Below are 43,603 nucleotides of genomic sequence, written 5' to 3'. Positions count from 1 at the left end.
AAAACTTCCCTTAAAAAATGTATTCCACCTTCATGCTTGATCCGCTCATATCCTTGAGATTGCTAGCTGACTTTACCTTGTAAAACTTCCCTTAAAAAATGAATTTCACCGTCATGCTTGATCCGCTCATCTCCTTGAAATTGCTAGCTGACCTTACCTTGTAAAACTTCCCTTAAAAAATGTATTCCACCTTCATGCTTGATCCGCTAATCTCCTTGGGATTGCTAGCTAACCTTACCTTGTAAAACTTCCCTTAAAAAATGAATTTCAGCTTCATTCTTGTTATATTTCACTCGTATGAGTAGCTTTAATGTACATAGAAAAGAAGTCTTAGACAGTAGCAATGATATTGCCCATCGCTACTCACACGCCCGATCCTGCCTCAATAAGCTTGCTAACTTTACAGGCTTTAATACTGAAAGCAGAAAAGGTCACCGGTGTTAATCTAGACATAAACACGGATGAAGAACAGTTACTTAAAGGATTTCAGTACTTAGTCACCCTACGTGAATCAAGATTGAAAATACTATAAGACGCTGCATTAATTTAGGATTGCTAGCTATTTTTATCTCTGAGAACCACCTATTGAAATTAAATTCTACTTTCACGCTTACTAAGTCCATCATTCATTTTTACTCATGCGCCCCAAAAGTCTCTCATGGCTAAATTCAGGTACAAAAAAAGCCCCTAATCGCTTAGGAGCTTATCTATTTAACGCTACTTTTTAGAACTGTTTATCCAAAAACAAGATTAATCCGTAAGTGTTTAATGGGACTTACTCTGCAATTAACGGCAACACTTCACGATATGGCTTATCGTTCTGATAATTTTTCAAGCGCAGCTTAAACTCAGCGGTTTTACTGTGATCAGCACTTAGATTGAGCGCTTTAATCGCTTTTTGTTGCGTTGAAATAGCCGCATCAAAATCGCCTATTTCTGCATAGGCGGCGGCAAGGTTATCTAAATTCGTTGGGTCTTGTTTATTGGCTTCAAGTAGCGCTAATGACAGTTCAAGCGCTTTGTCTCCGTTACGGTATTGCGCCTCAGGGCAGGTAGCCAAAATCCATGCAATATTACCTAAAGACACTTCATCACCGACTGCATTAAACTGCTCAACAGCCTTACCACAGTTACGCTTAACCCCTTCACCACCAGCAGCATAGATAAAACCAAGTCTAAAATTAGCCCATTTATGTCCCTGCTTACTGAGCTCACTATACCACTGCTCTGCAGTGGATAAATCTCGTGCTATTAAACTGCCTTCAAACGATAAATCAGCCATCGTTTGCTGCGCTTTAACATGGCCTGAAGTTGCGGCAGCTGTAACCCATTTAGCCCCTAAAGCTCGGTCTTGAGCAATATAGCGGCCAGATAAATACATTAGTCCCAGAAGATACTGTGCATCAGCATCACCTTGAGTTGCTTTTAACTGAATATGAGCAGAACGGCTAGCTTCTTCGGCGCCTTTAGGTTGTGGGAGCGAGAACGCATTAGCGCTATTGCTTAATGCTAAGCAAAAGACCATTACTGCATTGAAAATCCAAGGTCTATGACTCAAAACTGCCTCCAACAACTCAAAAAGTAACTTTATACCGAGTAGAGCACTCGTAACTTTATATTTTATTTTCAATCAAGTTAGCCAGAAAATAGCCAAAATGTCGAGGACAAATCACTTGCCCACCTTAATGAGAATCATTATTATTGATAAAGTTCAAACTTCTTGTGCTTTTTGCATTTCGAGTGCGCATTTTGTACACCACAGCTACGACTCACTCTGACTTAGCGACCCTGCGTATTTGTAACAAGATGTGATGTAAGCCTAATTGTTAACGCTGCAAATAGGCTTAGTTGCGGATTCAGTTGACATATATCACTAATGTATCAGAATACACTATATCTAAATGGTTATTCCGCTTTGATAAACTCAGTCTAAAATAAGACTTCTATCAAGGTTTTAATCACTTAATTGACGTAAGATGCTTAATTAGCATATTCTTACTTTTAATGTAAATCAGCCGAGGAACATAGGCATGGCTCTGATTGGAAAGCCAAAACCAGATCCGACTTTGGAATGGTTTTTATCACACTGTCACATTCATAAATATCCAGCCAAAAGTACTTTGATCCACGCTGGTGAAGATTCAGATACGCTTTACTACATCGTTAAAGGCTCTGTAGCCGTTTTAATTAAAGATGAAGAAGGTAAAGAAATGATTCTTTCTTACCTTAACCAAGGCGACTTTATTGGTGAGCTTGGTTTGTTTGAAGAGCAAGCTGAACGTACTGCTTGGGTTCGTGCTAAGCAAGCTTGTGAAATTGCTGAAATTTCTTACAAAAAGTTCAAGCAATTGATTCAGGTTAACCCAGAAATCTTAATGAAGCTTTCTTCTCAGATGGCATACCGTCTGCACAGCACAAGTCAAAAAGTAGGCGATCTTGCTTTCCTTGACGTCGCTGGAAGAATTGCACAAACATTACTTCACCTTGCAAAGCAGCCAGATGCTATGACGCATCCAGATGGCATGCAAATCAAGATCACTCGTCAAGAGATTGGCCAAATTGTTGGTTGTTCTCGTGAGACTGTAGGCCGTATCTTGAAAATGCTTGAAGAACAAAACCTTATTCAAGCTCACGGTAAAACTATCGTAGTTTACGGAACGCGCTAAGCCAGTATTAAGCTCGGTTTAAGACAGCTTCTATAAAGTGGCCTGAGATTATCTCAGGCCATTTTTTTATTAGGAGTTCAGCGTGAAAATAGCATTATCTTTATGCCTATGGGCTGCGATGCTACACCTGCCTGCAGCGTTAGCTAATCAAAAAATTGAAATTCAGCATTACGAAGCTCAGACTTTAGTTAATAGTGGCCAAATTCTGTCACTCGATGTCACGCTCACCAGTATTCAAGCCATGTGCCATGGCAAACTTATCGACGCCCACCTTTATCAAGATCAAGGCAATTGGCGTTACGAAATCCAAATACGTACCAATAAAGATCAGCTAGTCGAGCTATTGCTTGACGCTAGGACCGGCCAACTGGCTCAGCCGACCAGACTTCCCGCCAGCTGTACTCCTGAAAAAGTATAATAATGGCTTTAAAATCAAATCTAATTTCACTGAAATAGTATTTTTGAGTTAACATGAATTTATGCTGTAAATCGCCTGTTACCATACAGGGCACCATTGAGAGCACTCTATGAAATTACTTCTTGTTGAAGACAACACCCTATTAGTTGAAGAGCTGGTTAAGCAACTTAAACAAGCCGGTTATGTTACAGATACAACAGACAAAGTCAGTGAGGCCGATTACCTAATCAAAGAAACCAATTATGATTGCGTTATTTTGGATATTGGTTTACCTGATGGTAATGGCTTAGAGCTATTAGAAACTTGGCGCGAACAAGGTATTCATACTCCAGTGATTATGCTTACTGCACGTAGCCAGTGGCATGAAAAGGTAGAAGGCTTTAACTCTGGCGCCGACGACTACCTAGGTAAGCCATTTCATACCCAAGAGCTGTTAGTGCGTATTCAAGCGCTTATCCAGCGCGCTCATGGCAAAGCCAACACCCCAAACAAGCAATTAACTTATGCTGGTGTAGCCCTCGATGAAAGCCAGCAATCAGTGACCGTTGGCGAGCAAACATTTGAGCTTACCGCGATGGAATTCAGATTATTAAAAATCTTCCTTATGTCGCCGAAAAAACTATTATCTAAAGCTCAACTAACAGACAAGCTGTACCAATTTGATGATGAAAAAGAGAGTAACGTAGTTGAAGTCTATGTCACTCATCTACGTAAAAAGCTTGGCAAAACAGCCATTGAAACACGACGCGGACAAGGGTACATTTTCCACGGTCTGCAACAATGATATCCATCCGCACCAAGCTAAGCCTGTGGTTAACAGGCTTAGTGGTCATCTCTACCGCCGTTGGCATCATTTTTTTCGAATCGATGCTGCGGCAAGCTTTTCACGACTCTATCATTGCGCGCTTGCAGGAAGATCTGCAGCAAGTACTGCTTGCTACTCATTTAGAGGATGGCACCTTTAGAATTGATGAAAGCCAACTCTCCAGCTTTTATCGCCCGGTCTACTCAGGCCGTTATTACCAACTCGATCTACCTGAACAAGAGTTACGCTCACGCTCGTTATGGGATCAACGTTTAGAAGTCGCTGATCTAGAAAAAGGCGAAACTAGCGCATGGCAAACTAAAGGTCCACAAAACCACGATATTCAATTACTGTCTATTGGCTTAAAATCAGAAACTTCAGGACTGAGTGCCACCCTAACGGTAGCGCAGGATTTAAGTATTGGTCGCAAAGTTTTCAGCGAAGTTTATGGCACCAAGTTGATTGTAAATTTAGCTATGCTATTGGCAATGATCATGGGGATTTTCTTGGTGCTGCGCCAATCATTTAAGCCCGTTAACCAAATGAAAGATACCTTAGCTAAACTACGTGAAGGCGAGATTTCATCATTCGATTTGAACTCCATTCCACTTGAACTTCAGCCGTTAGCTAAAAATTACAATGAGTTACTCACATACTCAAGCAAACAAATCGAACGTAGTCGCAATAATCTAGGTAACTTGAGCCATGGTCTTAAAACGCCGCTAGCAGTAATGCAACAGCAAGTCGAAGCCCTGTACTTAAAAGATCCTGATTCAGCGGAGGCACTGCAAAAGCAGCTTGATTTAGTTCACAAGATGATTGAGCGAAAATTAGCTGCAGCGCGAATTACTGGTGATATGCTGCCAGCGGCGCAAATGCAGTTACCTAAGGATCTTGAAGACTTAGCGCAAACCCTAAATAAGGTACACCGCACAAAATCGATTCATTGCCGCTTTGATATCCCTCCAGCAGTCACTAGGTTACCAATGCATCGAGAAGACGGTATGGAGTTACTGGGAAACCTACTCGATAACGCCTATAAGTGGGCTAATACTGAAATTAGAGTGTGTATTAGCAACCAAAATCAGCAAATTAAGCTAAGCATTGAAGATGATGGTCCAGGCGTGCAAACCGAGGAGCTAGCCTTATTGACTCACCGAGGTAAACGCCTCGATGAAGCAACCATGGGCCACGGTTTAGGCTTGTCGATTGTTAAAGATATTGCTGAGCAGTACAAAATTGAGCTTAAGTTTGAACATAGCCAAAGCTTGTCGGGACTTAAAGTAACCCTATTGTTCTAATTTTAAAGTTCATCATCCATAAAAAAACCGGAATCACTTCCGGTTTTTTTATGCCCACGGTGAACTAATGCCTAGTTCACATTGGTACTTTCAAAAATCTTATCCGCAGAGGCTGCTACAAAGCCTGTATAAAGCTCACCATCGGCTTTGGCATAACGCAGAGCAAACTCATAAAAACAGCTTGGAATGCTAACCACAGCGTCTGAGAAGCTCACTTCAATCTTGTCTGCCATAGTTGATGACTGCTCAAGTAATACTTCAGGTGTGCCTTTAACTTCACCACCTGACGCATTCAATACAAAGCCTGCCGCTTTCAACGCATCGTTCACTTCAAAAATGGTGTCATAGCCTGGCAAGTGATTAATTGAAACGGTAAAGTGATTAGCACGATAACCAAATGCAGCAACCCAAGCAGCATATTCGCTTTCAGCTAATAATGCCTCATAAGTTTTGCTATCCAACTGCCAGTGACGACCTGAATATAGGAAATTATCTGCAGTAGTTGCTGCTGTATCGATTTGTTCAATCAAGCCCTTAACGGTTGCTTGTAGCTCATCGCTGAACTCTTCAACTAACAGCTCAGAGATAAACACTTTAGGTTGTGTACTATCAGGATGTTCAAAATGCTTAGCGTTGAGCTTTTTAGCCTCAAACTTATAGTCACCACATGCTACATAACCAATTGATTCGAAATGCTCAGCCAGTACTTCAAGGTTTACTTTGGCGATATTAAAGGTACGTAGTGCAATATGATCATTAATTATCGTATCGCCTTTAGACAATAATTGGTGGACCTTCGCTGCCGATGGTGTCATTTCAATATAGTCTTGCCAAAGTGCTTCAAATAGCGCGTTTACATTCGTGTGCATTGTTAACTCCTTTACGCCGACATGCTGACCTGTTTATTTATTAGTTTGGTTTAGCGCACGTGGCTGTACACGTTATAGGGATAGTGCTTGCTTGGTTTGTCATAATAAACAAAAGGGAAGCGCCCCGAGCGCTTCCCTTTTGAATTTGTCACTAAGCTTACAGGCTTAAACCTGGGCTCAGTGTTGCAGGTAGGCTTACTGCGTCAGCTTCCACTGATGCAACAGGGTAAGCACAGTAATCAGCAGCATAAAATGCGCTTGCTCTGTGGTTACCTGATGCACCGACCCCACCAAATGGTGCCGCGCCAGAAGCGCCTGTGATCTGCTTGTTCCAGTTAACGATACCCGCACGAATACGTGCTAAGAAATAATCATAGTCTTCGCGGCTATCGGCCAAAATACCTGCAGATAAACCGTAGCGCGTTGCGTTAGCAAGCTTAATAGCTTGATCAAAATCGCTGTAACGCACGACTTGCAGTAATGGACCAAAGTATTCTTCATCTGGCAATTCAATCACATCAGTGACATCGACTAGACCAGGAGAAACCAAACCTGTCCCCGCTTCCATGTGAGTTAACTCAACTAACACATTGCCGCCTAGGTTAACTAAGTTACGCTGCGCTGCAACCATGCCTTTAGCGGCAGTCTCTGAAATCATTGATCCCATAAATGGCTGTGGCTGCGCGTTCCATGGACCCACTTGAATTTGCTTTACAGCAGCAACTAATTGCTCAATTAATGCATCACCTGCTGCACCTTTTTCTACATAGAGGCGGCGGGCACACGTACAACGCTGGCCGGCTGAGATGTAAGCAGATTGAATAATGTCATGTACAGCAGCTTTAGTATCAGCAACATCTTTAATGATGAGAGGGTTATTACCGCCCATTTCTAGCGCTAAAATCTTACCTGGATCGCCCGCATATTGCTGATGCAAGATATGACCGGTACGTGAGCTACCAGTAAAGAATAAACCATCAATTTGAGGATGAGCAGCAAGTGCCTTACCTGTTTCGACTTCACCTTGCACTAGGTTAATCACACCCGCAGGCAATCCCGCTTTTTCCCAAAGTTTAAGCATTAGCTCGGCAACTTTTGGCGTCAACTCTGATGGCTTAAATACCACGGTGTTACCCGCAAGTAATGCTGGGACGATGTGGCCATTTGGTAGGTGACCAGGGAAGTTATACGGACCAAAAACAGCAACCACACCGTGTGGCTTATGACGCAGTACTGCGCGCCCAGCAGGCGTATCGTTCTCTGTCGTGCCAGTACGCTTATTATAAGCCGCTACTGACAAACCAATTTTGCCGATCATCGCACCCGCTTCAGTAGCGGTTTCCCATTGTGGCTTACCCGTTTCTTGCGCAATCACTTCAGCCATTTCAGCTTTATTTGCTTCAAGTTGATCACGATAAGCTTCAACAATCGCTAAGCGAGCTTCAAAGCCCAACATAAACCAATCAAACTGTGCATTACGCGCTGCATCAACAGCTGTAGAGACTTGCTCAGGAGTCGCAGTCTTACTATTCCAAATCACTTCTTGGTTAGCAGGGTTAATTGATGTCACATCGTGACCTAAACCGGCAACCCACTTTCCTTCAATAAATTGTGTCATTTTCTGTTCCTACATTGGCAAAACGCGGATCTGCTCACCATTTGCAACCATCAGGCCTGCAGCGGTTTCTGCATCTAAGATCACGTCATCACTGTCGTCTAATACAGCTAAATTTGTAGCTGTAGCACGGTAATTAGCAAGTTGAGTATTTGAAACGATATAGCTTGTGGCATCGCTTGGTGTTTCACCTATGGTCACCGTCAGTAAACGACTTTCGCGTACAGAGCGGATATCGTTTAGATGACATTCAACCGTTGGACCGGCATCAAAAATATCGACATAGCCGCGGCATCTAAAGCCTTCTGCTTGCAATAGATTTAGTGCTGGGCGGGTATTGGCGTGTACTTCACCGATGACCTTCTGCGCTTCTTTAGGTAATAGACAAACATAAACTGCATTTTTTGGCATCATCTCGGCCATAAAGGCTTTTTGGCTTAATCCCGATAAGTAATCAGCTCTAACAAAGTCGATACCTAAAAAGTGCTCTTGTAACCAACCATAGAAAGGTGAATTACCTTCCTCATCACTTTCACCTCGCATTTCAGCTATCACTGTTTCGCCAAAGCGCTGTGCATGCTGGGCTAAAAACAGGAAGCGGCTACGCGAAAGCATGCGGCCATTATTATTTTTTCGGTAACTACTACGTAAGAACAGAGTGCAAAGTTCTGCAGCGCCAGTGTAGTCATGACATAGCGTTAAGGTTTCAACCTCATTGCGAACATCAATTTGCTCTGAATGATAAACCTCAGTACCGAGTCGATAATGATAAAAAGCGTCAACCATGCCAACGGCAGCTTCAATACCACAAGTGCCGACAACCTCACCGGTTTCAGTATCTTCTAATACCATCAAATAGCCTTCATCAAACGGCTTATCAACTTGCTTGGTAAACGATTCTTCTACTCGAGCAATCTTACTTCTAAGTAGCTCTTCATTCACTGGTAGAGATGTGAATCCGTGGCCTGACTCTTGCGCTATTTGGTACAGCGCTTCGAAGTCGGTCGATCGGATTGGACGTATAACTAACATCTAGGAGTCTCCTCACTATCACCTGGCACATTGACTCGTTGAATTATTAAACCAACCTATGTGCCAAGCTATCCTAAAGACAAAAAAGCAGTGCTATCTCTGATAACACTCAGTTTGCCTATTAGGCTGCAACCACTTTAGCAACAGCACGTTCAAAACGCGCTAGGCCTTCAGCGATATCGGCTTCAGGGATCACTAGGGAAGGTGTAAAGCGTACAACGTTTGCGCCAGCAACTAGGCTCATTACGCCTTCGTTAATGCCTGCAACTAAAAACTCTTTTGCACGTCCTTGGAATTTTTCATTAACCACGGCACCAATCAATAGACCTTGACCACGAATTTCAGAGAATACATCGTACTTATCATTGATCTTAGTCAGACCGTCGCGCAGTAACTGCTCACGGTGTTTAACGCCATTCAATACTTCAGGTGTATTAACAACGTCAAGTACCGCATTACCGATAGCACAAGCCAATGGGTTACCACCGTAGGTAGAGCCATGAGTACCAATCTTAAGATGATCAGCAATCTCTTTAGTGGTAAGCATTGCAGCAATAGGGAATCCACCACCCAATGCTTTAGCTGTAGTAAGTACATCAGGTACTACATCGCCACGCATGTAAGCATAAAGCTCACCTAGACGGCCTACACCAGTTTGCACTTCATCAAATACCAATAGTGCATTGTGCTTATCACAAAGTGCACGTACCGCTTTTAAGAATTCAGGGTCTGCATCGATAATGCCGCCTTCACCTTGCAGTGGTTCCATCATTACTGCACAAGTTTTATCAGAAAAGACAGCTTCTAGTGCCGCGATATCATTGAAAGGAACATGAGTGATGCTCTGTGGCTTAGGGCCAAAACCGTCAGAATAAGCGGCTTGACCACCTACGCTAACAGTAAAGAATGTACGGCCGTGAAAGGCTTTATCGAATGCAATAATTTGGTCTTTTTCAGCACCAAACTTATCCATAGCATAACGACGAACGAGCTTTAGTGCCGCTTCGTTTGCTTCAGCACCTGAGTTTGCAAAATAAACACGGTCTGCAAATGTCGCATCAACTAATTTAGTCGCAAGCTCTAGTGCTGGCTCATTAGTCATAACGTTAGCAAGATGCCAAAGCTTCTCACCTTGTGTCTTAAGTGCGCCAACGAGAGCTGGATGACAATGACCTAAACAGTTAACCGCAATACCACCTGCAAAGTCGATGTACTCTTTACCTTCTTGATCCCAAACTCGACTACCTTCACCACGAACAGGGATCACTGCAGAAGGCGCATAGTTAGGCACCATAACTTCATCAAATTGGGCACGTGTAAGATTCATATTTACGCTCATTCCTTCTCATCCTTTGTCTTTAATCGACCTTTTTGCTGGTCGCATTTCGCTCTATGTCTTGTTTTTGTATAGGTGACATGGCGATTGTTTGTCTAACTAGGAGGACATTATTAGCTAAAATGTGATCAAAATACCAGTTTTTAACAAGGTTTAAGCAAGCATAAAGCGTAAACACTGCATAAAGATTTGAGTTTTAGAATTAACAAAGCAGATATAGCGGGGCTTAGAGCATAAATAGTCATAAAAAAGTTACCTAGCCGTCAATTACATTAGTTATTCAAACATAATGAATAACTAACTAGCTTTTTTATGACGTTTTTTTTAAAGTTTAATGTTCTTTAAAACTAAAATTCAGCTTAGAAATACTGTAAACATAAGCATCTAAAGGGAAGTAAATTTGTATATCATTTTATCGTTCTAATAGTTAATAATTTTTAGGTAAAGCTATATTGCATAAAGCGTCTAAAATGCTTCAATAAACTCAAGCAACAAACATTAAATATTCGCTGACAAAATCAGCATCGCGAGAAAAAATCATCAAGGTTTGAAACAATATCCCTACATATAATCCGCCATAGTAATGTATTAAAGCCTTTTACAAGACTCCATTGACGACTTATTCAGCTCCAAGTTAATAAAATGCTAGCGTTAGAATAATGTAAGCTTACGGAAGTTTTGGCCACTCAAACGTATCTGTTCTTGCTCAGTTATTTGGTAGTAGTCAAACATAAGCCTAGACTCGGCAGTGGTAATACAACCTACCTCTTTGAGCAAATATACTTTCGCGTAGCAGTTTGCTCGCTCAATCAACGCTGAATCCTCATCAAGATCAGCATATTTTAAACTGGTATCAATCGCCTTAAACGTATTGGCTAGACGGCTTTGTTCAAAATCGAGCAAGCTAAGTAATTGCCAATTGAGTGTCTGACTGTGGATTAATACTTGTTGATAGACATCGGCAGCGGGAAATTCTGTCGCCATAACGGCATCAAAAAGCGCCTTATCACGACTTACGCTCGCCTCCTTCAACCAAGCTCTCCACATATCATCAAATACTTTTGCACACTGACTTATGACACAAGTGGTTCCCAATTGGCTCATGAGACTACAGCTATAAATAAAAGCAGAAGGCTTATCGTGTAACTTAGCCAGTGCCTGTGCAGCTAAAGCGGTAACAATGGCATAGCGCCATAATTTACGGCTTAACCACAACATTTGCGCTTGACCACTTGGCATTAAATTACGCAAACAAAAATAAGGTATCAGCGCTTGCAGGTTTTCAATACCAATATAGTTCAGCGCTAACTTAATATCTGTAACCTGTACATCGGATGACTTGGGTCTACGATGCCTAAATGTCGAACTATTAATAATATTGATTAAGTCACGTTCTAACCATGGTAGTGCCGAAACCAGTTGTCTTACCCTACCCAAGTCAACTGGCTCTAGATATAGCTGCTCTAGCAATGCTAACTGCTTTTGCTCAAGTTTAGACTGTGTCAATACTTGTTCAGGTGATGATAGTTGGTGTTCAATGTTGGTATTCACGCTGGATATTAGCTGCTTAGATACAGCTTCAAATACTGCTGTAGCTTGATTTTGCTTAGCTAAACGCTCACGAATCGCTTCGCGCTCAATCTCAAGCTTATTCGCATCGTCTTCAAGCTCCGCGTTGATATCATCAGCCATAGCAGCGGCTTTATCTTTACCTATGATTAAGCGCTTTAGCAAACGTTGCTCTATATCTATTATTTGTGCAGGCTTTACTCCGCCCGCGACCGAAATTGCCACTGAATTACTTACTCCATCTATCCCTTGAGTTCAGTTTACCTATTAATCAACAATTTGGCTAAACTTCTGCATTAAGCAGGCATTCACTTATTTCTAACGCTAAGCCATTTAGTAGCCAAATAAAAAGGCTCCATTGGGAGCCTTTTGTATTCAAACATTAAATCGCTATTTTTTTAATTCTTGTTCAAATAGCTTATGAATGCGACGGTATTCATCTAACCAGCTTGATGGTTGACGGAAGCCATGTGGCTCAACCGGATAAATCGCAGTTTCAAACATTGGCTTTTCAAGCTCAATTAAACGCTGCACCAAACGCACACTATCTTGGAAAAATACGTTGTCGTCCAATACACCACTCATAATCAACAGTGGCTTTTGTAAGCCGTCAGCATGTTCAATCGGCGAGCTACGCTCATAGGCGATTGGGTCAACATCAGGTGTATTCAAGATATTCGAGGTATATGGTGCATTGTAATGGGCCCAGTCAGTCACAGGACGCAACGCTGCGCCCGCTTGGAATAACTCTGGCTCATTAAACAGCGCCATAAAGGTCAAGAAGCCACCGTAAGAGCCACCATAAGTGCCTACTTTGCCGGCATCAACATTAACGTTAGCCGCCATCCAATTAACGCCATCTTTTAGATCTTCAACTTCTGGCGTGCCCATTTGACGATATACAGCTGTGCGCCAATCGCGACCATAGCCTTTTGAGCCTCTAAAATCCATATCCATTACCACATAGCCTTGCTGTGCTAATAGGTTATGGAACATAAACTCTCTGAAGTATCCCGAGAATCCGTAATGCGCATTTTGTAGATAACCTGCACCATGGTTAAAGATAACCGCAGGATATTTATCAGCGTTGTCTTTACTGTAACCTTGCGGCACATAGACTCGCGCATAAACCTCACCCGCACCATGACTTGAAGGTACAGCGACGACTTCCGGCGCTTGCCATGCATAATTCTTAAACGCTTCACTGGTGTAGTTTGTTAGCTGCTTAAGCTCACCACCAATTGGCTGTACAAACAATTCTGCAGGCTGAATACGAGTCGATGCATTTAATAGCAGTGCGCTACCATCAGGGCTTAAAGTGTAATTTAGCTGACCTTGCCACTGGGTTAACTGCTCATCCTTACCGGTAGCAATTTCAACGCGGTAAACGTTATCAATGCCAGGGTGAGTCTTGTTTGCCTTGTAGTAAATATACTGCGCTTTAGGGCCTAAGGTGATATCACTCACCACAAACTTACCTTTAGTCAGTGCTTGTGGTTTTTCACCTTGCTCTTTAAGGTAAATATGTGAAAAGCCTGTTTCTTCCGATAGGTAATACAAGCTATCGCTATTTGGTAACCAACCATACTGGTTAAAGTTATAGTTCACCCAAGCATCATCGTGCAGGCGATGCTGAGTAGTTAAGCTCGCTTTATCAAAATTAACAGTGGCTATCCAACGGTCTTTATTATCTACCGCTTCAAGCATTACCGCGACTTTTTCACCAGACTCAGACCACTGAATAGCACTTTGAGTCCAACCCCAATCTTGCATCAATTGTAGATTACGTGGCGCTTTTTCACTGTCGTATATCTCACCTTTCGCTTTGGCATTCTCGGCTTTTACTGCTGCGAGGACATCTTCATCAAAACCTGTTAAGCCTTCGATGGTAATGTCTTTTTTAGTGTGAGTATCTAAATCTAACAATACCAAACGTTCACCTGGATTTTTGTCTTCAGCGACACGAGCACGTGCAGGCACAGCATCAACATAACCGTCTCTACCTAAGTAGTTAGGCATAATGTCGTGATCGCTGCGCCAGCTGTAATTCTTATCCTTTAGTGCCACAATCACATAGCGGCCATCTGGTGACAGGCTCAAATTAGTAACAACCTCGGCATCACCCAAATACCAAGTCTTAGCCGACATAGTCGGATCAGCTTTGGCAAGCTCTGCTCTATAGTCTTGTTTTGCTTTGGCGTTATCTTGCTGCATGGCGACGTATTGGATCAGTCTATGCTGCTGCTTGGCAATGTAGCTTGATGGCTCTTGCACACCTTTAGGCTCTGCAGCCATCTTGATGTTGGCGATCTCTTCTAACAAACCTGAGTCTTGGTGGATCTTGAAAATATTATCGCCTTGCCAGTATGCGATATCACCATTATTTAGAAAGCGCACACCATCAATAGCGGTATTTTGACGCGTAAGTTGAACCACTTTACCGCTGTTGAGATCTTTGGCGAACAAGTTACCTTGATAAATATAGGCTTTACGCGTCTTGTCATTGTTTAATACAGCACGACGTTGATCTGCGCTATGCAGTTGATTTAACGCCAGTTCGCTTGCAGCGGTACCATCAATACTTTGCTGATAATAGGTTTTAGTTGGTGCACCGTGTGCTTGTCTTGCAAAGTAAATTGACTGACCGTCATCACTCCAATAAGCGCCTTTAGCCAATAAACCCATCCAATCTGGGTTAGCCATGATTTGGTTTAGAGTTAACGCTTGGTCTACTTGAGGCGGTGCCGATAAGGCTATTTGGTTGGTAGTTTGGTTAGTCGCTTGCTCAGGTGAAACGGAAGCCGTTGCCCCGCAACCCGCTAATACAGCTAGTGATAGTGCACTAAAGCCGAAATGACGAATGACGCTTTTCATATCCATCCCTTTATTATTGGTATTTTTTCGGACTTTTATACCACACTTTAGCAACGGGATTACTCGAAAAGGCTGTAAAATTTGTAACAGATGGTAGCGTTTTAATGAATTTAGCTAAAATTTGCTAACAGTACATTCAGTATAGAAAGCTAGCCAGAGTTTAAGAGTGAGGCACAAAAGCGGCTTAGCGAATCTTAATAAAATTCGCTAAGAGTTCATGACCCTGCTGGGTAAGAATAGATTCAGGATGAAACTGTACGCCATAGATCTTTTTGACAGGCATGCTCATCGCCATGATCTCACGGCCATGCACTTCATCATCAAACCATGCATCCAGCACAAAGCCATGTGGAATAGCATCGACCAATAAGGAATGATAACGGGTAACAGTTAGCGGATTAGCTAAGCCACTAAATAAGCCACTATTGTTGTGGGTTATGGCACTGGTTTTACCATGCATTACTCGCTTGGCTCGAACCACGTTAGCACCAAAAACTTGCGCAAGCGCTTGATGTCCAAGGCAAACGCCTAAAATTGGTAGCTCGCCAGCAAAGTATTTAATGATAGACAGCGATAATCCGGCCTCGTTAGGCGTACATGGGCCAGGGGAAATAACAATATGGCTGGGCGCGAGAGACTCTATCTCATCAATGGTAATTTCATCATTGCGCTTAACTAGAATATCTTGTCCAAGCTGCTGAAAATACTGCACCAAATTAAAGGTGAATGAGTCGTAATTGTCGATCATTAAGATCATAAAGATCCAAGAACCTATGTTGCTGGTTTTATTTGTTTCCACCTAAAAGGCCAATTGCCATGGCAGAGCAATAAAACTAAATATGGATGATTTGGGCGCAGATGCTATCACAGCCACCCGCTTTGATCATCTGAGTTTCTATTCAAACAACACTAAGGCTGTTAACCTTTGGCTAAAAGCTGCCGCTAACGTTGCAAACCCCGGTGTTTGCGCAAGCTTCCTGTAGCTCGCCTGTGCCTCTGGCCACAGCCCTTCTAACCAATAACTTTGCCCTATTAATAACAAAGCCTGTCCTTGTAGTTCATTGCGGCGCTGACGGGCATGCTTTATTTCAGCCGCACTACCTAATGGCAATGATTGCAAACCGACTTTAGCCCATGCACTGCGCGCCTTATCACCTTGTTTTAGCCCCGCAAATAGCTGGCCTTGTAGCATATAAAAGTTATCATGCTGCTGGTTTTGTTTGCTCATATCAAACTGCATCAACATGTCTAACGACTGCTGGTAGCGCCCTGATAACCAAGCATATTGTGCACAGCCTAAATCTGTTGCGTCAAACTCTTCACGATTAGCTTTTGGATGAGCAAATTTGGTGCATCTTGCGGCTAAATTATAGGCTTTAATCTGAGCCAGCAGCCCGATACTGTCTAGTGTAGACCCGCTATGATTATGTTCCTGCAAGTTTGCAGCGATATCATTAGCAACAGCAGCTTCAACAGGGTGATTTAACCCCAGCTCACTGCGCATTAAGACTTGCCATGCACTGCGATTAGCAGGCTCTAACGTTAACCATTGCTGGGCACTCTCTTTTGCTGCTTGCCATTGCTCCTGCGCCAGTTGGCTATAGCTAATCAGCGGCCACCAATGCAGCTTGATATCACGATTTTGTAACTCGATTAACACCGCTTGATATTGCGCTAGTTGGTAGTACGCGTAGCCACGCATATAACGCACTTGAGCAGAAATAGGCTCATCTAAAGTTGATAGATCCAAGTCGCTTAAACTGGCAAGCGCCACCTTATAATGCTCAAGCTCGAACTGAGCATGAGCTAAGTTAATCGCAATATTCGCCTCCTGAGGATATAGCTTATAGCCGCGCAGCCAACAAGTTAACGCCTTAGCTTCTGCACCTGTATCGACCATGGTTTTACAGGCATATTGAAATACCGTCGGGTGCGGGGTTTCTTGATCAAGTAATGGCTCCATCATAATTAGCGCGGCATCAAAGTCGCTGCGCTCTAGCAATACACTAGCTTTATTAAGCAAGTTAGACTCAAATCGATTCAGTGAGCGCCCTTGGTCTGCCTTTTCCCCTTGTTGAGAATGGCTGTAAAAACTCACTAAAGACCCACTGAATAGAAGCGCAAATGCGAGGTGCTGAATACGCGTCATCACTAACTCACCTTGAAATTAATCGGTACATCAACAAACACCTTAACTGCTTCTCCTGCTAATACCGCAGGCTTAAAGCGCCATTTACGCGCTGCATCTATAGCAGATTGATCAAATACTTGTTTGGGCTCTGCCTCTAACACCTCAGCCTGACTCACTACGCCATCAGCTTCGACGATTAACCTTAATAATACTTTGCCGCCTTGCTTAAATTTGCGACCAGCGACTGGCATTTTTGGCTGAATAAAGCGTAGTAATTCAGGCGCTTTATCAACATCTTTAATCCCAGCAATTACTGGTGCAATGCTAGGTAAACTCAAGCCATTTAATGCTGGGGTTGCCATTACTGGCACTTGCAGCGGCATATCGGCAACCGTTGGCATAATCGGCATACTGGTTGAAACAGGCGTTACCGCACTTGCAGTTACCGGTTTTGACTGTACTTTTTCAGGTTCAGATTGACGCGGTTTATCTGGCGGTAGCAAAGGTAATGGCTGTGGCTCAATCTGCTGACTCAACAGCCCTACTGCTTGGCTTTGATTGAGACTATTTGGCAAATAGTAACAAAGTAAAATTGTTGCCATTACCGATAAGATAAGCCTTACAGACTTAACCCCAATAGCTTTTAATTGCACTGCGCCCATTAGTGGATCTCTGACGCGACAGAGCTAAAACTAATGCCAGCTTGCTTAGCGATATCGAGTACCTTAATAGTTACCCCTGTTGGGCAGTTGGTATCAGCGACCACCAGCAGCTTTGCTTTCGGCGTTTGAGTCGCAATTTGTTGCAGCTTTCCCGGCAGATAGTAAATATCGATCTCTTTCGACTCAAAGTAGACTCGACCAGTAGTATCGAGCGTGACCACAATAGGACTGCCATCAACACTGGTTGCCGTGCTGGCTTGAGGGCGTTTGATCTCAACTGATGCTTGCTGCACAAAGTTGGTCGATACAATAAAGAAGATCAACAAAATAAACACCACATCGAGCATAGGCGTCATGTTAATTTCAGGATCTTTATCTTGTCTAAATCGATCGCTAAGCATTAGCGCCTCCTGCTAATAAATGAATATCAACCCGATTTAGCTTTCGCTGCCACGAAAAGGCTAATATGGCGCCAGTTAAGCCGACAAACAAACCGGTTTGCGTGGTCACCATCGCCATAGAGATCCCGGCAGAGATCACCGCCGGATCGTGAAAACCATAATTAGCTCCCGCATCAAACATGGCGATCATTCCGCTCACAGTACCAAGCAAACCTAATAATGGTGCCACCATAGCAAGTAACTTAACCCCTTGAAGATCGCCATACTGCTGAGCCTGTGCCTGTCTTAGTGCTAACAAGCGCAAGCGTTGATTAAGCCATTCACACTCGGTTGTTTGGCCACTTTGCTCCACACCAAGGCTAGGCTCTTTAAATAAGGCACGACTGACTAACCACAACATCCATAAACAACAGATAAATAGCGGCCACATCACTATGCCGCCTAGCTCAATAAAGCCTAAAACAGCATGAACAAATTGCTCTAATGACTGCATCGAACTACTTTGAGCCATGACCTTCCCCTTGTTCAAGGTTGAGCGCCAGTAACAAGGCTGATTGCTGCTCCATATTCAAACTTAAAGCTTGAGCGCGGCGCTTTAACGGGTAATGCAGCAATAACAGAGGCAGTGCCACCAGCAAACCTGCTTGAGTGGTAATCAGTGCTTTACTGATCCCTTGCGACAACAACTTAGGGTCGCTATTGCCAAACTCTGTGAGTGATTGGAAAGTTTCAATCATGCCGGAAACCGTTCCTAACAAACCTAGCATTGGTGCCATGGCAGCAAGCAGCGCAATAAAGCCAAGACCTCGTTCAAACTGCGCCATCTGTTTCAGCATCAACTGCTTAAGCCGCTGATCCATTGCGTCAACACCGCTACCTTCAACAATGGCACTCGCTAGCACTTTCGCTGCGGGTACTCGAGACACACTCTGAAGCTGCTGCTTAACCGTTAGCAAATCCACTTTAGCGCCATCATCGTCTTGAAGCTGAGCTAAAGGTCGCCAATACAGTAAGACAACCGCACGCCAGAGGGCTATCAGTAAGCCAAGCGCAGCTAAAATAAGAATTGGCCACAACACTTCGCCACCATTTTTTATCCATTGGACAAGACTTTGCTTTTTCGCCAAGCTTGGCAACATCCGGCCTTGGCTTAAGTCCATCGCCAATAGTTGAGTTTCACCATCTAACCATGCTCTTAGCTGCTTGCTAACATCGGTATCAACAGGCGTAATTGCGGTAGGTAGTTTGTCTGTAAAGGCAATAAAGCTAGGTAAATCCGTATCGGTTACGGCCATTAAACCGCCAAATACTCGTAGCTCTTGTGTGCTAACACTGCCATCTGCTTGGCTTATTGCTGTAGAAGCACGGCCAACTTGTGCTGTCATCTGCATATCATCAACGGCGTAACTGATAAGCTCATTGAGCTGTGACAAGCTTGGAAAACCGGAACTTGCCTTAGCGACAGCTAAACTTTGCCCTCGCTGCACTTCAGTTAAGCTGGTAGGACTTTGCAGCCATTGCTGCGATAAGCTACTCAACGCTTTTTGGTATGCCCCTTGAACCAGTTGCATATCGTCAACAGCAAGTTGATAACTGCTGGTTAATTGCAGCTTTTGCTGATTAAGCACGACGAGTTGCTCATTTAATGCTGTGAGCTGTGCGCGTTTACTGGCTAACCTTGCGCTTAACGCTTGTTGGTTGGATTTGACCTCATCGATCTCTTGTTTTAATTGATGATCCCAAGCGCTATTTTGCTGACGGATATCAGCCGCTCGCTTATCAATTTGTGCCTTTTGCTGCTGATAATTAGCAGCCTGCTTAGTCGCTGTAATATCTGCAACAACTTGAGCTTGGGCAAAAGCTTGAATAGAGGCGCTAAATAGTAAAATTGCAATCACAGTTCTCATTGTTCTTGCCCTCCTAGTGGAAGGTTCACAATCTGCGCCACCTGCTTATTAGCAGTAATTGCCATGGCTAATTTAATGTCACCTTGTAGCTCAACAGCTAACGGCCGCCACTGGCGAGACTGATTATCAAACCAACCTAAATGTTGCTCATCAGGGGTAATATAAAACCAAGATAAACGTCCTAGTCGCAATAAGTTAACCTGCACTGGTTGCTCATCGATTGCGATAATCTCTTGAGTCAACTGCTGTCCATAGCCATAAGCAACCTCGATGGTCATCACATCAAGGAGCCGTCTAAAACGCTCGGCTAATGGCAGATCATGGCTATCCATTGCAGTACGTAAAAATGCTAAGCGACGCTTACGCTCATCAAAGTCAAACGGAAGATCGCTGCTCACTTGACGCTCCAACATGGCATACCAGATCTCAAGCTGTGGCTCGAGCTCCTGCTTTAATGCGCTTATCGTGGCAATGTCTTGCTGCAACTGTGAAACCTCAGCTTGCAATGATGCTAAGTACCTTTGCTGCTTTTGCAACTGATACTCAGTCCAATAAAGCTCACCTAAGTCTTGTTGTTGCTGTGATAGCGACTGCGCTTTTTCCTGTTGCCATGCAGCCGCCTCTTCGCCCAGCTGCACCGATTGCGCCACAGGTTGCAGTATTTGCTCGCGCCAGCGCTCAGCTAACTGGCTGGTAGAGTCATCACTTACAACCGAAGTCGCATTTACCACCAGCGGTAATACACTAAAAGCGGCGAGTAAACTGATATAAATTCGAGCTAGCATTTGCGGCTCCCTTTTTTAATTGAGCGACGCCAAAACACCAGTCCTTGCAACAATAGACTCACCAGTAATAGGCAATAACAGATAAAGAAATAGTTAATTAGCGGGTTATGTACCGCTAACAGCTTCACTTGAACGCCTTTGGCCTCTTGCTGATACGGCACGCTAAAGTCTGTCACAGTGAGATACAGATCATTCCATTTAAATGGGCGTAAGAAGCCTGCATGACCACTGACTTTTTGCTCGCCATTACTTATCTCAAAGTAAGCGTTATTAATCCGCGGATCGAATACCTCTACGCTGCGGCGTGTTATACGTCCTGCCGGGCTAAAACCTGCTTCATCTTCGATGATTTGGCTAACATCATTGCGATAATCGACTTTGACTAACTCAATTTGGTATCGACCACTGTTAAAACGCTCACCTTGATGCAGCACAACACTGTCGTGGCCATGAATAAACACTAAGTCGACACCGTGGAAGATAAACACCAACAGGGTTAGGATGTGGATCGGTAGCATCATGATCCGTGGGCTACGCCAGCGCTTATGCCGCCAAGTTGGTAGCAGATCACGCCAAGAGCAAAGTGCAGTGTTTAATCCAAGTAGAAACATCAACCCAAATAGCCCTGCCAGCCAACTAGCCACAATAGGCACCGTCGCTAAGCTTTGTATCCACTGCGACATAGGTAAATCATTCAGTGAGCGCAGTACTTGGCGGTAAACATCTTGTTCACTCATCGCAACGCCAAGCGCAAACCACACTGACAGCAGCAGTAGCAATACAAAAGCTAAGCGCATTGAAAACAACCAGTTCATAGTCATGACAAGCGATACCCCAACATCAATACACAAATAAAGCCAAGCACTGCGGCCTTACCTAACGCCAGCGCTTTGCCATTAGCAAACCAAGCTTTTGGTAAGTGAAATACTAAGATAAATAACAGATACGTCAGCGCCGAGAAAAAGAAGTGACCACTCCAACTCCAGCTGCGCCCCCAACCAATAAACGCCCAGTAGCTACCCGCGATTTCACCGCCAAGAAACGCTGTGCCAGCAAGCAGACTCAATAGATGACTATGACTCTCTAATCGCGCATCACGACCAAATGCATGCAATAAGTAACCAACACCTGCTGCGATAGCCAAGCCAAGTGCAATAGGCCGAGAAAGAAAGAACAGCTGCGCCCATAAAGATGTCAGCATGGCGCTGTCACCCATTGGCGGCTCCAGGGTTTTACTGTAAATAAGTAGTAGTAACGCTAAGCTACTTACTATCCAGGCATATCGAGCTTGCAAGCGACTGCGGATCGGCAAGATACAAACTGCCAATGAGCTAACAAGAGCAGTCACCACAAGATAAGTCGTTACACTACTTCCGGGGAATAATAGGCTATTGGCATTGACTAAGATAAGCGTCATTACCGACAAAGCTAGCAATACTAACCCTGCGAGACGCGCAGCGATAAAGCTCTGTTCAAGTGAACTCGTTTGATTCAAACTGACATCGTTCATTGGCTTTGCTCACTTAATGAGGCTGCATTATCAGCGTTGATAAACTGCATAAGCTTTTGTGGTAAATGCGCATCTTCAATATCAATCACCTCAGGATTAAGCAGCGACCAATGGCGACAAACTTGCTCAATCAAGTTTGGACGCACCACCCAAATATGACGGCTATTTGCCACTGCAAGTAATGGCGCGATTTGCTTACCAAAACCTTGACCACCAAGCTCCATCGGCCCAATTTCATCGACAATACAGATATCACCTTGATTAAAGTTATTATGCTCAAGGGCCTGCAAACCTAGGGCTAATCCGGCTTCAGTGAAACTAAATCGAGTACCCGTTTTTTTATCTAGCACACCAGTACGATGACCAAATAGACAGCGTTCTCCTGTCGCTATATCGACAATATCGCTACTAAAACGACGACCATCTTTCATCACACCAGGGCATAGCATGCCTTTTAATGGCAGCTGTTTTTGTTGACACTGCTCAATAAGTGCAGTTAAAGCGGTGGTTTTACCACTACCACTTTCACCGGTAACAATTAGCACTTTGCTTAAACTCAACCCCAATACATTTTGCGGCATAAAAAACTCCTGCGAGGCGACTTGATAACTGGCCGTAGCCAAGCCATACAGTCGACTAATATTTTTACTGGTCATAACGGCACTACGTTCGCCGTAATCCAATACCTTGCCATGCTCTAATAACATCACTTTATCTGCGTAAAGCTGCGCTAAATTGGGGTCGTGTAAAATGGCAATCACTGCGGTGTTGGATTCAACGCAGCTGCGTTTGACCTGAGAAAGGATTTGAAATTTATTGCGATAATCAAGATGGTTAGTCGGCTCATCGAGTAGCAACAATTGCTCACTTTGAAACAGCGCTCTGGCTAACAGTACAAGCTGACGCTCGCCACCTGATAAACGGTTGTAATCCGCCTTAGCTAAGCCGCCAATATCGAGTAACTGCATAACTCTTTTAGCATCTTGGATATCTTGCTCTGACGGGGACTCAAAAGTTGACAAAAACGGCGTACGCCCCATCACCACCATCTCAAGTGCAGTAAATGCAAAGGCGGTTTCTTGTTGCTGAGGTACCAAAGCCATCTGCTGCGCGAGCTCTGCGCGACTCATTTGATTCAAAGAGCGAGAGTTAAGACTAACTTGACCTTGACTCGGCGGATTCAAACCACAAAGGCAGTTCATAAGTGTCGTTTTGCCAGCGCCGTTAGCGCCTAAAACAGCCAAAAACTCGCCAGCAGCTAACTCAAAACTCACGTCTTGCAACAGGACTTTGTCAGCAACTCGATAACTGATATTTTCAACAGCTAGCATTAATACGCGCCTCCCTGACGAAAACGAAACAGCAAGAAAGCAAACAGAGGTGCACCAACTAGCGAGGTCACAATGCCAATGGGGATCTCCATGCTAAAGCTTGCCCTTGCGACGCTATCTGCTAGCAGTAAAAACATGGCGCCAACTGCAGTTGATAGAGGAATAAGTCGCATATTGTTAGCGCCAGTGAAGGTTCGCACCATATGTGGTACCACTAAGCCGATCCAAGCCACTGAACCTACTGTTGCGACACATGAAGCCACAATAAACGAGCTAATCACAATCAGCACCATACGCAGTCTTGCTGGCTCGACCCCAAGACTGCGACACTGGTGATCTCCTAAGCACAATACATTGAGGCGGTAGCGCAGTGTATGGATTAACCCATAACCTAAAGCCACAGGCACAATAAGTTGCGCGACAGTGCTCCAGCTACTAACCGAGAGTGAACCCATTAGCCAAAATACAATCGCAGGTAACTCACCATAAGGATCGGCTAAGGCTTTTAACATGGTTAGCCCTGCCCCAAATATAGAGCCAACAATAATGCCGGTCATAATCATCAATAGCAGACTGTTACTACCAAAGCGCTTGGCCATAAACATCGCCGCACATGCTGCTGCGAGTCCGCAAACAAATGCCAGTAACTGCACCATCAACCAACTACTGCCCGGTAAAATCAACCCCATAGCTGCACCAAACATACAGCCAGATGCGACGCCAAGAATATCGGGCGACACCAAAGGGTTACGAAACACCCCTTGATACACGGCGCCAGATACAGCTAGTCCTGCACCTACAATCAGAGCGGTTAATAAACGCGGAAAACGGATCAGCAAAATGACACGCTCTTCTTGGGTTAAGTCATTTGGCACTTGCCCTGTAAGTATTAAGCTACTCAATACTGACGGCAGTTTTTGAATTGCGCTGAATAAGTCGCTTGGGTTAATCGAAAAACGTCCAGCGCAAAGGCCCACCAATCCAACCACAATGGCAATGCCCAGCCATTGAACTGGCTGAAACGTGCGTCCTTTGGCTACAAACATTGACTAGTCTCTTGTAGCGGAGACAGGCAAGCATCGCCAAAAGCCACTTGATAGTAGTGGGCCATTTCGGCGTCTAAATCGATATTTTTAAATTGTTCAGGATAAGCATTAGCAGCAAGATACAGTGCTCCTGCCATTGCCATAGGAGACGGCATATCCCAGAAGCTGCCCTTAGGTATTTTTATCTGCGGTAGCTCAGCAATTTGTGTCATCAATGACTTTTTAAGTTGCTCATCCACTTTGGTTGAGTCATTGGATTCGCGCACTAGCAGTTGTGGTTGCCAAAGTAGTAACTGCTCTGCATTCACTTTAGGGTAGAAGCCTGGCACGCCAGTAGCGACGTTTTTAAGACCAGCAACAGCCATTAGCTGATGTTGAAACATCTGCTCACTGGCGGTGCGGTATAGATCTGAACTGTTGGCGTAATATGCACGTAGGCGTTGATCATCAGTAAGTCCTTTCAAACCAGTTTGAATAATCTCAGCCAATCGCTGGTTCTCAGCCGCGATCTTAGCCGCTTTGTCCTCAGTGCCTGTAGCTTTTGCCAATAACGAAAGCACAACCTCACTGTCTTTAAAGCTTTCAGGCTGAATAACTAAGCTAGCAATACCTAATGAGGTAAGACGGTCTGCCAATCGGTAGCCATCTTTTTTACCAAAGACTAAAACGAGATCCGGCTTTAATGCGACTATGGTTTCTAAACTGGTTCCGGCCGAGCGACTACCGATCACTAAAGGATCACGTTCACCTAAAATACGATTAATAAATGGCGAGTGCTTGGTGCTACCACCAATTCCTACTAGTTGGTCTTCAAGACCAAGACTGAGAGCAAACAGGTTTGCAGGTGTAAACGTCGTCACAATGCGTGAGGCTGGCTTTTCAAGCACGACCTCACGGCCTTGTTGATCGACCAAGTGTATCGGCGTTGCCAATACACTTGAAAGACCACAAAGGAGAATGACAACAGCACTAAATAGTCTGTTTAACATTCCTATTCCTTAGAAGCGGTACTTTACGCCAACTTCATAAGAGCGGCCTTCGTTTGGCTGGCCGTATCCTTCGTAGTGTGACTCATCGAGTAAGTTATTAAGATTCACGTAAGCAGAAAGCTGCGGTGTAATCGCCTTCTTAATACCCATATCGATAGTTAAGGTGTCTGACTCCCACTCTTGTGAGCGTTCATCGATCAGGATATCTGTACGGTAGCGTATACGCAGATTACTATCGATATCTAACCAAGGCTGATACCAATTAACTATCGCTGTAACAGAGTCTTTTGGAATATCGCGGAAGTAGTCTGAGTCGCGGTTTTCACTCTTATTACGTGCGTGGGTATAAGTGTAATCCAGTGACAAACTGATATTTTCCGTTAGCTGGCTTAGCGTCGTGATCTCAATACCGTAAAACTCTGACTTACCGATGTTTTGGTAAACTTCAAGATCCCAACCCGGATCATTAGGATCCGGCAGGTAAGTTTCAACAATCTTGTCACTGATATCGTGATAGAACAGACCCACATCAACGCTATTTAACAACTGATGGCTAAAGTCATTTTTCCAGCCTAAGGTGTAACTCGTGTTGCGTTCAGGCTTAAGATCATGACGGGCACCTGTATCGTCAAACATTTCAGTGAAAGTAGCAAAGCGGGTTTTTTGCGCGATAGAACCATAAACTAGACCCGCATTATCAAAGGTGTAACTCATACCAAGCATTGGATCTAAGGTATCTGAACCATCTTCACCAGGCGTCGCATCATGACCACGGTCTTCTACAATTGTTTGTTTATGCCAAGCTATACCAGCGACCACATTTAGTGCGCCGAATGTCATCGTATCTTCAGCTGCTACACTAATAGTATCTAATTGAGAACGCTCGTATCCGTGAGAGCGATCAACGTCAACGTAAGCGACATTCTTCTTTTTATGTACATCATTTTTATAGTTAACTGACAGGCTTAAGCTATTCCAATCCGCTAGTGCCATATCGGTAAACAGAGCACCACCTGCGGTGTAATCACTGTAACTACTTGTCGCTAACTTAAGGTCTTTATCTGGATTATCGTATGAATCATAGCTGTCGTTATGCATATGGTAATAACCCAATGCTCGCACCGTTAGCCAATCATTAACGCGGTGCAAGCCGCTTAAATCCATACCGGTATCTTTATATTCAGAGATATCTGCAAAGCTACTAAAATCACTAAATACTTTGTTATAACGGGTGTTATATGGAAGCTCACGATCAGAGTCTAGGCTGAATACACTAGCAAAAAGCTCAGTGCTTTCATTGGCGTAACCACCACGTACCCAGATGTTAGTCGATTCATAAGCAGAGTTTTCGCGCTTACCGCCGTCTTCAACAACCATCTGCTTTGGTAAATCACCAAACTTATCTTTGATATCAGATAACACAGGCTCAAAGTCATTAGACATGCGCATAGCGTCACGACCACGGTGATCTACTGATGCAAATAAGCTAAAACCATCTTTACCTAAGCTGATAGACCCTGTTTGATAGTTTTGTCCCATTTGTCCAAATGATGCATTAAGATCACCACTGACACCTTCTTGGCCTTTCTTAGTAATAATATTAACCACCCCCCCCATGCCATTTGGGCCATAAAGCACTGAAGAGGCACCTTTCACTACATCAATTTTGGCAATGATATTGGCAGGAATTTGGTTAAGATCTAACTGACCGTAATTAGTTTCGTAATATGGCACACCATCGAGCAAGATAAGTACTTTATCTTGCTCAAAGCCCTGAATGGTTAAAAACTTCTCACCTTTACTCGACTGAGCAACATGCACTCCTGGCACATAGTCCAAGGCATCCGCAGCCGTTTTGGCACCGATTAGTTCGATTTGCTCTGCTGTCATAGTGTTATTGATAGCAATATCTTTAACACCTGTTTGTTCTGATACGACAATTTCACCAAGTGAAAAAACGTCATTAGCTTCATTAGCCAATACAGCTTGGCTTGATAGTAGGGTGCTGATGACAATAGCGATTTTAGTATTTCTAGTTTTGATCACCGAAGACTCCGATCTGCTCGTGATAATGGCTTGCAAATCTTCAACATCGTTAAAAGTCTGCCTCACCGTAAATTCGCGCACATCTTATTCTTTATAACCTGCTTCAACTATTCGCAAACCTGAACTCTAGACCGACATCACCCAATAAAAAACCAATTACGACGTAACGACATATACTTACACACACAAAAGGACAATTAGTCACACAAGGACAAGTTGACTAGTCTAATTTGTCTACACTTAAATTAACCATGTAAAAAGCACTCGTTCAGAGTTAAGACCTAATACCAAGAAGTCACCTTTGATTATTTTGACAAATAGCGCCCACAAAAAAGCCAGTCGTTAGACTGGCTTTTAAACTGTTTAAAACTAAATTCTGCAGATTTATTTAACCAAGGTTAAATGACCACGGCGTTTTGGCTCTTTAGCCTCAACAACTTCGGTCTCTGATGCGCTAGTTTCAACATCTGATTCTTTGATAGCTGGCTCTTGGACAACTGAAAGGCCGGCTTCGTCTTCTACTTCATCATCTAATTGGTATGCTTCTTCAACTTCGAAGACGGTACCAGCGCCATTCTCTCTGGCATAGATAGCAACAATAGAAGCCATCGGCAATAGTACTTGCTGGGGAACTCCGCCAAAACGCGCGCTGAACTCAATAAATTCGTTTGTGATCTGTAGTCCACCTACAGCACTCTCGGTAATATTAAGCACAATTTGACCATCTTTAACATATTGTTGTGGCACTTGTGTGCCTGGCACATAGGCATCTACAACAACATGGGGCGTTAGCTGGTTATCCATCAACCAGTCATAATAAGCCCGCAGCAAGTATGGACGGTTCGGGGTTAGCTCTTTCATTAGATACCCATGCGCATTTCGCGCTCAGTCTCAGTCAAAGAAGCTTTAAATGATTCACGATCAAAAAGACGTGTCATATAAGCTTTGATATCTTTCGCTGTACGGCTATCAAGCTCGATACCTAGAACAGGTAGACGCCACAATAATGGACCTAAGTAGCAATCAGCTAGACCAAACTCTTCACTCATGAAGTAAGGCACTTCACCAAAGATTGGCGCGATAGCAGTAAGACCTTCTTGAAGCTCTTTACGAGCCGCATCAGCACGGTCACCTTTGCGAATACGTTCTACAAGAGCGTACCAGTCTTCTTCGATGCGGTGCATCCAAAGACGAGTTTGACCACGTGAAACCGGATAAACAGGCATTAATGGAGGATGAGGGAAACGCTCATCTAAGTATTCCATAATGATACGAGAATTATAAAGTACTAGCTCTCTGTCTACCAAAGTTGGCACTGTGTTGTACGGGTTAAGCTCGATCAAGTCTTCAGGGATCTCATTAGGATCAACCTGTAGAACATCAACTGTTACACCTTTTTCAGCCAGTACGATACGTACTTGATGGCTATAAAGGTCGTCTGCACCTGAATACAGGGTCATGATTGAGCGTTTGTTGGCAGCAACAGCCATTGATACCCTCCGGGATTCACAAATCAAAAGCAAAAAATGCAAACACAAACGAGGAGCAAGGCTCCTCGTTTAGAATTTGCGGATAATACATTCTAACCTTTATTTACGGTTAGTGTACATCTTTCCAGTACTCTTTCTTTAAGAGGTAGGCCACAATAAAGAAAATAAATAGGAAGCCTAACACCCACCAACCTAACCTTTCACGCTCAAGTTTGACTGGGTCGCCAGAGTAAACCAAGTATCCAGTGATATCACGAACCACTTGATCATACTCTTCAGCTGATAATGCCCCACCGGTCGCAACCAATGTTCCATCTTCCTGTTTTACTGGAAGACCTTGAAGGCCTTCAAGTACATGCGGCATACCAACCAATGGGAAAATAGTATTGTTCACACCAAATGGACGGCTTTCATCTTTATAAAAACCGTGAAGGTATGAATAAATCCAATCTTCTCCACGTACTCGGGCAACCAAAGTTAAGTCTGGAGGAGAGGCACCAAACCATTTTGCAGCATCTGCATCTGGAATAGCATTCTCCATTAACTCACCAATTTTAGCACCTTCTGGCAGATACTTAGCACGCATCTCATCTAATGGGATGCCTAAGTCAGTGGCTACTCGGTCATAACGCTGGTACTGAGTACTATGACAACCAGCACAGTTTTCTTGGAACAATTCCAATCCACGCTGCAATGATTCAGTGTCATTTAGATCAATATTGGCTTTATCTAGTAGTGCGCCACCACCGGCTGCGATAGCCAGTGTTGGGACCAATGCAACTAATGCGATTAATAATTTTTTCATTAGTGTGTCAACCTCTCTGGTACAGGCTTAGTCTTTTCATTCTTACTGTAAATCCATAGGAATAAGAAGAAACCAAAGTAAGTCAGAGTAAAGATACGTGCAGCGATTGTCAGAGCAGGGGTAGCTGGTACAGCACCTAAGTAACCAAGTACTAGGAACGATACTGCAAACTGACCAATGTTCAGTTTGTGAATCATACTACGGTAGCGAATTGACTTAACGTTACAACGATCTAACCATGGTAAGACAAACAGTACTGCAATTGCTAAGCCCATGCCGATAACACCCATCAGCTTATCTGGGATTGCACGTAAAATTGCATAGAACGGCGTAAAGTACCAAACTGGTGCGATATGCTCAGGCGTCTTCATTGGGTTAGCCGCTTCAAAGTTCGGCTTTTCAAGGAAGTAACCACCACCTTCAGGCATAAAGAACAATACATAACAGAAGACGATGAGGAAGCCAGCGACGCCCATGATGTCTTTAACTGTGTAGTACGGGTGGAATGGAATACCATCTTTTGGCCAGCCATTCTCATCTTTGTTCTTCTTAATCTCGATACCATCTGGGTTATTAGAACCCACTTCATGCAACGCGATAAGGTGTAAAAACACCAACACAACAAGCACTAATGGCAACGCAATAACGTGTAGCGCAAAGAAACGGTTTAGAGTTGCACCAGAAACAACGAAGTCACCACGGATCCACAATGTTAGGTCGTCACCAATAACTGGAATCGCACCAAACAATGAGATAATTACCTGTGCGCCCCAGTAAGACATTTGTCCCCAAGGTAACAAGTAACCCATGAATGCTTCAGCCATCAACACAAGGAAGATCAACATACCGAATAGCCACAACAGCTCTCTTGGCTTTTGGTATGAACCGTAGATTAGACCACGGAACATGTGCAGGTAGATCACCACAAAGAAGGCGGAGGCCCCCGTGGAATGCATATACCTCAGCAACCAACCGTACTCTACATCACGCATGATATATTCGATTGAAGCAAACGCACCTTCTGCGGTTGGCACGTAGTTCATTGTTAACCAGATACCTGTTAGTAGCTGGTTAACCAGTACTAACATGGCTAGTGAGCCAAAAAAGTACCAGAAGTTGAAGTTGGTTGGTGTCGCATATTGACCGACATGACGATTATACGTCGCAGTCATAGGAATGCGTTCATCAATCCAATTGATAATGTTCTTAACCATTACGCAGCTCCTTTATCAACACCGATAAGCACAGTGCTATCATCAATATATTGATGTGGAGGGATAACTAGGTTTAATGGTGCTGGTACACCTTGGAATACACGACCAGCCATATCAAACTTAGAACCGTGACAAGGACAGAAGAAGCCAGAAGCAACGCCTTCTACTTGCTCACCGAATGTGTCTGGTAGGTAAGTTGGTGAACAACCCAAGTGAGTACATAAGCCGACAGCTATAAAATACTCAGCCTTAATTGAACGGCCAGTATTTTGTGCATATGCAGGCTGCTGTGGTTCTACAGAGTCTGGATCGCGAAGTTGAGCATCGATAGCTGGCAGACCATCTAAGATCTCCTGCGTACGGCGAACAACCCATACAGGCTTACCACGCCATTCAACTCGAATAAGTTGACCTGGCTCTACTTTACTTATGTTTACTTCAACCGGCGCACCTGCTGCTTTCGCTTTGGCACTCGGATTCCATGACTTTATAAACGGAACCGCTACAGCTGCGGCACCTGCACCACCAACTACGGCGGTGGCTGCGGTCAGAAATCTGCGACGTCCGGTATCGACTGGCGCATTGCTCATCCACTTGTCTCCAGAGAGTGTTGGAATTTTTTTGTTTTATCTGTCTTCTTCTAAGCTGAACCGGACTGAATTCCGATTCTAAACTTGAAGCGCGGCTCATTATAGCCAAAAATTAGAACCAGATCATAGTTAAAACACTCAACTTAGTTAACTATGTTACTTTTAGTGCCGTTTCTGCATAAAAATAACGCATTCGAACCAACAATATCGCTAATTTTTATTAGCACAACATTCTAAATACTTTCATTCATTGCCCACTAAATTAGCAACTTAGCTGATATTAATCCTTATTTTACTGGCTACAACAGAATAGTTGACTTAATAGGTAGGAATTAACGCTAGTAGTTAACATTATGTCTAGCTACATAAAATAATCCACAATGCTATGGATTTTGACAAACATGTTTAAGCACAGACATGAGTAGGTAGATAACAATGTTGCGGAGGTATCCAAGATAAGCAACGAACTTACATAAACCATCAAAAATGGGCTTGGAATAAAAGAGCTAAAGTTTAAAATGCTTTATAGAACCCATAAAAAAGGCCTAACTGATGTTAGGCCTTTTTAGTAATCTTTTCTGGAGACTATTTACCCGTTGAGCTGTTCATATATCTAAAGAACTCGCTATTAGGCTCTAGTACCATAACATCATTTTCGCCAGAGAAACTTGCTTTGTAAGCATCTAAGCTACGCATAAAACTAAAGAATTCAGGATCTTTAGTATATGCATCCGCATAAATTTTAGCAGCTTCAGCATCACCTTCACCACGAGTAGTCAAAGCTTTACGCTCAGCTTCCGCTGTTTGAATAGTCACGCTAGCATCTGTTTTAGCACGAATAATTTCTGCTTGCTCTTGACCTTGAGCCCGGTGCTCTTTAGCCACAGCTTGGCGTTCTGCACGCATACGCTGGTAGATACTAGTACTAACGTTTGCTGGCAAGTTAATTTGCTTAACTCGCACATCAACCACTTCAACACCTAGATCTTGAGCACTTTCTGCTGCATTTTTAAGTGCATCAGATTGCAGTTCATCACGGCTACCAGAAACAATCTCTTTAATGGTACGACGACCAAACTCGGTACGAAGATCGTTGTTAATTTTACGTTGTAGCAAAGTCTCTGCGTTAGCCTTAATACCGCCATTGGTAGAAAGGTAGTAACGTTCAAAGTCTTTAATACGCCACTTAACGTATGAATCAACCATCAAATCTTTTTTCTCAGAGGTAACGAAACGATCCGCGGCACCATCAAGTGTTTGCACTCTTGAATCCATAAACTTGATTTTATCAAGCATAGGGATCTTTAAGTGGAGACCTGGAGCATAAACGCGAGTTACGCCGTCATCCTTAAGGACTTTACCAAATCGAGACACAATAGCGCGCTCACCTTCATTCACTACAAGCAGTGAAGACAAAGAGATTGCAATAAGTATTGCTACGATTATCGCTGTAAATCTACCCATCTCTTAGTTCCTCCCCGACGAGCGTTCACCACGTGATGGACGACCATCAAGCGGCATGCTGCTGTTATTATGAGTTGTACTATTAACTGACATAACAGGTGTTGCCGGTTTACTCTGAGACTTAGCTGAATGATTAGCTTGACTGTTCTGCATCAACTTATCTAAAGGAAGATACATCAAGTTGCCATTATTCTTAGCGTCAATAAGCACTTTGCTAGTACCACTTAGTACTTCTTGCATTGTATCGAAATACATACGCTCTCGAGTAACTTCAGGTGCAGCTTTATACTCAGGTAATAACTGCTCAAAACGTGCAACTTTACCTTTCGCTTCCAAAGTGACTCTTTGCTTATAAGCTATCGCTTGCTGATCCATACGTTGCACGGTACCACGAACCTTAGGCTCTAACTGGCGCGAATATGCTTCAGCTTCACGAATGAAACGCTGCTCATCCTCTTGTGCCGCAATCGCGTCATCAAAGGCATCTTTCACCTCTTCTGGCGGACGAGCTGGCAAGAAGTTAACATCTACAACAGTAATACCAAGCTTGTATGGCTTGATAATACGTTCGATTTCATCCCATGTGTCACGACGGATCTTATCTCGACCAGTTGTCAAAATATCGTCCATAGTATTGTGACCAATAACGTAACGAAGCGCACTGTCAGTTGCTTCACGCAAGCTGGCATCTGCATCCACGACGCTATACAGGTAATTCTTTGCGTTACTTACGCGATACTGAACGTCAAGCTGAACTAAAACCACGTTCTCATCGGCTGTTAGCATACTGCCTGAAGCTGGGATCGAGCGAACAGTCTGTACGTTAACTGGCGTAACTTCATCAATGAAGGTCGCTTTCCACTGAAGACCAGGATCAACTTCACCCACGTATTCACCAAAGCGAAGCTCTACACCTTTCTCTGCTTCTTTAACTGTATAGAATCCAGAAAGACCCCATACAACTACAGCAATGACCAAAACGATGACCAAGCTAGCACCGCTGACGCTGCCACCTGAACCATTGCCTTTGCCGCCAAAGCGCTTTGAAAGGTTACGAAAAACTTCATCTAAATCAGGTGGTCCTTTATCATTACCACCTTTGTTGCCATTTCCCCAAGGGTCTTGACCCTTGTTACCGGGCTCGTTCCAAGCCATTTAGTACTCCATAAGTGTATGAAATAAACGAGATTACTAAAATACTTAATTATGCGACGACTGGGTCGACCACAAAAGTCTCTATTTCACCTTGGCTCTGTTTTACTAATCGGCGCCAATCGGCATCCAATAAGCGAACAGAGATCATACAGTTCCCCAGATCGTCATACGCTTTCTGCTGTATTACATCCAGTTTATAAAACTGGCCGAGATAATGCCCTGCCGAAGCTGGGATTTGCAAGGTTAGCTCTTGGATTGCTTTACCAACAATTTGGTTAATCGCTTCCTCAACTAGCTCCAAGCCTTTTTGCTGCTGAGCAGAAACCCAGACTCTAATTGGCGTTCCCTCATCATCGTAGTCGATGCGAGGGTTCACCTCATCCAATAGATCGATTTTATTGCAAACGATCAACTGTGGAATATCTACGGCATCAATCTCTTTAAGCACCTTCTGTACTTGCTCAAAGTTATCGGCCATTTTCTCATCTGCACTATCGACAACATGCAGTAATAGATCTGCTTGTCGTGTTTCTTGCAGTGTTGCCTTAAATGCAGCAACTAAATCGTGGGGCAAATGCCGAATAAACCCAACTGTATCAGCAAGAATCACATCACCGTCTGGTAAATCCAATTTACGTAACGTAGGATCCAATGTAGCAAAGAGTTGATCCGCCGCATATACGTCAGATGTAGTTAAGCCGTTGAACAGTGTAGATTTCCCCGCATTGGTATAACCAACCAAAGAAACAGTAGACATCTCACTGCGCTGACGTGCTCGACGACTCTGATCGCGTTGCTTATCAACCTTTGCTAAACGACGATTAATGGTGCTGATCCTTCCCCTCAGCAGACGCCTATCGGTCTCTAGCTGAGTTTCACCCGGTCCACGCAGACCAATACCGCCCTTTTGACGCTCTAAGTGTGTCCAACCTCTGATCAGGCGCGTTGACATGTGGCGCAATTGCGCTAGCTCCACCTGTAACTTACCTTCAAATGTTCGCGCTCTCTGAGCGAAAATATCTAAAATCAAAGTTGTTCTATCGAGTACTCTGCACTCGCATAACTGCTCAAGATTTCGCTCTTGAGCTGGACTTAGTGCGTGATTAAAAATCACCACATTGGCGTCAGTTGCCGTAACCATCGCAGCTAATTCTTCTGCCTTACCTGAACCGACAAAAAACTTGCGGTCTGGTGAACGACGACTTGCCGAGATCACTCCGATAGACTGAGCTCCAGCCGAGTCAACTAGAAGCTTTAATTCGTCTAGATCTTCTCGGTTGTTTTCATCAGTAAAGTCGATATGGACAAGTACCGCTTTCTCTCCCGCCTCATAACGATCAAACAAAAAGCAATCTCCTTAGTAGCAAGTTATTTTTCGTCGCCATCGTCATGCTGAGCGTTATAGCCAGCTTGAGCGTTTGTCGCTTGGTGGTTGCTCACGTTAAATGGACGTGAAGGCACCACTGTTGAAATGGCATGCTTGTAAACCATTTGGCTCACAGTGTTTTTAAGCAAAATAACAAACTGGTCGAAAGACTCAACTTGCCCTTGTAACTTAATGCCGTTAACAAGATAAATAGATACTGGAACGCGTTCACGACGCAATGCGTTCAAAAACGGGTCTTGTAAAGATTGCCCCTTTGCCATTTTCTAATTTCCTTTTTAATTAAAATTAATAGTTATTCTAATACAATAAAACTTTATCTTTGGTTTTAGTATTATACAGCTACAGCCAATAAGCTAGCGACTATATCGCATTACTGTAGCAAGATTATTATCAGCGCCGCTTTCTAACCAAATAAGATCTGGCCAACCGCGTAACCATGTTAATTGACGTTTAGCTAATTGCCTAGTAGCAACAATAGCTTTTTCGACCATAGTATCATAGTCAATTTCACCATCGAGATACTGCCAGCACTGCCGATATCCTACGCAACGCATAGATGGCAGGTCTAAATCTAAATCTCCACGAGACCTTAAACGCTCGACTTCTTCAGTAAACCCTTGTGTTAGCATGGTTTTAAATCGAGTTTCTATAGCCTTATGTAACACCTTTCTATCACTTGGCGCAATCGCAAATTGCACTGCTTGGTAAGGGAATTCATCTGCCTTAGTTTTCGTTAGCTCAGTTAAAGACTGCCCACTTATGCGATAAACCTCTAGCGCTCTTCCAAGTCTCTGGGGATCATTAGGGTGAATTCTGTCAGCAGAAACGGGGTCAATTTCGCGTAACTGATCATGTAAAGCTTGCCAGCCCAGTGCTTCAGCTTCTGCGGCAATCTGCTCTCTTATCGCTTCGTCAGCACCAGGCAGTGGAGACAAGCCTTCAAGTAATGCCTTGAAGTACATCATAGTACCGCCAACCAATAATGGTGTTTTACCACGACTCAATATGTCTTCAATCTGGGCTAATGCGTCACGTCTAAAATCTGCCGCAGAGTAACTCTGTGCAGGATCAATAATATTGATAAGTTTATGTGGAGCTGCAGCTTGTTCTGCAGCATCTGGCTTAGCCGTGCCGATATCCATATCTTTATAGATCAACGCTGAATCTACAGAGATAATCTCACAGTCATACTGCTTAACAAGCTCAATCGCTAATGCGGTTTTACCTGACGCTGTAGGACCCATTAAGGTAATTACTTTTTGTGATTTATTATCGGTCACTCTGATTTTCTTTTATCCATTGTTCCCAAGGTAAAGCTTGAGATTGATTATAGAGCTCTTGTTGCTCATCATCGGGCAGCGTATTTAGAGCGAACCATGTTTCATTGGCTGAAGTAAAACGGTTAGCAGCTTGGTCTGTAAGCCACTTAGTTAGAGCTTCATCACTAGGTAACTCTAATCGAATCCACTCCAGTAGCTCTGGCACTAACATTGCCAATTGGCTATCTCTTAGATATGGGGGCACTTTCTTAATTATCAACTGCCCTAAGCGAATAGATAACTCAATTCCTAACTTTCGTAGTAACTGTTCTCGTTCTTCTATAATTGTCGCCCAATCACTATCAACAGCAATAGCTACAGGCATCAATAGCGGCTGACCGACGAGCCCTTGAGCAAGCTTAGCGGCGATTTCAACTTTTTGCGCCGCCTTAGCAACCAAGGCAATACTCAATAGTGAAATTTGATTCTCTTTTGCCAGTAACCAATATTCACCACCAATGACGGCCGGCATTGGTCCAACATAGCGATGATTGTCAACTAAGTCAGTTTGCTCTGTAACCAGCTCAACTCTTGGCGCGTGATTGGTTGGTGAACTTTGCGTATAGCCCACACCTCTTTGGCTATTAGAGCCTGCATTATGTGTATTAAGTAATTCACCATAAGCCCTAATACTACTTTGAGATGGTCGGTTAGTCTCAGCCTGTTGAGCAGTACTTTTCAATGGTGTCCGAAAGCTTGAACTAGCATTGGAATAGTCTCTTGAACTTCCTGCTGCTTGGCTATCACGTACTGAAGAGTCTCTAGCTTCAGGCTGCTGATTATCACCATAATGGTTTGAATTTACCGCTCCGCGAGTGTTCGCAATTTGCACTTGTGCATTTTGCGAGCCTATCAAGTCGCCACCAACTTCTAGTGACTGTGAAATAGCAGATTGCAGTGCCTGCAAAATAAAATCGTGCACATAGCGGCTTTGATGAAAACGCACTTCATGCTTTGCTGGGTGCACATTCACGTCAACTTGATGTGGATCAAGATCAAGCATTAACACATAGCCAGGCGACACTCCTTCAGCGTATTGCGCAAAAGCCTGTCGCACAGCATGATTAACCAACCGATCTTTCACTAAGCGACCATTTACATAAAAATATTGAGTTTCACTGTAACCGTTAGCCGCACTCGGTGATTGTAAGTAACCACTTAACTTTAAGTCGTTATGTTCACATTCAATACGTAGACAAGTTTCGGCAAATGCCTTACCACTAATTTGCCCTAGTCGTTGAATATACTGGATTTCAGTATTTGCCGGACGGTAATTACGTACGGTTTTATCGTTATGCTTAAGAGTAAAATGAATATCCCTTCGAGCCACAGCAATACGCTTAAGCCACTCATCAATATGGGTAAACTCTGTCTTGTCGCTTTTTAGAAAACGTCTTCTAGCTGGTGTATTAAAAAATAGATCTACGGCTTCCACAGTTGACCCGACCGGATGAGCTGCTGGCAATACCTTTACCGCCATCTCAGTGCCTTCAGCCTGAGCTTGCCATGCCTCGGTTTGCTCAGCAGTTCGTGAGGTGAGTGTTAACCTTGAAACCGAGCTAATACTAGCTAAAGCCTCACCGCGAAAGCCAAAACTTAAAATAGCTTCTAGATCATCAAGGGACTTAAGCTTAGAAGTGGCATGTCGAGACAAGGCTAAGCTAAGATCCTCTTTTGGTATCCCCGAGCCATTATCGCGGATACGAATAACCTTAGCGCCACCTTTTTCAATCTCAATATCAACTCTCGTTGCACCAGCATCAAGACTGTTTTCAACTAGCTCTTTAATGACAGATGCAGGACGCTCTACCACTTCACCGGCAGCGATCTGGTTTGCTAATTGTGGAGGTAACTTTTCAATGGCCATGGGATACTCTTCTACAACCTAAGCTCTAGGGATAATCAGCTTTTGACCGATACGAATACTGTTTGATTTAAGATTATTGGCCTTTTTCAAACGACTAACAGAAATTTGATAGCGCTGCGCAATAACAGATAAAGATTCACCACTGCGAACTTTATGTTCAACACTACTCTTGCTCGCAAGTAATGAGTTTACCGGAGGGTTAGCTTCAAAGTACTTAACCACACCTTTATGAATAGCCTTAGCAACATTATTTTGGTGGTCACGTTGTGATAATAAACGCTCTTCTCTTGGGTTTGAGATAAATCCAGTCTCGACCAAAATCGACGGAATATCAGGCGACTTTAGCACAGCAAAACTAGCCGACTCAGGCTTATGTTTATGTAGCTTGGTTACTCTCCCTAAATTAGAAAGCACATCGCCAGCAATATTATGACTAATCGCCATAGAACGGTCCATAGACATGTCTAAAAGAGTCATGGCAAGATACTGCTCATTATCAGTATTTTGAATAATCTCACCTGCACCGCCAAGTAACTCTGAGTGCTTTTCTTTTTGCTCTAACCAACGACCAATTTCACTGTTTGCACGTCGCATTGACAACACCCAAACCGATGCCCCTTGTGGCTGAGGCGAGGTAAAGGCGTCAGCATGAATAGAGATCAATAAATCGGCTTTGCTATTACGGGCAATATCAGAACGTCTATTTAAATTAACAAAGTAATCCCCTGTTCGCGTCATCACTGCACGCATACCTGGCGTTGCGTTAATTTTCTGCGCCACTTTCTTGGAGATCTCTAAGACGAGTTTCTTTTCATAGATGCCACTTGGGCCAATAGAACCCGGATCTTCGCCGCCATGGCCAGCGTCAATAGCAATAACAACATCTCTTAATTGCGTTTTGGGTTGAGTAACAGGAGGTTTCTTTGCTGTCGAGCCTTCACTATCTAAATCAACCACTAAACGATTGCCGTATGGCGCAGTAGCTGGCAATGCAAATAAATTGGCTTTAACTGGTTTCACCAAATCAATAACAATACGCAAAGTCCCTTTTTCTGGAGGCTTACTCGTACGTACTTTTTTAACCAACTTACTATTGTTTTTGATCTTATTAAGCTCAACTTTATTAGACGACTTTTTTAGATCGACAACCAATCTTGCAGGACTAGATAAGGTGAAATAGCTGTAATCAGGTGATTGGCTTAGATCAAATACAATACGCGTTGATTCTGGCGCAGCCCAAATCCTTACGCTATCGAGCTTATTAGCACTGTGCGCAACAAATGAAACACTGAAACCAATTAGGAGTATAAATAGCCTAAATATATTACTGTTTATTATCATTATTGTTTAGAGCCGCCAATATCTTTTCACCCTCAACCGAAAGCGCTTTTAACTCAACTTCTCGTCCAGTATTAACATACTTAATATGGATATGTATATCAGCAGCAGGTAATAAACCATGACCGCGATCAGGCCACTCGACGATACACAGACTACGCTTAGTAAAGTAATCGCGGATCCCCATAAATTCTAACTCTTCAGGATCATACAGGCGATATAAATCAAAATGATACACATCTAATGCATCTAATTCGTATGGCTCAACTAACGTATATGTCGGGCTCTTTACCGCACCTTGATGACCTAGGCTTTGAATAAGGCCACGGCTAAAGGTCGTTTTACCAGCACCAAGATCACCGCTTAAATAGATAGTTAAAGGCGGGCTAATAAGGCTTGCCAACTGAGTGCCTAGTTTTACGGTATCTTGCTCGTCATTTAAATTTAATATCATTTCTTGCGTATTCATTCCGAATAAAAAAACGCCTTAATAAAAGGGCGGGTAGAATGCATTACTTTAACCTAATCACCTAGCTTTCTAAACTAGATTTAATTAACTAACTGACGAATGTAAGGCATGAGGTCGCTTGCTAGCATGCCGCGCTCTCCTTCTTGAGCAGCTAAGTCGGCTGCACTGCCATGTATAACGACACCTAAACAAGCAGCTTCTATAGACTTATATCCTTGAGCGATTAAGCCACCAATAACCCCTGCAAGTACATCTCCGCAGCCTCCGCTAGCTAGCCCTGGGTTACCAACTGGTGCCACATAATATTGGTTTCCATCAAAAATTATAGTTCCTGCACCTTTTAGCACAATCACACCTTTATACTTTTGATGTAATCGCTTTGCAGCAGAAAACCTATCTTTTTCAACCTCGGCAATGCTCAGACCCAACAGCTTTGCAGCCTCACCAGGATGTGGTGTTAGCACCCAATCTTTATCAGCCATTGGCATACCACTTAGCTGGGTTAAGCCATCGGCGTCAATCACACAAGGTTTGTCAGTCAAATCGACCGCCTTAAGAAGATTGTAACCCCAATCATCATTACCCAGCCCCGGTCCAATCACTAGTACTGAAGCCCAGCCCAATTTAAGGTAAACCTCCATGTCGACTAATTCACATCCCCAAAACATCAACTCAGGGCGTGTTGCGCTAACAATAAACTGATGTTCAGGTCTAGAAATCACAGTGACTAAGCCCGCGCCACTTCTTAAGCAACCTTCAGCAGCTAAGCGCACCGCGCCTGCCATACCGTAATCACCACCAATAATTGACACCTTACCGTTATTGCCTTTATGAGCATCTCTTCGACGAGGCAAAAATGTATTTTCAAGTGTAAAACTATTTATCTGCGCCGTACTCGATTCAGGAAGAAACTCATTTAGCCCTATATTGGCAAGCTTAATCTCACCACAACAATGACGTGCTTTACCAGTGAGTAAACCTTTTTTAAGCCCACCAAAAACTAGGGTCATATTCGCTTCAATTGCAGTTTGTTGATAGCTACCAGTGTTTGGGTTAATCCCTGAGGGGACATCTAAACTTAAGATCCAAGCATTGCTACCATTAACTGTGTTTATGACTTTTGTGAGTTCAGAACTAAGCTCACCTTTTATACCTGTGCCTAATAATCCGTCGACAATAATCGTTGCAATGGCAATCTTGGTAACATCGAAGGGTTTAGTTTCACCACCTGACACTTGGAAGCAATTTATAGCTTGAGTGAGTTCATCACTTGGGTGACTTGCTAAGCTTGCTTGCAGCTCTACATCAAAACCTGACTTTAATAATAGAGAAGCAGTAATATATGCATCTGCGGCATTATTCCCATGCCCTGCTAGCACTAACACTTTACTTGTATTGGCTTGTCGCTCAGATAACAATTCAAAGGCAGCATGCCCTGCTCGCTCAACTAATTCGTATAAGCTTACACAGCCACTTTTCACTGCATTTACCTCAGCAGCCTTTATTTGCTGAACTGAAAATAGTGGTGTCGACAGTAAGTTTGGATCACTCATAATTTAGGTCCGAAAATAGTAAGGCTTAATTTGACAGCTTATAACTACTGACTTAAGTGCAAATGAAGCCACGCAATCAAAAGGTGATCTAGGTACGATCTTCCAACATTATAGTTAATATGTTCAGTGTTATAGGTGATAAAAAAGGCACCAATAGGTGCCTTACAAAAAAATAACGCTGTAGCGATTAGATATCGTCCATGCGAATACTACTGTGAACAAGTCGCTGCTGTTGGATCTTCTCAACTCGAACAAGATCTTCAAGTGCGCCTTTAGTCTCTGTCGTCGCCGAAGAGCTTGCAGTTTTCTCTAATAATCCAATTAAACGATTATCAAGATTTAGGTGAAGTTCTAATACATCGTCTTCACTCATGTTGGCAGGCATTGAGGTCTTTTGACAAATAGCAATAAAGTCTTCAAAAACCACATCTTTATACCAAGTATCAAGCACTTTTTTTGGTGCTTCATCGATATAATTTTCTAACTTTTCAGCAGTATGACGCTCATGCTGTTGAAAATACTCTAACATCAACTTCACGCGTGAAGAGTCAGCCTGAGTGTGTAAACGGCTATAGAGTTGGGCCATTTCTATGCGGCATGTTGCAACATAATCTAAAAGTTCACTAAGTTGTTGAATACGCATTTATCCATTCTCCTAAGTCAGCTACATCAATCTGCTGCACCTAAATTTAAGTCTGTAATAATTATGTGATGAAAACTGGACTGAATACTTGAGCGCAGTCAAAGTTTAGACTGCATAAAACGGATTAGTTTAGATATTATTAAAGAAACACGCGCTCGATCACGTTGTTTTATCGACTGCGGTACAAAAGGTATAACCTTAGGATAGAACCCCATATATTTTATAAAGAGTTAAGTTTAAATTAACTTCCGCTTTTAGCCATACAGAGTCCATCCACAAAAGCTCTGTAATTAAAGTTGTATAGGCTTGGCTAAGAAGTGATTTCAACATTTTCTGCAGCTGCAGCTAATTACTAAATAGAAATATAAGCTTTGATTTATTTCATTTAGATTTTTTAGAGATTTGCATAGTGAGCGCAGATTGCAAAGAGCGGTTAATTTTATCGAGAGCGTGAGTTGAAACCGACTGTTTATACAAGCAGGTCTATACCTTGGCAAAAAAAGGTATCAACATTTCTGCGAGCGCAACTGAGCTAATGCCGCATAAACATTTAGGGGCTTTATTAGGAGAAATAGCTGAGATTTAGTTTGAAATAACAAGGAGGAATATTGGAGCGAACTTTTGATGTTATCGAGAATGGGTTCGAACCGGCTGCTTATAAAAAATAGGGATATAGCTTGGCAAAAAAAGGTATCGACATGTCTACGACCGCAACTGAGCTAATATCGCATAAACATTTAGGGGCTTTATTAGGAGTTATAGCTGAGATTTAGTTTGAAATAACAAGGAGGAAGATTGGAGCGACATATCGGGTTCGAACCGATGACCTATACCTTGGCAAGGTATCGCTCTACCAACTGAGCTAATGTCGCATAAATCTTTACTTTGATTAAAACGACATATCGGGTTCGAAACGAAAACCGATGACTTATACCTTGGCAAGGTATCGCCCTTTTGCTCTAAACAAAGAGTCAACTGAGCTAATGTCGCATGAATCTTTAAATTGGAGCGACATA

39 protein-coding genes and 2 tRNA genes are annotated in these 43,603 nt (G+C 43.3%); 4 read left to right on the top strand and 37 right to left on the bottom strand.

The features are described from left to right. Positions 1 to 775: 775 nt before the first annotated feature. Positions 776 to 1,558 (bottom strand): tetratricopeptide repeat protein, encoded by a 783-nt coding sequence (locus AB4298_RS20355; protein WP_371988175.1) that lies wholly within the window; start codon positions 1,556 to 1,558, stop codon positions 776 to 778. Between the two features lie 472 nt (positions 1,559 to 2,030). On the opposite strand from AB4298_RS20355, the gene crp reads away from it, so the two are divergent. The 4 genes from crp to AB4298_RS20335 all read left to right on the top strand — a co-directional run bounded on the left by crp (position 2,031) and on the right by AB4298_RS20335 (position 5,190). After that, positions 2,031 to 2,666, top strand: coding sequence for a cAMP-activated global transcriptional regulator CRP (crp, locus tag AB4298_RS20350; RefSeq protein ID WP_012156707.1), 636 nt, complete (start codon positions 2,031 to 2,033; stop codon positions 2,664 to 2,666). An 82-nt stretch (positions 2,667 to 2,748) separates the two neighbouring features. Continuing rightward, the gene (locus AB4298_RS20345) at positions 2,749 to 3,084 is read left to right on the top strand and encodes a PepSY domain-containing protein (RefSeq protein WP_249000765.1); all 336 of its coding nucleotides are present in this window, start codon (positions 2,749 to 2,751) and stop codon (positions 3,082 to 3,084) included. A 109-nt stretch (positions 3,085 to 3,193) separates the two neighbouring features. Then, the gene (locus AB4298_RS20340) at positions 3,194 to 3,868 is read left to right on the top strand and encodes a response regulator transcription factor (protein ID WP_249000764.1); all 675 of its coding nucleotides are present in this window, start codon (positions 3,194 to 3,196) and stop codon (positions 3,866 to 3,868) included. Then, positions 3,865 to 5,190 carry an ATP-binding protein gene (locus AB4298_RS20335; protein WP_249000763.1) on the top strand — a complete coding sequence of 442 codons (1,326 nt, stop codon included), beginning with the start codon at positions 3,865 to 3,867 and terminating at the stop codon, positions 5,188 to 5,190. The genes AB4298_RS20340 and AB4298_RS20335 overlap by 4 nt, the downstream gene beginning before the upstream one ends. A gap of 71 nt (positions 5,191 to 5,261) precedes the next feature. Here the strand turns inward: AB4298_RS20335 and AB4298_RS20330 are convergent, their stop codons facing one another. The 36 genes from AB4298_RS20330 to AB4298_RS20155 all read right to left on the bottom strand — a co-directional run bounded on the left by AB4298_RS20330 (position 5,262) and on the right by AB4298_RS20155 (position 43,577). After that, positions 5,262 to 6,059, bottom strand: coding sequence for a DUF1338 domain-containing protein (locus AB4298_RS20330; RefSeq protein ID WP_371988172.1), 798 nt, complete (start codon positions 6,057 to 6,059; stop codon positions 5,262 to 5,264). A gap of 157 nt (positions 6,060 to 6,216) precedes the next feature. Further along, on the bottom strand, positions 6,217 to 7,677 hold the full coding sequence (gene astD / locus AB4298_RS20325; protein WP_249000761.1) for a succinylglutamate-semialdehyde dehydrogenase: 1,461 nt from the start codon (positions 7,675 to 7,677) through the stop codon (positions 6,217 to 6,219). Positions 7,678 to 7,686: 9 nt separating this feature from the next. After that, positions 7,687 to 8,706: an arginine N-succinyltransferase gene (astA, locus tag AB4298_RS20320; RefSeq protein WP_249000760.1), complete on the bottom strand. Its 1,020-nt coding sequence runs from the start codon at positions 8,704 to 8,706 to the stop codon at positions 7,687 to 7,689. 121 nt (positions 8,707 to 8,827) lie between these two features. Next, positions 8,828 to 10,045, bottom strand: a complete 1,218-nt coding sequence (locus AB4298_RS20315) for an aspartate aminotransferase family protein (protein WP_249000759.1) — start codon at positions 10,043 to 10,045, stop codon at positions 8,828 to 8,830. A 648-nt stretch (positions 10,046 to 10,693) separates the two neighbouring features. Beyond that, positions 10,694 to 11,836 carry an HDOD domain-containing protein gene (locus AB4298_RS20310; RefSeq protein ID WP_371988168.1) on the bottom strand — a complete coding sequence of 381 codons (1,143 nt, stop codon included), beginning with the start codon at positions 11,834 to 11,836 and terminating at the stop codon, positions 10,694 to 10,696. A gap of 165 nt (positions 11,837 to 12,001) precedes the next feature. After that, the gene (locus AB4298_RS20305; RefSeq protein ID WP_371988167.1) at positions 12,002 to 14,485 is read right to left on the bottom strand and encodes a S9 family peptidase; all 2,484 of its coding nucleotides are present in this window, start codon (positions 14,483 to 14,485) and stop codon (positions 12,002 to 12,004) included. 184 nt (positions 14,486 to 14,669) lie between these two features. Continuing rightward, positions 14,670 to 15,242, bottom strand: coding sequence for an anthranilate synthase component II (locus AB4298_RS20300; RefSeq protein ID WP_371988179.1), 573 nt, complete (start codon positions 15,240 to 15,242; stop codon positions 14,670 to 14,672). Positions 15,243 to 15,380: 138 nt separating this feature from the next. Next, positions 15,381 to 16,634: a tetratricopeptide repeat protein gene (locus tag AB4298_RS20295; protein ID WP_249000756.1), complete on the bottom strand. Its 1,254-nt coding sequence runs from the start codon at positions 16,632 to 16,634 to the stop codon at positions 15,381 to 15,383. A 2-nt stretch (positions 16,635 to 16,636) separates the two neighbouring features. After that, positions 16,637 to 17,278, bottom strand: coding sequence for an energy transducer TonB (locus AB4298_RS20290; protein ID WP_371988166.1), 642 nt, complete (start codon positions 17,276 to 17,278; stop codon positions 16,637 to 16,639). Further along, positions 17,278 to 17,679, bottom strand: a complete 402-nt coding sequence (locus AB4298_RS20285; protein ID WP_249000754.1) for an ExbD/TolR family protein — start codon at positions 17,677 to 17,679, stop codon at positions 17,278 to 17,280. The genes AB4298_RS20290 and AB4298_RS20285 overlap by 1 nt, the downstream gene beginning before the upstream one ends. Continuing rightward, positions 17,672 to 18,190, bottom strand: a complete 519-nt coding sequence (locus tag AB4298_RS20280) for a MotA/TolQ/ExbB proton channel family protein (protein WP_371988164.1) — start codon at positions 18,188 to 18,190, stop codon at positions 17,672 to 17,674. Before AB4298_RS20280 ends, AB4298_RS20285 begins: the two co-directional genes overlap by 8 nt. Further along, a complete protein-coding gene (locus AB4298_RS20275) occupies positions 18,177 to 19,586 on the bottom strand; it encodes a MotA/TolQ/ExbB proton channel family protein (protein WP_371988163.1) in 1,410 nt (469 codons plus the stop codon). The genes AB4298_RS20280 and AB4298_RS20275 overlap by 14 nt, the downstream gene beginning before the upstream one ends. Next, positions 19,583 to 20,371: a DUF3450 domain-containing protein gene (locus AB4298_RS20270; protein WP_371988161.1), complete on the bottom strand. Its 789-nt coding sequence runs from the start codon at positions 20,369 to 20,371 to the stop codon at positions 19,583 to 19,585. Before AB4298_RS20270 ends, AB4298_RS20275 begins: the two co-directional genes overlap by 4 nt. Beyond that, a complete protein-coding gene (locus tag AB4298_RS20265; RefSeq protein WP_371988160.1) occupies positions 20,365 to 21,192 on the bottom strand; it encodes a hypothetical protein in 828 nt (275 codons plus the stop codon). The genes AB4298_RS20270 and AB4298_RS20265 overlap by 7 nt, the downstream gene beginning before the upstream one ends. Beyond that, complete coding sequence (locus AB4298_RS20260; RefSeq protein ID WP_371988159.1) at positions 21,189 to 21,881, bottom strand: hypothetical protein; 693 nt, start codon at positions 21,879 to 21,881, stop codon at positions 21,189 to 21,191. Before AB4298_RS20260 ends, AB4298_RS20265 begins: the two co-directional genes overlap by 4 nt. Continuing rightward, positions 21,878 to 23,212, bottom strand: a complete 1,335-nt coding sequence (locus tag AB4298_RS20255; protein ID WP_371988158.1) for an ATP-binding cassette domain-containing protein — start codon at positions 23,210 to 23,212, stop codon at positions 21,878 to 21,880. Before AB4298_RS20255 ends, AB4298_RS20260 begins: the two co-directional genes overlap by 4 nt. Next, positions 23,212 to 24,258 carry a FecCD family ABC transporter permease gene (locus AB4298_RS20250; RefSeq protein WP_371988157.1) on the bottom strand — a complete coding sequence of 349 codons (1,047 nt, stop codon included), beginning with the start codon at positions 24,256 to 24,258 and terminating at the stop codon, positions 23,212 to 23,214. The genes AB4298_RS20255 and AB4298_RS20250 overlap by 1 nt, the downstream gene beginning before the upstream one ends. Next, positions 24,249 to 25,247, bottom strand: a complete 999-nt coding sequence (locus tag AB4298_RS20245; protein ID WP_371988155.1) for an ABC transporter substrate-binding protein — start codon at positions 25,245 to 25,247, stop codon at positions 24,249 to 24,251. Before AB4298_RS20245 ends, AB4298_RS20250 begins: the two co-directional genes overlap by 10 nt. A gap of 9 nt (positions 25,248 to 25,256) precedes the next feature. After that, positions 25,257 to 27,293: a TonB-dependent receptor plug domain-containing protein gene (locus tag AB4298_RS20240; RefSeq protein WP_371988154.1), complete on the bottom strand. Its 2,037-nt coding sequence runs from the start codon at positions 27,291 to 27,293 to the stop codon at positions 25,257 to 25,259. A gap of 384 nt (positions 27,294 to 27,677) precedes the next feature. Further along, a complete protein-coding gene (locus AB4298_RS20235; RefSeq protein ID WP_371988153.1) occupies positions 27,678 to 28,154 on the bottom strand; it encodes a ClpXP protease specificity-enhancing factor in 477 nt (158 codons plus the stop codon). Beyond that, entirely contained in the window at positions 28,154 to 28,783 is a 630-nt protein-coding gene (gene sspA / locus AB4298_RS20230; protein ID WP_012156731.1) for a stringent starvation protein SspA, read from the bottom strand. The genes AB4298_RS20235 and sspA overlap by 1 nt, the downstream gene beginning before the upstream one ends. 109 nt (positions 28,784 to 28,892) lie before the next feature. Next, complete coding sequence (locus AB4298_RS20225) at positions 28,893 to 29,588, bottom strand: cytochrome c1 (protein ID WP_371988151.1); 696 nt, start codon at positions 29,586 to 29,588, stop codon at positions 28,893 to 28,895. Further along, positions 29,588 to 30,802, bottom strand: coding sequence for a cytochrome b (locus AB4298_RS20220; RefSeq protein ID WP_249000742.1), 1,215 nt, complete (start codon positions 30,800 to 30,802; stop codon positions 29,588 to 29,590). The genes AB4298_RS20225 and AB4298_RS20220 overlap by 1 nt, the downstream gene beginning before the upstream one ends. After that, positions 30,802 to 31,392, bottom strand: coding sequence for a ubiquinol-cytochrome c reductase iron-sulfur subunit (petA, locus tag AB4298_RS20215; RefSeq protein WP_220779886.1), 591 nt, complete (start codon positions 31,390 to 31,392; stop codon positions 30,802 to 30,804). Before petA ends, AB4298_RS20220 begins: the two co-directional genes overlap by 1 nt. 585 nt (positions 31,393 to 31,977) lie before the next feature. After that, the gene (gene hflC / locus AB4298_RS20210) at positions 31,978 to 32,856 is read right to left on the bottom strand and encodes a protease modulator HflC (protein WP_220779884.1); all 879 of its coding nucleotides are present in this window, start codon (positions 32,854 to 32,856) and stop codon (positions 31,978 to 31,980) included. 3 nt (positions 32,857 to 32,859) lie between these two features. Then, the gene (gene hflK / locus AB4298_RS20205) at positions 32,860 to 34,011 is read right to left on the bottom strand and encodes an FtsH protease activity modulator HflK (protein ID WP_249000741.1); all 1,152 of its coding nucleotides are present in this window, start codon (positions 34,009 to 34,011) and stop codon (positions 32,860 to 32,862) included. A 49-nt stretch (positions 34,012 to 34,060) separates the two neighbouring features. Beyond that, on the bottom strand, positions 34,061 to 35,356 hold the full coding sequence (gene hflX / locus AB4298_RS20200) for a ribosome rescue GTPase HflX (RefSeq protein ID WP_371988150.1): 1,296 nt from the start codon (positions 35,354 to 35,356) through the stop codon (positions 34,061 to 34,063). Between the two features lie 23 nt (positions 35,357 to 35,379). Continuing rightward, positions 35,380 to 35,658, bottom strand: a complete 279-nt coding sequence (gene hfq / locus AB4298_RS20195; RefSeq protein WP_012156738.1) for an RNA chaperone Hfq — start codon at positions 35,656 to 35,658, stop codon at positions 35,380 to 35,382. A 93-nt stretch (positions 35,659 to 35,751) separates the two neighbouring features. Beyond that, positions 35,752 to 36,678 carry a tRNA (adenosine(37)-N6)-dimethylallyltransferase MiaA gene (gene miaA, locus AB4298_RS20190; protein WP_371988148.1) on the bottom strand — a complete coding sequence of 309 codons (927 nt, stop codon included), beginning with the start codon at positions 36,676 to 36,678 and terminating at the stop codon, positions 35,752 to 35,754. Beyond that, a complete protein-coding gene (gene mutL, locus AB4298_RS20185; protein ID WP_371988146.1) occupies positions 36,668 to 38,584 on the bottom strand; it encodes a DNA mismatch repair endonuclease MutL in 1,917 nt (638 codons plus the stop codon). The genes miaA and mutL overlap by 11 nt, the downstream gene beginning before the upstream one ends. Positions 38,585 to 38,602: 18 nt before the next feature. Next, positions 38,603 to 39,925, bottom strand: a complete 1,323-nt coding sequence (locus AB4298_RS20180) for an N-acetylmuramoyl-L-alanine amidase (RefSeq protein ID WP_249000738.1) — start codon at positions 39,923 to 39,925, stop codon at positions 38,603 to 38,605. Further along, a complete protein-coding gene (gene tsaE / locus AB4298_RS20175) occupies positions 39,909 to 40,391 on the bottom strand; it encodes a tRNA (adenosine(37)-N6)-threonylcarbamoyltransferase complex ATPase subunit type 1 TsaE (RefSeq protein WP_249000737.1) in 483 nt (160 codons plus the stop codon). The genes AB4298_RS20180 and tsaE overlap by 17 nt, the downstream gene beginning before the upstream one ends. 80 nt (positions 40,392 to 40,471) lie before the next feature. Then, positions 40,472 to 41,947 (bottom strand): NAD(P)H-hydrate dehydratase, encoded by a 1,476-nt coding sequence (locus tag AB4298_RS20170; RefSeq protein WP_371988177.1) that lies wholly within the window; start codon positions 41,945 to 41,947, stop codon positions 40,472 to 40,474. 184 nt (positions 41,948 to 42,131) lie between these two features. Next, the gene (locus tag AB4298_RS20165; RefSeq protein ID WP_371988144.1) at positions 42,132 to 42,587 is read right to left on the bottom strand and encodes a hypothetical protein; all 456 of its coding nucleotides are present in this window, start codon (positions 42,585 to 42,587) and stop codon (positions 42,132 to 42,134) included. A gap of 796 nt (positions 42,588 to 43,383) precedes the next feature. Next, a tRNA-Gly gene (locus tag AB4298_RS20160) sits at positions 43,384 to 43,459 on the bottom strand. A gap of 21 nt (positions 43,460 to 43,480) precedes the next feature. Then, positions 43,481 to 43,577: transfer RNA gene (locus AB4298_RS20155), tRNA-Gly, on the bottom strand. Between the last annotated feature and the right edge of the window lie 26 nt (positions 43,578 to 43,603).

Source organism: Shewanella sp. 10N.261.52.F9, assembly GCF_041471165.1.
Classification (GTDB): domain Bacteria; phylum Pseudomonadota; class Gammaproteobacteria; order Enterobacterales; family Shewanellaceae; genus Shewanella; species Shewanella marinintestina.
The sequence above is the reverse complement of the archived record's forward strand: the minus strand, read 5'-3'. Positions and strand labels throughout refer to the sequence as shown.

Excerpts from the sequence above, each read along its gene's own strand:
- AB4298_RS20245 (WP_371988155.1), bottom strand. The coding sequence starts at position 25,247 with ATGTTAAACAGACTATTTAGTGCTGTTGTCATTCTCCTTTGTGGTCTT.
- AB4298_RS20300 (WP_371988179.1), bottom strand. The coding sequence starts at position 15,242 with ATGATCTTAATGATCGACAATTACGACTCATTCACCTTTAATTTGGTG.
- AB4298_RS20305 (WP_371988167.1), bottom strand. The coding sequence starts at position 14,485 with ATGAAAAGCGTCATTCGTCATTTCGGCTTTAGTGCACTATCACTAGCT.
- AB4298_RS20220 (WP_249000742.1), bottom strand. The coding sequence starts at position 30,802 with ATGGTTAAGAACATTATCAATTGGATTGATGAACGCATTCCTATGACT.
- crp (WP_012156707.1), top strand. The coding sequence starts at position 2,031 with ATGGCTCTGATTGGAAAGCCAAAACCAGATCCGACTTTGGAATGGTTT.
- AB4298_RS20335 (WP_249000763.1), top strand. The coding sequence starts at position 3,865 with ATGATATCCATCCGCACCAAGCTAAGCCTGTGGTTAACAGGCTTAGTG.
- AB4298_RS20340 (WP_249000764.1), top strand. The coding sequence starts at position 3,194 with ATGAAATTACTTCTTGTTGAAGACAACACCCTATTAGTTGAAGAGCTG.
- hflK (WP_249000741.1), bottom strand. The coding sequence starts at position 34,011 with ATGGCTTGGAACGAGCCCGGTAACAAGGGTCAAGACCCTTGGGGAAAT.
- AB4298_RS20290 (WP_371988166.1), bottom strand. The coding sequence starts at position 17,278 with ATGGGCGCAGTGCAATTAAAAGCTATTGGGGTTAAGTCTGTAAGGCTT.
- AB4298_RS20275 (WP_371988163.1), bottom strand. The coding sequence starts at position 19,586 with ATGAGAACTGTGATTGCAATTTTACTATTTAGCGCCTCTATTCAAGCT.
- AB4298_RS20180 (WP_249000738.1), bottom strand. The coding sequence starts at position 39,925 with ATGATAATAAACAGTAATATATTTAGGCTATTTATACTCCTAATTGGT.
- AB4298_RS20255 (WP_371988158.1), bottom strand. The coding sequence starts at position 23,212 with ATGCTAGCTGTTGAAAATATCAGTTATCGAGTTGCTGACAAAGTCCTG.
- petA (WP_220779886.1), bottom strand. The coding sequence starts at position 31,392 with ATGAGCAATGCGCCAGTCGATACCGGACGTCGCAGATTTCTGACCGCA.
- AB4298_RS20285 (WP_249000754.1), bottom strand. The coding sequence starts at position 17,679 with ATGCTTAGCGATCGATTTAGACAAGATAAAGATCCTGAAATTAACATG.
- AB4298_RS20250 (WP_371988157.1), bottom strand. The coding sequence starts at position 24,258 with ATGTTTGTAGCCAAAGGACGCACGTTTCAGCCAGTTCAATGGCTGGGC.
- AB4298_RS20260 (WP_371988159.1), bottom strand. The coding sequence starts at position 21,881 with ATGAACGATGTCAGTTTGAATCAAACGAGTTCACTTGAACAGAGCTTT.
- AB4298_RS20225 (WP_371988151.1), bottom strand. The coding sequence starts at position 29,588 with ATGAAAAAATTATTAATCGCATTAGTTGCATTGGTCCCAACACTGGCT.
- tsaE (WP_249000737.1), bottom strand. The coding sequence starts at position 40,391 with ATGAATACGCAAGAAATGATATTAAATTTAAATGACGAGCAAGATACC.
- AB4298_RS20330 (WP_371988172.1), bottom strand. The coding sequence starts at position 6,059 with ATGCACACGAATGTAAACGCGCTATTTGAAGCACTTTGGCAAGACTAT.
- sspA (WP_012156731.1), bottom strand. The coding sequence starts at position 28,783 with ATGGCTGTTGCTGCCAACAAACGCTCAATCATGACCCTGTATTCAGGT.
- astA (WP_249000760.1), bottom strand. The coding sequence starts at position 8,706 with ATGTTAGTTATACGTCCAATCCGATCGACCGACTTCGAAGCGCTGTAC.
- hfq (WP_012156738.1), bottom strand. The coding sequence starts at position 35,658 with ATGGCAAAGGGGCAATCTTTACAAGACCCGTTTTTGAACGCATTGCGT.
- AB4298_RS20265 (WP_371988160.1), bottom strand. The coding sequence starts at position 21,192 with ATGACTATGAACTGGTTGTTTTCAATGCGCTTAGCTTTTGTATTGCTA.
- hflC (WP_220779884.1), bottom strand. The coding sequence starts at position 32,856 with ATGGGTAGATTTACAGCGATAATCGTAGCAATACTTATTGCAATCTCT.
- astD (WP_249000761.1), bottom strand. The coding sequence starts at position 7,677 with ATGACACAATTTATTGAAGGAAAGTGGGTTGCCGGTTTAGGTCACGAT.
- AB4298_RS20315 (WP_249000759.1), bottom strand. The coding sequence starts at position 10,045 with ATGAGCGTAAATATGAATCTTACACGTGCCCAATTTGATGAAGTTATG.
- AB4298_RS20270 (WP_371988161.1), bottom strand. The coding sequence starts at position 20,371 with ATGCTAGCTCGAATTTATATCAGTTTACTCGCCGCTTTTAGTGTATTA.
- mutL (WP_371988146.1), bottom strand. The coding sequence starts at position 38,584 with ATGGCCATTGAAAAGTTACCTCCACAATTAGCAAACCAGATCGCTGCC.
- AB4298_RS20280 (WP_371988164.1), bottom strand. The coding sequence starts at position 18,190 with ATGGCTCAAAGTAGTTCGATGCAGTCATTAGAGCAATTTGTTCATGCT.
- AB4298_RS20295 (WP_249000756.1), bottom strand. The coding sequence starts at position 16,634 with ATGACGCGTATTCAGCACCTCGCATTTGCGCTTCTATTCAGTGGGTCT.
- AB4298_RS20165 (WP_371988144.1), bottom strand. The coding sequence starts at position 42,587 with ATGCGTATTCAACAACTTAGTGAACTTTTAGATTATGTTGCAACATGC.
- AB4298_RS20235 (WP_371988153.1), bottom strand. The coding sequence starts at position 28,154 with ATGAAAGAGCTAACCCCGAACCGTCCATACTTGCTGCGGGCTTATTAT.